The organism is Vibrio methylphosphonaticus (assembly GCF_023634655.1).
Classification (GTDB): Bacteria; Pseudomonadota; Gammaproteobacteria; order Enterobacterales; family Vibrionaceae; genus Vibrio; species Vibrio methylphosphonaticus.
Window position 1 is genome coordinate 288,357 of the sequence record NZ_JAMKMS010000003.1, and the last position, 54,145, is coordinate 342,501.

46 protein-coding genes (1 of these 46 running past the window's edge) are annotated in these 54,145 nt (G+C 44.3%); 20 read left to right on the forward strand and 26 right to left on the reverse strand.

Annotated elements, in window-relative coordinates:
• Positions 1-758 carry the 3' portion of a BamA/TamA family outer membrane protein gene (locus M9196_RS05345; protein WP_250616492.1) on the forward strand. 562 nt of this gene lie to the left of the window's left edge, so 758 of the gene's 1,320 nt are visible here — the last part of the coding sequence; its start codon lies off the left edge, out of view; the stop codon is at positions 756-758.
• A gap of 433 nt (positions 759-1,191) precedes the next feature.
• On the opposite strand, the gene M9196_RS05350 is transcribed toward M9196_RS05345, so the two are convergent.
• On the reverse strand, positions 1,192-1,431 hold the full coding sequence (locus M9196_RS05350; protein ID WP_250616493.1) for a PAS factor family protein: 240 nt from the start codon (positions 1,429-1,431) through the stop codon (positions 1,192-1,194).
• Positions 1,432-2,141: 710 nt separating this feature from the next.
• Between M9196_RS05350 and yiaY the strand changes: the two genes are divergently transcribed.
• Positions 2,142-3,290, forward strand: coding sequence for an L-threonine dehydrogenase (gene yiaY / locus M9196_RS05355; protein WP_250616494.1), 1,149 nt, complete (start codon positions 2,142-2,144; stop codon positions 3,288-3,290).
• A gap of 189 nt (positions 3,291-3,479) precedes the next feature.
• The gene (locus M9196_RS05360) at positions 3,480-4,343 is read left to right on the forward strand and encodes a helix-turn-helix domain-containing protein (protein WP_250616495.1); all 864 of its coding nucleotides are present in this window, start codon (positions 3,480-3,482) and stop codon (positions 4,341-4,343) included.
• Positions 4,344-4,480: 137 nt separating this feature from the next.
• On the opposite strand, the gene M9196_RS05365 is transcribed toward M9196_RS05360, so the two are convergent.
• From M9196_RS05365 to M9196_RS05375, 3 genes are all read right to left on the reverse strand, one after another.
• Positions 4,481-5,197 carry a hypothetical protein gene (locus tag M9196_RS05365; RefSeq protein ID WP_250616496.1) on the reverse strand — a complete coding sequence of 239 codons (717 nt, stop codon included), beginning with the start codon at positions 5,195-5,197 and terminating at the stop codon, positions 4,481-4,483.
• A gap of 529 nt (positions 5,198-5,726) precedes the next feature.
• Positions 5,727-8,858 carry an efflux RND transporter permease subunit gene (locus M9196_RS05370; protein WP_250616497.1) on the reverse strand — a complete coding sequence of 1,044 codons (3,132 nt, stop codon included), beginning with the start codon at positions 8,856-8,858 and terminating at the stop codon, positions 5,727-5,729.
• Positions 8,855-10,006 carry an efflux RND transporter periplasmic adaptor subunit gene (locus M9196_RS05375; RefSeq protein WP_250616498.1) on the reverse strand — a complete coding sequence of 384 codons (1,152 nt, stop codon included), beginning with the start codon at positions 10,004-10,006 and terminating at the stop codon, positions 8,855-8,857. The genes M9196_RS05370 and M9196_RS05375 overlap by 4 nt, the downstream gene beginning before the upstream one ends.
• 239 nt (positions 10,007-10,245) lie before the next feature.
• Here M9196_RS05375 and M9196_RS05380 point away from each other — a divergent pair, with 239 nt between their 5' ends.
• Together M9196_RS05380 and M9196_RS05385 are read left to right on the forward strand one after the other, a co-directional pair.
• Positions 10,246-10,968 carry a glycosyltransferase family 2 protein gene (locus tag M9196_RS05380; RefSeq protein WP_250616499.1) on the forward strand — a complete coding sequence of 241 codons (723 nt, stop codon included), beginning with the start codon at positions 10,246-10,248 and terminating at the stop codon, positions 10,966-10,968.
• Between the two features lie 134 nt (positions 10,969-11,102).
• Positions 11,103-12,392: an LssY C-terminal domain-containing protein gene (locus M9196_RS05385; protein WP_250616500.1), complete on the forward strand. Its 1,290-nt coding sequence runs from the start codon at positions 11,103-11,105 to the stop codon at positions 12,390-12,392.
• Between the two features lie 221 nt (positions 12,393-12,613).
• Here the strand turns inward: M9196_RS05385 and M9196_RS05390 are convergent, their stop codons facing one another.
• The 4 genes from M9196_RS05390 to M9196_RS05405 form a co-directional block, all read right to left on the reverse strand.
• On the reverse strand, positions 12,614-13,375 hold the full coding sequence (locus tag M9196_RS05390; protein ID WP_250616501.1) for an iron ABC transporter ATP-binding protein: 762 nt from the start codon (positions 13,373-13,375) through the stop codon (positions 12,614-12,616).
• A gap of 10 nt (positions 13,376-13,385) precedes the next feature.
• Positions 13,386-14,336, reverse strand: coding sequence for an iron chelate uptake ABC transporter family permease subunit (locus tag M9196_RS05395; protein WP_250616502.1), 951 nt, complete (start codon positions 14,334-14,336; stop codon positions 13,386-13,388).
• A complete protein-coding gene (locus M9196_RS05400) occupies positions 14,329-15,288 on the reverse strand; it encodes an ABC transporter permease (protein ID WP_250616503.1) in 960 nt (319 codons plus the stop codon). The genes M9196_RS05395 and M9196_RS05400 overlap by 8 nt, the downstream gene beginning before the upstream one ends.
• Before the next feature lie 123 nt (positions 15,289-15,411).
• Positions 15,412-16,272, reverse strand: a complete 861-nt coding sequence (locus M9196_RS05405) for a siderophore ABC transporter substrate-binding protein (RefSeq protein WP_319946323.1) — start codon at positions 16,270-16,272, stop codon at positions 15,412-15,414.
• Positions 16,273-16,608: 336 nt separating this feature from the next.
• Between M9196_RS05405 and M9196_RS05410 the strand changes: the two genes are divergently transcribed.
• The 4 genes from M9196_RS05410 (at position 16,609) to M9196_RS05425 (ending at position 23,653) form a co-directional block, all read left to right on the forward strand.
• A complete protein-coding gene (locus M9196_RS05410) occupies positions 16,609-17,523 on the forward strand; it encodes a DUF808 domain-containing protein (RefSeq protein ID WP_250616505.1) in 915 nt (304 codons plus the stop codon).
• Between the two features lie 286 nt (positions 17,524-17,809).
• Entirely contained in the window at positions 17,810-18,895 is a 1,086-nt protein-coding gene (locus M9196_RS05415; RefSeq protein WP_250616506.1) for an efflux RND transporter periplasmic adaptor subunit, read from the forward strand.
• A gap of 12 nt (positions 18,896-18,907) precedes the next feature.
• Complete coding sequence (locus M9196_RS05420; protein ID WP_250616507.1) at positions 18,908-21,997, forward strand: efflux RND transporter permease subunit; 3,090 nt, start codon at positions 18,908-18,910, stop codon at positions 21,995-21,997.
• A 495-nt stretch (positions 21,998-22,492) separates the two neighbouring features.
• Positions 22,493-23,653, forward strand: a complete 1,161-nt coding sequence (locus M9196_RS05425; RefSeq protein WP_250616508.1) for an MFS transporter — start codon at positions 22,493-22,495, stop codon at positions 23,651-23,653.
• A gap of 87 nt (positions 23,654-23,740) precedes the next feature.
• Here M9196_RS05425 and M9196_RS05430 read toward each other — a convergent pair whose 3' ends face one another.
• Positions 23,741-24,889, reverse strand: a complete 1,149-nt coding sequence (locus M9196_RS05430; RefSeq protein ID WP_250616509.1) for a DUF1501 domain-containing protein — start codon at positions 24,887-24,889, stop codon at positions 23,741-23,743.
• Between the two features lie 7 nt (positions 24,890-24,896).
• Entirely contained in the window at positions 24,897-26,258 is a 1,362-nt protein-coding gene (locus M9196_RS05435; protein ID WP_250616510.1) for a DUF1800 domain-containing protein, read from the reverse strand.
• A gap of 297 nt (positions 26,259-26,555) precedes the next feature.
• On the opposite strand from M9196_RS05435, the gene M9196_RS05440 reads away from it, so the two are divergent.
• Positions 26,556-26,714: a hypothetical protein gene (locus M9196_RS05440; protein ID WP_250616511.1), complete on the forward strand. Its 159-nt coding sequence runs from the start codon at positions 26,556-26,558 to the stop codon at positions 26,712-26,714.
• Positions 26,715-26,806: 92 nt separating this feature from the next.
• On the opposite strand, the gene M9196_RS05445 is transcribed toward M9196_RS05440, so the two are convergent.
• From M9196_RS05445 to M9196_RS05460, 4 genes are all read right to left on the reverse strand, one after another.
• Complete coding sequence (locus M9196_RS05445; protein WP_250616512.1) at positions 26,807-27,157, reverse strand: hypothetical protein; 351 nt, start codon at positions 27,155-27,157, stop codon at positions 26,807-26,809.
• 25 nt (positions 27,158-27,182) lie between these two features.
• Positions 27,183-28,505: a peptidoglycan DD-metalloendopeptidase family protein gene (locus M9196_RS05450; RefSeq protein ID WP_284677097.1), complete on the reverse strand. Its 1,323-nt coding sequence runs from the start codon at positions 28,503-28,505 to the stop codon at positions 27,183-27,185.
• Between the two features lie 183 nt (positions 28,506-28,688).
• The gene (locus tag M9196_RS05455) at positions 28,689-28,982 is read right to left on the reverse strand and encodes an isoamylase early set domain-containing protein (protein ID WP_250616514.1); all 294 of its coding nucleotides are present in this window, start codon (positions 28,980-28,982) and stop codon (positions 28,689-28,691) included.
• A 118-nt stretch (positions 28,983-29,100) separates the two neighbouring features.
• Positions 29,101-29,724 carry a hypothetical protein gene (locus M9196_RS05460; protein ID WP_250616515.1) on the reverse strand — a complete coding sequence of 208 codons (624 nt, stop codon included), beginning with the start codon at positions 29,722-29,724 and terminating at the stop codon, positions 29,101-29,103.
• A 333-nt stretch (positions 29,725-30,057) separates the two neighbouring features.
• Here M9196_RS05460 and M9196_RS05465 point away from each other — a divergent pair, with 333 nt between their 5' ends.
• On the forward strand, positions 30,058-31,428 hold the full coding sequence (locus M9196_RS05465) for a YjiH family protein (protein WP_250616516.1): 1,371 nt from the start codon (positions 30,058-30,060) through the stop codon (positions 31,426-31,428).
• Positions 31,429-32,045: 617 nt separating this feature from the next.
• Here M9196_RS05465 and M9196_RS05470 read toward each other — a convergent pair.
• Positions 32,046-33,170 (reverse strand): carbohydrate porin, encoded by a 1,125-nt coding sequence (locus tag M9196_RS05470; RefSeq protein ID WP_250616517.1) that lies wholly within the window; start codon positions 33,168-33,170, stop codon positions 32,046-32,048.
• Between the two features lie 612 nt (positions 33,171-33,782).
• On the opposite strand from M9196_RS05470, the gene M9196_RS05475 reads away from it, so the two are divergent.
• A complete protein-coding gene (locus tag M9196_RS05475; RefSeq protein WP_250616518.1) occupies positions 33,783-33,962 on the forward strand; it encodes a hypothetical protein in 180 nt (59 codons plus the stop codon).
• A gap of 133 nt (positions 33,963-34,095) precedes the next feature.
• Here the strand turns inward: M9196_RS05475 and M9196_RS05480 are convergent, their stop codons facing one another.
• Together M9196_RS05480 and M9196_RS05485 are read right to left on the reverse strand one after the other, a co-directional pair.
• On the reverse strand, positions 34,096-34,626 hold the full coding sequence (locus M9196_RS05480; protein ID WP_250616519.1) for a GNAT family N-acetyltransferase: 531 nt from the start codon (positions 34,624-34,626) through the stop codon (positions 34,096-34,098).
• Positions 34,627-34,838: 212 nt separating this feature from the next.
• A complete protein-coding gene (locus M9196_RS05485) occupies positions 34,839-35,324 on the reverse strand; it encodes a GNAT family N-acetyltransferase (RefSeq protein ID WP_250616520.1) in 486 nt (161 codons plus the stop codon).
• 282 nt (positions 35,325-35,606) lie between these two features.
• Here M9196_RS05485 and M9196_RS05490 point away from each other — a divergent pair, with 282 nt between their 5' ends.
• A complete protein-coding gene (locus tag M9196_RS05490; protein ID WP_250616521.1) occupies positions 35,607-36,500 on the forward strand; it encodes a DMT family transporter in 894 nt (297 codons plus the stop codon).
• A gap of 152 nt (positions 36,501-36,652) precedes the next feature.
• Positions 36,653-37,300, forward strand: a complete 648-nt coding sequence (locus tag M9196_RS05495) for a hypothetical protein (RefSeq protein WP_250616522.1) — start codon at positions 36,653-36,655, stop codon at positions 37,298-37,300.
• On the opposite strand, the gene M9196_RS05500 is transcribed toward M9196_RS05495, so the two are convergent.
• Positions 37,270-39,195 (reverse strand): SgrR family transcriptional regulator, encoded by a 1,926-nt coding sequence (locus M9196_RS05500; protein ID WP_250616523.1) that lies wholly within the window; start codon positions 39,193-39,195, stop codon positions 37,270-37,272. The two genes, M9196_RS05495 and M9196_RS05500, sit on opposite strands and share 31 nt — an antisense overlap.
• A 249-nt stretch (positions 39,196-39,444) precedes the next feature.
• Here M9196_RS05500 and M9196_RS23475 point away from each other — a divergent pair, with 249 nt between their 5' ends.
• Positions 39,445-39,579, forward strand: a complete 135-nt coding sequence (locus M9196_RS23475) for a hypothetical protein (RefSeq protein ID WP_284677098.1) — start codon at positions 39,445-39,447, stop codon at positions 39,577-39,579.
• A gap of 87 nt (positions 39,580-39,666) precedes the next feature.
• On the opposite strand, the gene M9196_RS05505 is transcribed toward M9196_RS23475, so the two are convergent.
• On the reverse strand, positions 39,667-40,086 hold the full coding sequence (locus M9196_RS05505) for a L,D-transpeptidase family protein (protein WP_406707625.1): 420 nt from the start codon (positions 40,084-40,086) through the stop codon (positions 39,667-39,669).
• Between the two features lie 463 nt (positions 40,087-40,549).
• Between M9196_RS05505 and M9196_RS05510 the strand changes: the two genes are divergently transcribed.
• Positions 40,550-41,269, forward strand: a complete 720-nt coding sequence (locus M9196_RS05510; RefSeq protein WP_250616524.1) for an SDR family oxidoreductase — start codon at positions 40,550-40,552, stop codon at positions 41,267-41,269.
• 74 nt (positions 41,270-41,343) lie between these two features.
• Here the strand turns inward: M9196_RS05510 and M9196_RS05515 are convergent, their stop codons facing one another.
• Positions 41,344-42,000 carry a cupin domain-containing protein gene (locus tag M9196_RS05515; protein ID WP_250616525.1) on the reverse strand — a complete coding sequence of 219 codons (657 nt, stop codon included), beginning with the start codon at positions 41,998-42,000 and terminating at the stop codon, positions 41,344-41,346.
• A 480-nt stretch (positions 42,001-42,480) separates the two neighbouring features.
• On the opposite strand from M9196_RS05515, the gene M9196_RS05520 reads away from it, so the two are divergent.
• Positions 42,481-43,209: a sulfite exporter TauE/SafE family protein gene (locus M9196_RS05520; protein ID WP_250616526.1), complete on the forward strand. Its 729-nt coding sequence runs from the start codon at positions 42,481-42,483 to the stop codon at positions 43,207-43,209.
• A gap of 114 nt (positions 43,210-43,323) precedes the next feature.
• On the opposite strand, the gene M9196_RS05525 is transcribed toward M9196_RS05520, so the two are convergent.
• Positions 43,324-43,479, reverse strand: a complete 156-nt coding sequence (locus M9196_RS05525) for a hypothetical protein (RefSeq protein ID WP_250616527.1) — start codon at positions 43,477-43,479, stop codon at positions 43,324-43,326.
• Between the two features lie 252 nt (positions 43,480-43,731).
• Between M9196_RS05525 and M9196_RS05530 the strand changes: the two genes are divergently transcribed.
• Positions 43,732-44,829: a DUF3541 domain-containing protein gene (locus M9196_RS05530; protein WP_250616528.1), complete on the forward strand. Its 1,098-nt coding sequence runs from the start codon at positions 43,732-43,734 to the stop codon at positions 44,827-44,829.
• Positions 44,830-44,964: 135 nt separating this feature from the next.
• Here the strand turns inward: M9196_RS05530 and M9196_RS05535 are convergent, their stop codons facing one another.
• The 4 genes from M9196_RS05535 to M9196_RS05550 form a co-directional block, all read right to left on the reverse strand.
• A complete protein-coding gene (locus tag M9196_RS05535) occupies positions 44,965-46,056 on the reverse strand; it encodes an ABC transporter ATP-binding protein (protein ID WP_250616529.1) in 1,092 nt (363 codons plus the stop codon).
• A 32-nt stretch (positions 46,057-46,088) separates the two neighbouring features.
• Entirely contained in the window at positions 46,089-47,288 is a 1,200-nt protein-coding gene (locus tag M9196_RS05540) for a carbohydrate ABC transporter permease (protein WP_250616530.1), read from the reverse strand.
• Complete coding sequence (locus M9196_RS05545; protein ID WP_250616531.1) at positions 47,289-48,299, reverse strand: carbohydrate ABC transporter permease; 1,011 nt, start codon at positions 48,297-48,299, stop codon at positions 47,289-47,291.
• Between the two features lie 135 nt (positions 48,300-48,434).
• Positions 48,435-49,787 carry an ABC transporter substrate-binding protein gene (locus tag M9196_RS05550; protein ID WP_250616532.1) on the reverse strand — a complete coding sequence of 451 codons (1,353 nt, stop codon included), beginning with the start codon at positions 49,785-49,787 and terminating at the stop codon, positions 48,435-48,437.
• Positions 49,788-50,255: 468 nt separating this feature from the next.
• Here M9196_RS05550 and M9196_RS05555 point away from each other — a divergent pair, with 468 nt between their 5' ends.
• Positions 50,256-51,938, forward strand: coding sequence for a glycoside hydrolase family 13 protein (locus tag M9196_RS05555; RefSeq protein ID WP_406707626.1), 1,683 nt, complete (start codon positions 50,256-50,258; stop codon positions 51,936-51,938).
• A 254-nt stretch (positions 51,939-52,192) separates the two neighbouring features.
• A complete protein-coding gene (locus M9196_RS05560; protein ID WP_250616534.1) occupies positions 52,193-53,383 on the forward strand; it encodes an acetyl-CoA C-acyltransferase family protein in 1,191 nt (396 codons plus the stop codon).
• Positions 53,384-53,732: 349 nt separating this feature from the next.
• Here M9196_RS05560 and M9196_RS05565 read toward each other — a convergent pair whose 3' ends face one another.
• Positions 53,733-53,936 (reverse strand): pyrophosphatase, encoded by a 204-nt coding sequence (locus M9196_RS05565; protein ID WP_171735609.1) that lies wholly within the window; start codon positions 53,934-53,936, stop codon positions 53,733-53,735.
• Between the last annotated feature and the right edge of the window lie 209 nt (positions 53,937-54,145).

Sequence of the window (54,145 nt, forward strand, 5' to 3'; positions counted from 1 at the left end):
AACCTTCAGGTGGCAAAGAATGGAATCCAATGACCAGCGGTTCAACCATTTTTGTCGCGAGACAGTTTAACCGCTATCAATCGTTTGAGTTTTCTCAAGGCACTGCTGATGGCACTATCCATGCGATGGAGTTCGGGCTCCTTTATGATAATACGGACTTTGCACCTAACCCTTCTTTTGGTAGCCGACAGTATGTCGCCACATCCCATGACTGGGGTTGGTTTGAATCGAAACAACAATGGTCATTCCATGAAGTTGACTTAAGTAAATATTTTTCATTGGGTAAATCAGATTGGGCGTCTCAACGAATTATCGCTATGAACTTTTGGACAGGGCTGTCTCCAACGTGGAACGTAGAGACTGATGGCCAAGGACAACAGACCGTCAGCGGAGGGGCACCATATAATGAAGGGGCCACACTGGGTGGATTCACCCGTATGCGTGGCTATGACAACAACCGATTCCACGATAAAGCCGTTATCTATGGCTCGGCAGAATATCGCTATACTTTGGCCTACAACCCGGCGAAAGATGTCTCTTGGTTAAACTTTTTGCGTATTGACTGGATCCAACTCGTAGGATTTGTTGAAGTCGGTCGAGTTGGCGCCGATTATACGGCAAACGAACTCCTAACCGATCTTAAGTACGATGCCGGTGGTTCAGTTCGAGCATTAATGGCAGGCTTGGTGGTTCGGGCAGACATAGCAAAATCACCAGAGAGCACCAACTTCTGGATTATGGTTGATCATCCTTTCTAAATTTCAGTCAATGGATTGATAGTACAGGCTAAAACTGGCTATCAATCCAACTGTTCAATGCTCTCACTTTGAGGCGCTCTCTAAGACCTGATAAACAACACAAAATCATACATCTGAACGGTGTTAATCGCCGGATAAGAACAGGCTAACTCACCACGTTTAGTCTGATTTTCAACACAATCACCCTTCCCCATCGCTAAATCTCAAGCGTTTAGTGCCCTAGTAAGGCCCAGCCTTTGGTGGCTCACACAGTAAAATGGCTCGTGATATCAAATACCAAGCGGGTGTTATTTGACCACTTTGGTGACTAACTCGAATCGAAAGTGAGATAAAAGGAAGAGGTAAGGTTAGACGCATAAATGTAAGGTAACGTTATGATTGATAATAAAATGGCCCGTTCATTCAACGGGCCATTTTAATGACATACTCTCTGTTACTTACTTGGAGTTTGTAATAATTCAATGGCTAACTCTACAGCCTTGTCAATATGATGGCTCCCTTCTAATTTTCCCGAACTTACCGGGCCAAGTACGTTGGCATACAAGGCAAGTTGTTTAGAAAATGGCAGACCTAAATGTTCATACAATGCTTGGCGAATTTCGGCATGCTGTTCAGGAGCATGATCAGCAAGACGGGTTAACGTATCGTAAATCAAAGTAGTTGTGGTATTCATTCGTTTTATTTTCTTTAGCTTTGGGGGACCCTTAGTTTACAATTATTTCACTTTATCTTGCTGTGACATAAATCATACAATAGTATTAATAGCAAAAAATCCAATAACGAGTCCGTTGACAGCATTGAGCATGAATTACCATTTACGATGCCATGCTACCCATAACGGTAACCGGTTATGCCCTCAAACTACGACAATATCGAAGATACTCGATGCTTTTACATACCTAAACGTCGCCAAAGCGGCGGCATCCTCTCGGGAAAAGTCCCTACGTTTACTCGGCTTTAAAGCCTAGCGATGCTGAATCGGTCACCATATCGTCTACGTCTATTTCAATAATACGAACTATCAGCCGAGCCATCAGATGAAAAAGGTGGCTCCCTGCTCCTCACCAACAGAGCAGACTTCAACTCATTTCTCTCTATGCGTAAATCAATTAAACGTATAAAACATGAGAAATAGCGGTGTTATTTATCCTAGTAAAGACGTGCCGCTCCCCCTAAAGCGCAGAATCGCCTAGTCACCGATTCTGCGCTTCTTTTTGGGATTAACTTCACGGTTTATCTCATGCATTTAATCTCGACTACTTTTGTAAAATGCGCGCTAGTTTGTGTAAAACGACTACTGCTACTCTGCAATGAATAAAACAAAGCCACTCTAAAGGTTATTTAGAAGTGTCTGAAGTCTTTAAACATTAAACGAGGTACAGCATGTCTAACGCTTTCTACATTCCATCACTTAATCTCATGGGCGCGGGTTGTCTTACTGAGGCCGTTAATACCATTAAAACACATGGGTTTACAAAGGCATTAGTCGTCACTGATAGCGTGTTAAATAAGATCGGTGCGGTCAACAAACTTACGGCATTGCTAGACACAGCGAATGTTGCTTCGGTGATTTATGATGGCACAAAACCCAACCCAACAATTGAAAATGTTAATGATGGTTTGGCGTTATTAAAACAGCACCAATGTGACTGCGTTATTTCATTTGGTGGTGGCTCACCACATGATTGCGCAAAAGGCATAGCGCTGTTAGCGACTAATGGCGGTGAGATTAAAGATTACGAAGGTGTAGACGTATCAACGAAACCACAACTGCCATTGATTGCGATTAATACCACGGCGGGTACGGCATCCGAGATGACACGTTTTTGTATTATTACCGATGACGCCCGCCACATTAAAATGGCGATTGTTGATAAAAATGTCACACCAATTATCTCGGTAAATGATCCAGAGCTTATGCTGGCTAAACCGGCCTCACTAACCGCTGCAACCGGCATGGATGCACTGACGCACGCCATTGAAGCTTACGTTTCCGTTGCCGCAACACCTGTTACCGATGCGGTAGCAATCAAAGCTATTGAAATGGTACAAGCGAACTTAAGAGAAGCGGTTCGCAACGGCGACAACTTAGAAGCGCGTGACAACATGGCTTATGCGCAGTTTATGGCTGGTATGGCATTTAACAACGCCTCACTCGGCTATGTTCATGCTATTGCCCATCAGCTTGGTGGCTTTTACGACCTGCCTCATGGTGTATGCAACGCCATTTTATTACCGCATGTTCAGGACTACAACGCGAAAGTCGTTCCGTCTCGCTTAGCCGACGTCGCACGTGCCATGGGTGTTAACACAGCAGACATGACCGATGCACAAGCGGCAAGTGCAGGGCTAGATGCTATTCGCCAATTATCAAAAGATGTCGACATTCCTTCTGGTTTAGAAGAGCTAGGGGTTAGCAAAGACGACTTTGATGTATTGGCTCAAAATGCATTAAAAGACGCGTGTGGCTTCACAAACCCGAAACAAGCTAGTCACGATGAAGTCGTCGACATTCTAGCTGCCGCTTTGTAGCAATGTTAATTACTACAAACAAGCTAGCGTAACGACAGACTAGCTGCGGTAGCTCTCAAAAATGCAGGTTAATCGATTACCTGCATTTTTCATTTTGTAAACCCTTCCCCTTTCCTATTGCAGATCAATGTTACACGCGGTTGCTGTGCTTAGTATATACGTAGCTGAGTAATGGAGAGCCGATCGTCTATGCATAAAATTAGTAACTTTTGTCGAATTGACGAGCGAGAGTACGCACTTTCTACGGGCAATATGAATGTCCTCTATTACGATCTCCCGCAACACTTTCACGATGAATATCGTTCCTACGATGCCCCCCGGCTATGTACGATTTTAAAAGGAAGCAAATCTGTTGTCGTTAACCAATCGGGAAACTTCCAATATCAGAGCGATCAATCGATCTTGTTACCGCCAAACTCTACTATTTACATGACCATGCCAGAAGAGACGAAAGCGCTGGTCTATGAATTTCACGAGCCTATCGTTGAACAAGTACGCCAGCGGGTGTCTGACACCCTCGAACTTAATGCGGCGGGCTCACTCAACTCACACCAATTTGCCATCAACCCTGTTGACCATCGAATAGAAGCTCTGCACTCTAGGATGCAAGAAATCCTTCGCTCACAAGACACCAGCATGGACTTTCTTATTGATTTAACCGGCCAAGAGATGGTATTTGAATTGATGCGAAAAACCAGCTGCCAAAACATCATTACCAGCCACAACAAACACCCTATCAGTAAAGCGATACGTATTATGCGCTCATCAGCAGGGTTGCAAATGAGTCTGTCACAAATCGCAGAAGAAGTGGGCATGTCGCTTTCAAGTTTTTCACAAAAATTCAAAGCAGTGACACAGCTTAGCCCTAAGCAGTACCTAACCCAATTAAGGTTACAAGCGGCGTATCGAAATCTAGCTTCGATGTCTGTGACCGATGCTGCATTAGAGTCTGGCTACAATAATATTTCCCATTTTATTCGCTTGTTTAAAGACGAGTACGGTCTAACGCCAAAGCAATTTCAAACTACTCGCCCCGTCGTAGACCCTATGTAATGGCTCTATGTAATGGCTCTATGAAATGGCCCTATGAAATGGCCCTATGTAATGGCCCTATAGCAGGACCATTAACGTACACGCCCGCATGGTTAACGCTTAAGTTAACGCTTCAATAAGGCTAATACCCAGCGAAATTAAAAATAGTAGTTGGCCTGAACCCATCCTGTGGTGTCCTTACGAGAAATGTCGGACTCCGCCGTATGCTCGACTTTAAACCCTACCGAGACGGAATCCGTCACCATGTAGCCACCGCCAACTTCAATTTGCGTCAGCCATTCGCTTGCACGCTGTACATAAGTAGATTTCGGGTTGGCATACAACCAGTGCCTAGCATCAAACGCATACATCCCGTAGAGGCCCGCTTGATAGATATTACTATCTTGTTTATCTGTAACAGCATGCGTATTTTTCTCGTCTACATGAGTACGTCCAATAGATAACATAGGGAAAAGAAGAAAATTGTCCGTAATCTCAAATTTATATATCATACCTGCTAATGCGGTTGTACTGTCACGGTCACCAAGTACATCAACACTAAAGCCAAGCCCATCAGTAACATGAAAATAACGGGCACGGTAGTTATAAGCAATTTTATCATCGACCGTTTTCTTATCCGCCACTCCAACATCCAGTTGAAATATATTTGCCCCAAAGCCAAGCATACCGTTGATTTGAGTCGCATCACCTGAGCGTGATAAACCTAATGTTGAAAATGATGCTGTCGGATCACCATAGTTAATATCTTCCACCGAGTCAGATTGAGCTAATTCTGTGTTCTTTGTCGTTGCTTCTTCAGCGTAAGCACCAAAAGCGAGCGAACTGATAACCACTGTAAGGATCGTTTTTTTCATTTCATTACCCAAGTAAACAACTTCCATTTATCTCAGTCTTCCGTGGAGAAATTAGGACACGGTGGAAACGGCACGTTTCATCACAAAGTGTCATGATTGTCGTATCAAAAACTCATTGTCCGAATAGACCTAAGTAGTAACAACAGCGTACTTAGATCAACTCGTTCGAGGTGGGGCAAACTTTATAGGCAACGAGCAAATAGGTAAAAGCAGGAGTTATTCGAAAATCGAATATAAATCGTAATTTATCGACTTTCGGAAGAAGAAGGTGAGGGAGTAGAAATAGTCCATTGACTTGGACTTAAACGTTGGGGAATTATTGAAAAGCTCAAACAAAATCCACATAAACAACTGATTTATAATTTAAAAATACAAATTCAATCACAACCAACATGTCACCTTTCACCCAGACTTTAGGCTGCAATTAGAGGAAATGGAACTATGCACTCAACCACCTTTTACCCACCACTTTTGAGGATAAGTAGTGAGTAAAAAGTCGAGGCAGAGTTAAAACAAAGACTGACGTTAACTAAGACGAATGTGAATGATCATCGTTGAGCTTATGAGGAAAATACACTCGCTTTAACTTAGTGAACAAGTGCCCAATATCTTCTAGCATGACATACAAACATGGTACCAATATCAGTGTGACAACAGTGGCGTACATCACGGCAAATCCAAGTGCGACAGCCATCGGCTTCACAAATGCTGCCTGTAGACTGGTCTCAAACATGATGGGTAATACCCCAAAGAAAGTGGTAATCGACGTCAAGGTTATCGCTCTAAATCGAGCACAACCCGCCTCCACCACCGCTTGCTTAGCACACTGACAACGCAATTTGATTTGGTTAACATAATCGGTCATGACCAAGGAGTCATTAATGACCACCCCTGCCGCGGCTATCAACCCAAAAGTCGACATCATGCTCATATCTAGACCATAAAAATAGTGTCCCCATATGGCGCCAGTTAAACTGAACGGAATGACCGACATAATAATAAATGGCTGCGCATAGCTCTTTAGTGGGATCGCCAGTAGCATATACACGGTAATCATACCGGCGATGAAAAAGACGATCTGCTCTGCCTTTTGCTTTTGTTGCTCCTCAATCGTTCCTCCTAGCTCCGTCACCACTTGTGGGTACTGAGCCTGTATATTGGGCAACACATTTTCTTCGATATTCTTAACGGCTTGATCAGGTTCTATTTGAGCTTCATCGATAGAACCGTAAACATAAACCGTTCTATAGCCATTCTCTCGGCGTATCTGGTTGATGCCCGGTTTACTATCAATATTAACCACATCACCTAACATGACCTTTTTCCCCGCAGGGGTTGTGATCAGTGCATAGCGTAAAGATGAAAATGCCTCACGAGTCAATTTGGGGTAACGCACCATCACGCGCACTTCTTCGGTATTTCGTAATACTCGCTGAGCCTCCCCCCCGTAAAAACTGCCACCCACTTGAGACGCTATACTCGCCAGATCGAGCCCAAGATCGTACGCGACAGGTTTTAAAGACAATTGAACCTCTCGACTACCTGTATCCATCGATGAGCTAATGTCATAAAGTCCCGTCTGCTGTTGCAGCTCAGAAATCAATGCCCGACCTGCCGCGTTAAGTACCTCCATATCGGGACCATAAAGCAGGTAACCAAATTCATCACCGCCTTCACCACCCGTCACGTTGTCATTAATCACAATTGACTTTAACCCAACGATGGTTGGCATTTTTTCTCGCCATCGCTTTGATAGCTCAAACGCATCCACCGGGCGAATATCTTCATCAACCAAAGGCATGATAATCATGCCTTTGGTCCGACTGGTATTGATGGTCATCATATCTCGCACTGCACGCTGACCATACTCTTGCTCAATCTCTTCATTGACCTCTTGAACAATGCGTTCAAGCGTTAACAGTGCCTCTATCGTTTGTTCGTCTGAGGCATTGCTGTTCATCTCAATGGTGATCATGGGAAAATCAGACGGGACTTTAGGACTTGGAATCATACGAACGTGCCCCGCTGTCAGCATAGCAACGCTTATAACAAGAACCGCGATAAAGCCCATTACCACCGACCATCGCCACTCTACACACCAAGATACCGTTCGTTTGTATGGTCCATCAACAAACGCAAAGAAGCGACGATTGAAACGCGCGCGATAACTGCTTTCTTTTACTGGCGTAAATTTCGTATGCGCTAAGTGAGCAGGTAAGATCAGCTTCGACTCAATTAAACTGAAAATCAGACAGAAAATAACCACAATCGATAACCCGTAGAAAAACGCTTTTTCTGGACCCGTTGAAAACAAAAACGGCACAAACACCGCTATCGTGGTCAGAACGCCGAATGTGGCGGGTGTCGCGACTCTTTGGGCGCCGCGAACGACATTTGTCACACCTCCCCCGCTTTTTTCCACTTCGCTATAAACACTCTCGCCAATAACAATGGCATCATCAACAACGATCCCTAGCACCATAATAAAGGCAAATAATGTGATGATATTGATGCTGACATCAAATAAAGGCATCAGCATAACCGCGCCAAGAAAACACACGGGGAGACCAACCATGACCCACATTGCCAAACGAAAGCGCAAGAATATGGTTAACAGTATCGCCACGAGTACTGCACCTTGCAGTAAGTTTTTCAGCATCATGTCCAAACGCGCATTAAGATAAAACGTCATATCCATTAACGTATGCAGTTGAATACCATGAGGCAGCACTTCATTCTTCGCTTCGATATAGCGTTTTACCGTTTCCGCCACTGGCACCATATTCTGGGTTTTGGTCGCTTTTACCGTGAGATAAATGCCATTTTCTCCCGAGTATTTAAAGTAGTGTTGTCCCTCGGTAAAGGCATCTTTAATATCGGCAATATCCCCCAGCAACACTTTTGAACCATTTGCCCCCAGCTTGACGGGGATCTGTCTAAATTCAAATCCATTGTAATACTGGTTCTCGATTCTGATGGAGACTAAGCCAGTACTCGTGCGCACTTGCCCTGCTGAAAAATTCGCCGAATATTTCTGAATGGCACTAACCACATCGTCCAAGGTCAAATCATAGGTACGAAGTTCATCCGGGTGAATTTCGATGCCAATTTCATCAGGCGGTGCACTTACTTCAACTAACGACACATCACCGAGCTGCAGTAATTCTTTTTCAATTTGCAGCGCCATGGTTTTAAGTTCAGGTAATGAAGTATTCCCCGACAGCACCATACCAATAACATCTTGCTTAAACTCTATTTGGGTGACTTTTATCGGTTCCATTGCTTTGGGGAAACTGGCGACCCCATCAACGCGCTGCTTGACCTTGTCTAGTACCTCCATCAAGTTCGCTTTGGTGTCGATTTCCAATGTCACCATCCCACCTCCACGGTAGGCATCGGTGACCGCTTTCTTTATTTCCGTCACGTCCTTAAGTGATTCCTCAACTTTAATCAGAATACTTTCTTCTATTTCCTGAGCAGAAACCCCCGGATAGGACGCGCTAACTTGAATATAATTAATTTCAAAATTCGGGAACATTTGTCTCTGGATCAGGAAGTAGCTCACCGTTCCCATGATCAGGATAAAGCCCATTAATAGATTGGCTGCGACTGAGTTTCGCGCAAATAATGCAATGATCCCTCGTTGAGCATTCTGACTCATTGAGCACCTCCGTCGCCGTCATCATTCACGACACGCTTAACTTGCATACCGACTTGGGGGAACTCAGGGACGGTCAGCACGAGAACATCGCCGTTCTCAAGTCCAGAATCAATATAGAAGTTGGCCTTTTCTTCACGAAGGACGTGAACCGGCTTTGGTATCAAACGATCATCAGGGTCAACCAACCAAACTCGGTCATCGCTGACCAACTCTTGAGGAATTACATATAAATCGGCAACGGTTTTACCAAAGAAGCGCACTTCGACATAAGAACCAAACGGCAACGGAGCGGCTGCAGATTTAAGCCCATAGGGGTCTTCTACTCGAATCACCATACTCACCATACGAGTCGCGCTATCCACCACCCCCAGATCTCTCACGATCATCCCTTCTCGGGTGGCTTCGGTTCGCCCTTTAGCAATAACATTAGCTTGGGTACCAATGATATTGTGGGGTAAAAATGGCGCGTCAAAACCCGCGATCGGTACCATGATTTCCGCGGTCTCAATATTATTGATTTCCGCCACTTGCGATCCAGCCGTAATATACTGACCCACACCAATGCTTCGCGATACAACTAGCGCATCATAGGGCGCTTCTATTTCACAGTTGTCTAAATCTCGCTTTGCTCGCCTTAGTCCTGCTTGCGCAGATTTAACACGCGCTTCTGCGCTCAATACTTGAGGAATTCGCAGATAAAGGTCAGAAACTTGTGTGTTGGCGATATTCTTCGCTTGTTGCTGCGCGACTTTTGCTTTTGCTCGTTCTTCAATCAAAGAAGCCTGGGATTGTGCCAATTCTGCTTCAGCTTGTAATACCGCAGCTTCATAGTTGTCCTTCTCTATGGTAAACAAGACTTCGCCACGCTTAACGACGCCTCCAGCGACAAAGCTAGGATGCCAGCTGACCACCTCTCCCGACACCTGTGTCGCCAATGCTGTCTGCTCTAGCGGTACCACTTCTCCAAAGCTTGAAATCAAAATCTGATGCGGCGTAGACGTTAACACTTGAGTCTTAACGGTTGCTTTCAACTTCAGCGGTTTTTGCTGTTCAATCTCAGGTTTCGTTTTCTGAACAATCCCATACCCCACAGCAGCAATGCCAACAATAAATATCGGTACGATCCACTTCAAGCTTCGTTTAAGCATAAACATACGTGTCCCTGTCCTTAAATTCCTCTTTGACCATTGTACGTAAAAGTAACGTCGGAAACTGTAATGAATTATCACAATACGAAATCCCGCTGCCAACATCACATATTTTCATCCCGACCCATGTTCATGAATGCAATATGAATTTCCTCCTCAGCATTGATTAACCTAACCAATATTACTATGACGTCATCAACGAGATTACGACCATCAAAGCACGGAATAGGGACTAGGATATGAAACCAATCAGCATCGTCATCATCACGCTAAACGAAGAAAAACGCATTGCGAAACTGCTCAGTGATTTATCAAAGCAAACTTTTCAGCAGTTCGAAGTCATCCTTGTGGATTCAAACAGCGATGACCTCACCACTCAAGTGGCGGAAAAATTTCGACCCGCTTTGCCCTCGCTAACCGTGCACACTATGACCGAGCGAGGCGTCAGTCGAGGACGTAATACAGGGGTATCACTTGCTAAGCATGAAAGACTGCTCTTTCTTGACGCCGACGTCAGACTCGACAAACAGTTTTTACACAAGGCAATAACCAAGCTACACAGAGAAAGGCTCGAAGTTGCTGGCGTGTATATGGGCGCTCAACAGCTCAGCCTGGCGTACAAAGCAGGCTATGGTCTATTTAATGCGGGGCTATTTGCTACTCAATACTTCTTCCCTACCGCTGTTGGAGCATGCATTTTTTCCACTCAAAGGGCCCATAACGAAATCGGTGGATTTGATGAAGCCATCGTCCTTTGTGAAGACTGCCACTACGCGAAAAAGGCAGCAATGACTTGGCGCTTTCGTTTTCTCCCATTGACGTTTCAATTCGACCCTCGTCGTTTAGAACAAGATGGCTTAATGACTATGGGCAGCACTTATTTAAAAGCCAACCTTCGACGCTTCCTATTTGGTGAGATGCGAAACAATGAAATGAAGTACGAATTTGGTCATTACCAATAACCCCCAGCACTACTTACCGTCAGCACGGCTAACCACCGGAAGAACCACATCGATATTAAATGATCACTCTAGTATTAAATGATCACACAGATATTAAAGAACAGCACCGGTATAAAAGGATGTAACAAGCCCATATGTTTGAAACTCTAGGTTTATTTCTAGGATCACTGCTGGATGCGACTATTGGTCCAAACTTAGTTGTCCCCGGCGAACCGTTTATGATTGCGGCAGGATATCAACTGTACAGCGGGGGATACCTTGCTGTATTCGCGGTATTACTTGGTGGGCTATTCGGTGATCAATTAAGCTATTTCATTGGTCATCACTATGGCTTCAACACTCAAAAACGACTGTTAGCATGGCAACCTAAAGTTCGACGACCACTGGCACGTTGTCGACTCATGATGAGCCGACATACCTTTTTACTGTTGGCCTTTTCTCGGCTACTAGGACCGATCGCTTGGGTCATGCCCTTTATGGCAGGCGCAAACCGTATTCAATGGCGCACGTTTTCACTCTACGCCTCAATCGGCTTAATATTGGGTATTGGGCAATTTGTCATTTGGGGTTATCTCCTAGCGGCAGGCCTCAACAACATCCCACTTCTCAGTGACATTAGCGGCTTTCTATCGGAGCACAAATACTCACTTGGTATCGTGATTTTAACCCTTGTTTTAACCTATTGTGGCTTTAAAAAACATTGGCGGTATCTTTGGGTCAAAGCCTGTGGCGTGTTTATTATTGGCATACTCTCGCTCAACTATTCCCATTTCTTTTGGTTCAGCGACGACGCAATTACTCCGCTCTCTACGTCAGATAACAGTAAAACGGTAGACCTGAATGCGCTTAGCTACAAAGTCTTTGCAGGGCGCTCATCCATTTATTCTGCTCAAGCGTTAAATATTATTTATTTGGGGGAGTCTCCTACCCCGTTGATGCAAACACTGGGCTGGATACAAAACAAAACCTTCTCTCGTAATGAGCTGGAATTTTGGGACTACGTCAATTTACTTAGACGTAAAACACCCCCGGTGTCAGATCTTAACTGGAATGGAGAACCTCAGCATTTGGCATTCCAACTACCCGGAACATTAACTAAACGCTCTCATGTCAGGTGGTGGAAAGCAGGGACTGATGCCCTAACTTCTGAGCCTATCTGGGTTGGGGCTTTAAGCTTTGATAATGGTTTGGCCATCACACCTTATAGTGGCATTGTGACGATTCTCCATCGTGTCTCGCCAGATGTCGATCGCGAGCGAGATAAGCTCAAAGATCATGTACTAAAAAGTAATGCTCAGTGGCACGCGGAAAAGCTCCCGTTAACCGCTCCGATCGCGATTGATAACCGTCATGACTATTTCACTGATGGGGACGTTTTAGTTCTTTCACCCAGTAAAACCGTAGACGCAACAAATGCTCTCTAGAGCAAGTAACTGAAGCACGTTCGCTAAAAACATGCCCCCTATTTCGTGCTCCACCTCCGCACCGAGACATGCGCCCCCCCTTTAATAGGGGGTCTCACACAACGCGTTGAAAGCTCAATTGATTGACTTAGTCATTATATTTCGGTTGGCGAGGCGCATTTTTAGATGCTCACTTTAGTAATAAAAACGGATACTTTAGGCGAGAAAAATGCTCTTAGTCACTAGCTATTAAAGTACAGACACACTCGACGACCATCCACTTCTCTAATATCAAATGGAATTTCATATATGGATTCCATGACATCTTGTTCTACAACCTCATGAACAGCGCCTGCTTTGATGACTTTGCCCTTTTTCATCGCCACTATATTATCTGAATAACACGATGCAAAGTTGATGTCATGGATCACAATCACCACCGCCTTATTAAACTCATGGGCAAGACGACGCAAGGTATGCATGATCTCAACCGAATGTTTAATATCGAGGTTGTTCAGTGGCTCATCGAGAAAAACATAATCCGTGTCTTGTGCAACCACCATCGCAATAAACGCCATTTGGCGCTGCCCGCCACTAAGCTGGTCTAGATATCGATGTTGGATGTCTTCAATACCTAAATGTCCCAATGCTTGATCAATAATGTCATCGTCAATCTGAGTCAGTCTTCCTTGCGAGTGTGGAAAGCGACCGAATGAAACCAGCTCTCGGATCGTAAAACGCATGTTGATGTTGTTTGACTGTCGCAATACCGCTAAATGCTTAGCTAACTCTTTGGTTTCCCATTCTGCCAGCAACTTATCGCCGATTAAGACCTCGCCGGCATCACTTTGAGTTAAGCGGCTAGCCATCGATAATAACGTGCTTTTTCCTGCACCATTTGGCCCGATAATGGATGTGACTTCACCTTTGGGAAACAGAGCGTCTGCATCTTCAACCACAAACGTCTTACCGTATTTTTTACTCAGCCCAGTTAACTTAATCACTCTAGTACCTTTAGTTAATTCGATTTCTTAACAACAAAAACAAGAAGTAAGAACCACCAACAAGATTGATGATCACACTGATTGTGGTTTGAAATACCAACACTTTTTCGACAAACCATTGCCCTGTTACCAGCAAAAATATCGCTAACAAACTACTCGCCACTATCAAAAATCGATGCTGGTATTTATTGAACATTTCACGCGTTAGACTGACGGTTATGAGTCCAAAAAATAGTACTGGGCCAACCAATGCGGTTGAGATGGCAATCATCACAGTGATCAGCATCATCATTCGTTGCGTGAGCTGCTTAGTATTCACACCTAAGCTCGTTGCATTATCAACGCCCAACCACAACACATCGAGTTTTGGAGCGTAATACCACAAAAGAGCCAAACACAGACCCAATGGGATTAAACTCCAATAGACTAACGTTGCGTTGATGTTATTAAAGCTAGCAAACATGGAATTTTGAATGGTGGCAAACTCGTTAGGGTCTACAAGCATTGTTAAAAAGCCAGTCACGCTACTAAATAAGCTTCCACAAACAATACCAATCAGTAATAGCGTAAATACATTGTTATTTTGTCGCTTAAAGTAAAAATGAAACAACAATAAACTAAAGAAGACCATAATGATCGTCGACAATAAGAAGTTGCTCATCGCATGGATAACCCAAAAGCTGCTGCTCCCTAATATCACGACCATAAGTACCTGAATCATGAGATAGAGGCTATCAAAACCCAAAATAGATGGCGTTAAGATACGGTTATTAGTAATCGTCTGAAAGACCAATGATGACGCTGAAATCGCCACGGCTGCCAAAACTATTGCCAGTATCTTTGGCGTCCGACGAGATAAAAAGAACTGATAATTATCTGCGGTTAAGCCTTGGCCAATAAACCATGCAATGATGGCGATACACCCCGCCACCAACAAAGTCACTTTATAAGAATCACGCATGGGCTTTATCTCTTAACACCAAATAAATAAACACGGCACCACCAAAAATACTGATGATCATTGAGATAGGCATTTCGTACGGGAATATGATCAGGCGGCCTAAAATGTCAGATGACAATACCAGTACGACGCCCCAATACGCAGTCCACGGTAAGATTTTCTTCATATTGTCACCCATAAACAGCGACACAATGTTGGGTACAATCAACCCTAAGAATGGGATAACGCCGACGATCATCACCACAGTAGAAGCACTCACAGCGACTAGAATCACTCCAAGAAAGACGATTTTTTGATAATCCAGCCCAATGTTCTTAGCAAAACTCTCGCCAATACTTGCGGCACTAAACTGACTGGCGTAGTAGTAGGCCAATAGACATGCGGGAATGGCTAAGTACAAGATTTCGTAGCCGCCTTGCAACACACTGGCAAAGTTGGCGACCGTCCAAGAGGACATCGTTTGAACCAAGTCATGTTGGTAGGCAATAAACGTGGTCAATGCAGACACCACATTGCCGTACATGATGCCAATGAGTGGCACAAGGACGGCGTTCTTAAACTGTAACCTTTGCAAAAACCTTACGAAAAGTAATGTCCCAGCAACAGAAAAAGCAAAGATCACGCTTAGGTGGACCCACTGAGAGGCGCCGCCAAGGAAAATCAAACCCAGAACATACCCTAAGAGCGCACAATCAATCGTGCCTGTGGTTGAAGGCGAGGCGAATCTGTTTTGCACAATCTGCTGCATGATAAGACCAGCAACACTTAGCCCTGCCCCCGCTAACATAATAGCGATTAAACGCGGGATCCGACTCACTACATAGATGGAATAGGCGTGCTCGTCGCCACGAAATACATCCGCGAGCGAAACATTGGCCGCGCCAATTAGCAGTGATGACACCGCAAGAGCACCTAGTAATATTAGGGCGAAGAGATACTTATGAATGGCCATGAAACAACATTAGACTCAGAAAATTAGATGAAACTCAGAAAGCTATATGGCTTAAATGCCATTTCATTGTCGGTAGAGCGAGTCAAAAGACTCGCTGCTCGTGCTATTTGAGAAGGTGAATGATTATAGTGCGCTCGTAATATCCGAGATCATGGTCTGAGTTGCCGTCACACCACCACCAGAAATGTACCAAGCATTAGGATCAAGTAAGACCACCTTGTTCGATTGTGCGGCTGGCGTAGAGTTAACGAGAGGGTTGTTAAACATCTCTTGCGCTTTCCCAGCACTTCGACCAATCGCTTGCTCTCTATCTAGAATAAAAATCACTTCCGGTTTCGCGTCAGAGATGTATTCAAAAGAAATTAAATTGCCATGAGACCCTTCAACTGGCGCAATATTTTGACTGGTTGATTCTGCAAAATTAAAATCGTCAAAAATAATAGAGAATCGGCTACCTTTGTTAAACATGGCGACGTTATTGCCATTATTCATCACCATTAAGGCATTTAACTGCCCTTCCTTGACTTGGTCAGCAGCGGCGGTGAGCTGTGCTTGTGTCTCTTCGATCAGCGTTTCCACTTCCTGTTCTTTATCGAATAATTGACCAAGCATACGCCAGTTGGCCTGAGTATCTTGCCAATATTGACCATTATCCACGTGAAACATCACCGTCGGAGCAATTTGGTTCAACTCATCGTAGACTCTCAACATGCGGTTTTCAGCAATAATCACATCTGGTTTCAAGGTATAAATGGTTTCAAAATCAGGTTCGCTCACCGAGCCAGTATTGGTGGTAGACGTTTTATACTGAGTGAGATAAGGCGGTAATAGCGCGTGCGGAGCCCCGACAGGTTGAACACCAATACGATCTAATACATCCAAGCTACCATTCCCCAACACCACTACTCGCTTTGGTGTTTCTTTGAACTCTGCGCTTCCTTTGTAGTGATCAACAGTAACGGCGAAGGCGCTAGTGACAAACATTGAACACGCGGCAGCTGCAATAGTTGCACGCTTGATAAAGCTAAAAACCTGATTCATCCCGTAACACCCTATATATCTTGTGGTTATATTAAACAAGCTCATTATCACCTCAACATAAATAGGAATCAATATCATTCTTATGATTAATTGCGTTTTTATTGTCATTGATCATATTTACGTTTTTCGGCTCATTGTCAGGTTTTACCAACAAATCCTCACCCAATGATATATATATGCTCAATATTTATTCTAATTTCCAACTATCCCTTCCCAAAACTTGAGAAGACACCAATAGGTGTTACATTCACTTACATAATATAAATGTATAGGTCGCTTATGGCAGGTTTAAGTCTTCTCACTCTTCTTGACGATATCACTGCAGTGCTGGATGACGTCGCATTGTTATCAAAGGTTGCCGCCAAAAAGACCGCTGGTGTTCTGGGTGATGATTTGGCACTCAATGCTCATCAGGTGTCTGGTGTGACAGCAGAGCGAGAAATACCGGTGGTCTGGGCTGTCGCTAAAGGCTCCTTCAAAAACAAATGCATATTGGTCCCTGCTGCACTCATCATTAGCTTTATCGCGCCTTGGTTAATCAATCCATTGCTGCTAATAGGTGGTCTATTTCTCTGCTACGAGGGGGCAGAAAAGATCATCGAAAAACTTTTTCATAGCAAACACGACCATTTAGAAGACGTTCCCTCTCTCAACAATGAATCGATAGAAGAATACGAGCAAAAGAAAATCGCTGGCGCCATCCGTACCGACTTCATCCTATCAGCTGAGATCATTGTCATTGCATTAGGTACGGTTCAAGGGCAGTCAACAACCGTACAAATTTTGGTGGTGTCATTAATCGCAGTGTTAATGACCATCTTCGTTTATGGCTTGGTTGCGGGCATCGTAAAGCTTGATGACTTGGGTTTCTACTTAGATAGAAAAGGACAAGGAAAAGGGGTGCTATCTTGGTTTGGACGAGGCTTAATTGCTTTTGCCCCTAGACTAATGAGAGTCCTAACCATTGTTGGCACCGCCGCCATGTTTTTAGTCGGTGGGGGAATCGTCGTGCATAACGTTCCGGCCGTGCATCACTTAATAGAACCCATTATTATGGACCTACCTAACATCTCACTTGCCAAAGCGGCGGTTCCAGTGCTGCTCAATGGTGCAATCGGAGTGGTCTCAGGAATACTCGTGGTGATCGTTATGGAAGTCGCCTCGAAAATTCGTACTGCGATGTCCTCATCATAATTACCTTTCTGGTAGATATGATGACATCGCTATCGTCAAGCACAAAACCATACTCAGACGCTTAGCCAAGTTCGCAGGTTTAAATCCCTCAAAAACATGACGAACGGTCGCCTTAATCAGGACCTTTCGCGGAGCCATTGCGCCCGCTCCCCCTTGATAAACAACGGAATTACACAAGAAAAAGTTGAATATGCGACATCCAGTCACAAAACCAACCTTTGTTGCCTAGACACAAAACCACCTGTTGCATAATGTTATAAAACATCGTCATTGTTAGGGGTTATGAATGGAATCATCGACGTTACGCCGCCCGTTTTTGGTTTGGGTTATGTTATTCGCCTCTACCATCGTCGGATGTAGCGATTCAGAAACCATTTCAACAACTGAAGTAGAACCAAAATTAGCGGTCGAAGCTCTACAACTGGTGCAAGCGGACCACTATAACGTCAAACGAGAATATGTCGGAATTATCAAAGCCGCCCAAAAAGCGAACTTGGGCTTTGAGCTTGCAGGTAAAATTTCAGCAATTTACGTGGATGTGGGCGATCACGTAGAAAAGGGACAAGCGCTCCTAACACTGGATACAGAATTACTTAAAACAGAAGCCAATCAACTGAAAGCTCGGGATAAAGAGCTTAATGCGCGCCTAAACTTGGTAAAAGCGAACCTCAAACGTCAACAAGCCTTGAAAGCGAGTGGCTTTAGTGCGGAAGCGGAAATGGATGCGTTAGATAGCGAAGTAAGTGTATTAACCTCAAGTTTACTTGGTCTGAAATCCTCGCAAAATGCAAACCAACTACGCCAACAAAAATCGACTATCCGAGCCCCTTTCTCTGGCATCATCAGCCACCGTTTGGTCACCACTGGTGATGTAGTAAATGTAGGTAAACCAACCTTAACCTTGTTATCTAATCAGGCAAAAGAAGCCGCGATTGGTATTCCTGCGAAGCAGCTAAGCAAGGTGTCCGCGCTCACCTCTCCACAAATTAGAGTCGGACAAGCTACGTATTCAGCCACGCTTGTCAATCCGGGTGCCATTGTTGACATCCATTCACGAAGTGTTGGATTGCGTTATCTTCTGCCCAACAATCTTGGGTTATTAGAAGGACAGCTGGCTTACCTAGATTTTGACGAAAAATACCACAAAACTGGGTTTTGGGTGCCTATTTCAGCCCTAACCGATGGCATGCGTGGTGTCTGGAATGTCTATATCATTAACGACAACCAAACGATAGAAAGCCGCACTATACAGGTGCTCTTTGCCGATCAAAATAAGGCCTACGTCCAAGGCGCTATTCACGCTGGCGAGCGAATTATCGCCAGTGGTTTACACCGAATCGTACCTGGGCAACAGGTTAGCATTTCACAATAGTAGGCAGTTATCATGCATTTCGTTAAGGCCATCGCCAACACTCGACTATTAATATTGATTACGGCTTTATTATTGGTGAGTGGTTACGCTGCCTATTCAACCTTGCCTCGCGCAGAAGACCCTATCATCAGTAATCGCTTTGCAACCGTGACCACCGTATTGTCCGGTGCCAGTGCTGAGCGCATTGAAGCATTGGTCACCGAAGTCGTTGAGAACAAGCTGCGAGAGCTCAATCAAATTAAGGTACTCACCTCCACATCTCGGCCCGGGGTATCGATAGTTACCGTTGAGCTCAATGATACTATCACCGAGCCTGAACCCGTTTGGTCACAAACAAGAGACAAGCTAGCAGACCTCCCCTCTTTGCTACCCGAAGGTACCAACACGCCCAAATTTGATAGCGACCATACCTATGCCTTTACCAGTATTATTGCCCTAACTTGGAATGATGTTAGTGACGTCGATCTGCTAATTTTGGGCCGCTATGCAAAAGAGCTCGCTTCGCGCTTACGTAACCTCTCTGGTACAGAGTTTGTTGATGAATATGCGCAACCTAAAGAAGAAATTCTCGTTAGCCTTGATACCGCTTCTGCCGCCGCGTTAGGCCGCTCTAGTAGCAACGTTTTAGAATCTATCTATGGCGCTGACGCTAAAAACCCCGCTGGTGAATTACTTAGCCTCAACCATCGCTTTGGGCTGGAGATCGCCTCTGAACTAGACTCACTCAATCGCGTTAGGCAAATCCCTATCAATGTCGACGATAAAGGGCACATGATTCGCCTTGAGGATATTGCGACCGTGAGCCGAATGCCAAGCTTGCCAGCCACCGAACTAGCCTACATTGACGGAAAAGTAGGGGTCATCGTGGCCGCCCGCATGCAGCAAGATCTGCGCGTTGACCGTTGGTCAGCCAGCATGGAAGCGCTGGTCGCACAATTTCAACGTGATATTCCTAGCAACATTCATGTTGAGGTTATTTTTGACCAGCAAGGGTATACCGATACCAGAATGGGTGATCTCCGAGACAGCTTACTTCTTGGCTTTGCGCTCATTTTAATCGTGCTCCTTCTCACGTTAGGGGTAAGGGCCGCGATTTTGGTTGCCATTGCCTTGCCGTTAACATCAATGCTGACACTAACGTTAATGAAAATAACCGGCCTACCGATTAATCAAATGTCGGTGACTGGACTGATTGTCGCGTTAGGGATCATGGTCGATAACGCTGTGGTGATGGTCGACACTATTCAACATAACCGAATCTTAGGTCACTCCAAGAGCAACGCCACACGCACAGCGCTCAAACATCTATGGCTTCCTCTACTTGGATCTACATTGACGACGGTCCTTGCGTTTATGCCGATTATTTTAATGCCAGGAGCAACCGGTGAATTTGTAAGTGGCATCGGCATAACGGTGTGCTTCTCTCTTATTGGTTCATACCTTATTTCCCATACCCTAATTGCTGGCTTCGCGACTCGCTTTTTACCCGCGCATTATCAAGGTCGTCATTGGTACCATACCGGGCTGTCGATCCCGGTCATGTCAAAATGGTTCGAAGCCAGTGTTCGTTCCGCCATTCGATTTCCAATATTCGCTATCGCTTTGGTATTGGGCGTCGCACTCACCGGCTTTTGGAGTACGACACAATTAACTGAACAGTTTTTTCCTCCTTCCGACCGAGATATGTTCGAAATTCAAATTTTTCTTCCTCCACAAGCGAGCATTATTCAAACACGCAACACAGCAATGCTTGTTGACGACATTATCCGTACCTACCCTAGCGTGGAACACACCAACTGGATGATTGGCGCCAATTTCCCATCGTTTTATTACAATTTGCAGGCCAGCCAACAAAACGCTCCCTACTTCGCGCAGGCCATGATTAAAACTAACGATTTTTCTGACGTGAATCGTATTATTCCCTTGCTGCAAAATGCATTAAATCGTCAAGTTCCTCAGGCACAAATTTTGGTTCGCAAGCTAGAACAAGGACCTCCATTTAAAGCGCCAATCGAGCTCAGAGTGTTTGGAAACAATTTGGATACATTAAAAGCGATTGGCCAAGACATTCGCCTTATCATGTCAAATACCCAGCATGTTACTCACACCAGAGAAACACTGCAGCCTGGCTTGCCGAAAGTGAAGCTCATGGTGAATGAGGAAGCGTCACAACTTAACGGCATTACATTAAATAAGTTCGCTCGTTTACTGCAAACAAGCTTGATTGGTCGCAACAGTGGTACGGTTCTAGAAGGGGGAGAATCCATTCCTATCCGGGTTCGGGTTTCCGACGATGAACGGGAAAACATTGCCCATTTAGGCAACTTACGCTTACCTATTGCCTCTGAGAACTATTCAACGGGTGTGAGCGTCTCTACCCTTGCAGAAATGGAACTGACCACCAGCAGAGGGGCAATTACTCGCCGTGGCGGGCAACGAGTCAACACGATTGAAGGCTATATAGAGTCTGGTGTACTCCCGCAATCGGTACTCATTGAGTTTAAGCAAGCACTTCAAAACTATACACTGCCTCCCGGATACTATCTTGAGTTTGGTGGAGAATCAGCTGGCAGAAATGAATCCATTAATAACTTAATATCAAACGTATTTGTCGTGGTGACCTTAATGGTACTGGTCGTGGTCATGTCGTTTAATTCATTTCGAATCAGCAGCATCATTTTCACGGTTGCAGGTTTGTCTGCAGGCTTAGCCATTTTATCCGTCTACTTATTCAACTACCCATTTGGCTTTACCGTGATCATTGGCTTACTGGGTGTTATCGGTCTTGCGATCAATGCTGCTATTGTCATATTGGCCGAACTAAAAGCCCGCCCCGAAACAAGCCTTGGCGATAACGAAGCCATTGTTAAGGCCGTCATGTCGTGCACTCGCCATATTACCTCAACAACCATCACCACCGTAGGTGGTTTCATTCCATTGATCATTGCTGGAGGTGGTTTCTGGCCGCCATTTGCGATTGCGATTGCTGGCGGTACCGTACTAACAACGATTATCTCATTCTATTTTGTTCCGGCGGCCTACCGATTGCTGTGTGGTAAGTCCCCTAAAAACGTAAGTTCCGCGCAAGATACCGCGAGTTGATTACGCACTTCACATGAGCGAATGACGACTATGCAAAGTGCTCACTTTTTCAGCGCCTTGCATAGTCGCTAAATGAGCGTCATGGCCCTGACTTGCTTTTATCACAAAGCGAGGATGGGTCATTCAATTTGTATCGCGCTATTGATTTAAACCGCAACAAGTCACACATCCTGCGTTTCTTCTTTACCCACTCAGCTACACGCGATATATAAAACGACCTCATCATTTCTTTTCTTATCACCACACGTCAAACTCGCCGATATTCCCACAGTCAACAAACCGCCACATACCCTATAAAATTCAACCACTTAAATAAACTATCGCTTGAATCATTTACGCTCATTTCTCTTATCAATTTTCACAATATTTCGATAACGATTTTTTGTCGTTATGGTCATTTTTATTCGTTTTACTCTTCGATACTCAAGCCTCATAGTCGCGGTGATTTCTTAATCAATCACCCTTTTCTTTTTATCAACCAATGAGGATCCTGCCTTGGAAAACACTCACGATTTCGCAGTTAACGCTGGCTTTAAAGTACCGGTAATTGCGCTATCACTTTATGCCGTAGCATCAGGTTACTTAATGAGCCTGATCCCACTTATGCTTAACGAATACGGTATTGATGCCAGTCAAGCAAGTTGGTTGGCGAGTGTATTTTATGCCGGATTACTTGTAGGGGCGGTGGCTATTGAGCCAGCCGTGAAATACGTAGGACACCGTATTGCTTTCGTTGCGTGTCTAGCGGTTTTCGTACTAACAATTATTGCACTACCCCTAGTGCCTGTTGCCAGCGTTTGGCTAATTGCTCGTTTTATCGCGGGTATTGCGGTAGCTGGAGTGTTTGTTATCGTTGAATCCTGGTTGCTTACCGGCGACGAAACAAGCCGAGCAAAACGTCTTGGTTTGTACATGGGTTCGCTGTATGGCGGTTCAGCTCTAGGGCAGCTTGGTATTGGTCTCATTGGCGTTGAAGGTATTATGCCTTTCATCGTTATTTTGACCATGCTTAGTGCCGCTATTATGGTGTTGCTTTTCATCCCAACACAACAGCCACAAAGTGCACATTCAACCCCATTAACATGGAAGCAAATGAGCAAATTAAGCCACGCTGCCATCATTGGATGCATCGTGTCAGGTTTAACTCTTGGATCAATTTACGGCCTGATGCCTGTGGAGTTATCGCATCGCAATGTGTCTCAAGGACACCTTAGCGCGCTAATGGCATTGGTGATACTAGGTGGTATGGCAGTCCAGCCTATTGTTCCTAAGCTCATTCATAAGGTGGGTCGTACACCACTGATGGGCATGTTTTGCTTAGTGGGTGTCTTTGCGATTGGTTTGGTGATTTTGAGCAGCGATCTGAGCGTATTGGCAGTCAGTTTATTCTTGATCGGTTTTTCATGCTTCGCACTGTACCCGATTGCGATCAACCTAGGTTGTGACAAGCTAGATGAAAACAATATTGTATCGGCAACGCAAGTGATGCTGTTTTGCTACAGTGTTGGCTCGGTCGCGGGACCGGTTATTGCTAACTGGTTTATGAATGGCACCCAAGGTCTAATGGCCTACTTACTGGCCACAATGATGGCAACGGCCATTTACATGATTATTGCTAGCATAACAACGAAGAAGCACATGGTGGCTGGAGAATAATTTCTTCATCTGATCATTTCGCCAGCTATTCGTCTATTCAATTACGAGTCCAGACAAGCCATCGAGTATAACTCGATGGCTTGATTTTCAAGCTTGTTTTGTTGCAATCAAACCTGTCATGGGTGTAATCGCCTCGCTATCTGGGAACACATTCAGTAACGTAGCGCTATCCGCTAAATAATGATCCGCAAGCACACCCTTTATGACAGAGCGAGTATCCGTCGTAGGCGCTAAATCTCTACCTTCGAATAACTGCGCCTCACCTAAGCCCGGCCAATCAGACACCACTTGTCCTTTTTTAATCGCACCACCTGCTAATAACATGACATTGGCCGTGCCATGATCCGTGCCTTTAGTGCCATTTTCTCGTGCGGTGCGGCCAAACTCACTGGCACACATCACCACTGTTGATGCCCATTTATCCCCTAACGCTGATTTCAGTGCCAGCAACCCTTCATCCAATTTTTTAAGCTGGTTGGCGAGTCGTCCTTGTGTCGTTCCCTGCGCGGAATGCGTATCCCAACCACCAAGCTCTAACACCGCAATATTAGGACCTTGCGGCGTATTGATAAACTTGCCCGCCTGCGTCATCAAGTTTGAAAACTGTTTGCTTTGGCTTGCACTTCCTAGCATTTTTTCTAACTTCATCGCTTCTGAAAAATTAGAGCCAAGTTCAGGATCGGATTGAAACAGATCCGCCAAGATCATCGCTTGCTCCTCTTTTGCTTTAAGTTTATGAGGGTACCAACTGCTCACTTTCATCTCACCCTGAGCAATTAACGGCAAACCAGAGTCGATGGCAATCGCTAAATTACGCTTCTCAGTCATCAAAAACCGATTAAGCCACCCTTCCCGTTCCAATGGGTTTACCGTGCCGTTTTCTAGCACCTTCTGACCATCAAAATGCGATCGACTACGATAGCCAGTAGCACAAGCATGGACAAACATCGCCTGATCGTTTTGATACCACTCAAAGACGTTGTTAAGCGCTGGGTTTAACCCATAACCACCTTCTAAACTCAACAATTCATTGGCATCAAAAGCAAGAGTCGGTCTAAGCGTGGAATACGCTGTGTCAAATGTTGGTACCACCACATTCAACCCATCCATCGCTCCTCTAAGTGTCACCCATATGAAAACATTCGGGCTGTCTGTCGTCGCGAATGCGAGATTAGGTAGACAAGTCACCAGTGACGTTGCACCAATGCCTTTCAAAAAATTTCTACGTGATGTCATTGTTCACCTACCTGTATTGAAACTGAGGGCTCATCCACAGCACCACTAGCTTGGAGACCACATCTTGCGCTTTTTCGATCGCTACGAGGGTGTGCTCATCGACATGCTCACCATACAGCCTTTGCAGAATGTTATTGATCGTATCCTGCGGACGTTGTTTATTGCGTTTTAGTTGCCGAACCGTAAGTTGCGCGACCTGATTCGCCACCTGCCATCGCTGGGTCAACCCAGATGCGCTATTGTAATCAGCATCTTGATCAGACCACCCTGCTGGCGATCCCGCCATAAAAGGCTCTTGGCCGAGTTGTCTCAACATATTGTGCATTTGTTTTTGATTCGGCTCAAAGTCTGCGCTACGTAACACCGCAAAATACCACTCTTGAGGCGTTCTAAACCTTAAGTGCTTTGGCTCATCTGCTAGCGGGCTCGCGATTAACTCTTCATAAACGGGCATTAACTGCCCTTTATTTTCCAACCATACCTTAACCAACGTTTCGATTAGATCTTCATGGTTTTCGCCGTAAAAGTGCTGCACTAACTTCCCACATATATGTTGCGCGGTCTCTGGACGTAACGCTAAGTCCGTTAAGCATGCCATGCCCTGCGCTTCGCCCTCTTGAGAATAAACCGTGTCTAATACTCGTATCGCACCGGGTTCATGTAACGCTGGATTAAAACGATAACCCGCCTCTTTTGGCCCCATGGTGACAGACCAGCCCGTGATACCCTGAGCAAGCTCAATAACATCCGTTTGCGTATAGCCACCACTCACTCCTAGTGTGTGTAATTCAAGTATCTCCCGTGCAAGGTTCTCATTTAGTCCTTTATTGCGTTTTTTACCTGCTTTTGAATTCGGTCCAATCGATTGATGATTATCCAGAAAGATCAGCATGGATGGGTGCTGACAGACAGATATCAGCATAGAACTAAAGTCAGATTTCCAAGCCGTACGAATAACCTCATTTTCTACGCCTGACGCAATAGGTCTCACACGTCGAGTGTCAGCAGAAATAGCAAAGTGATTACTCCAGAATTGAATCAGCCGTTCTTGAAATCCATAGGGTGAATACAGTGATTGAAGATTACGAGCATGAACAAGGGTCCGATAACTCTCTTGAAAGAAAGCATTATTGGCCTTAGACAGAGTCTGTTTTTCTTCCGGGGTTTTGGCATCCTTACGTCGACGGTTCAGCTCTCCCATATGAGCCAGCATTTCTGGGGTAGATGGCAACTCGGCAATCAATTCATGCGTGTAGCTATCCATCGGCAACTGCTTTGCCAAAGAAAGAGGTGCATTGGCATCTCCAACCCGTATGCCCAATCCAAATCGTTGTGGAGCGCCCACCGCCCAAACTTGCACATTGTCCATGATACCTCTCACCTTGCTGCACTTTTCCTGATTATATTTTAGACCGAAAGCATCAATAGCAACACTGATCAGCTTGATCTACATACACAGCACATACAAAAACATTATTGAAGCCTTGCGCGTTATTTATATGGTATATATCTGTTTTTATGCTCTTTTCCGTCAGAATACCGTTTCGTTTCTATTTTGTGTTTAAATTTGATAACTCGCCCTCAAAAAACCACCCTCCGTAGAATATACGATGCAAAGATGTTAATTGATTGTTACGGTTTATTATAAAAACGGAGAGGAAAACGCATGGACGATCTGAAATTTTACGTAACGCATGATTACTGCCCAAATTGCAATGCTGTCACGACGCAGAATGTTTTTGAATTAACTGAGCAACATACTCGTGATGCGCCACAAGCAGCGGTTAAAACCGAGCACACCTGTGAAGGTTGCGAATCACGATAAATAACGGATAAAAAAACGGCGCTCATTTTAGAGCGCCGTTTCTTTTTAGCTTCTACTTTGTGCTCGGGTACTTCTGAGCAAAAGCCTGTTACCTATGAACGTTTAGGTTGCATATAGGTCTTGCCAGCCGCTTTGTACGTGTCACTTTGCTTTAAGTCAAACAGTGCGTCGAAGAACCAAGCGACAAACTTAATGACGTCATCGCCTTCGTTCATGATGTGCTCAACATACTCTTCTTCTTCACCTGCATCACTGGTGCGAACAGACACGTGATAGATACGTTGTTCACCATCAACATCCGCCAAAGCAAATTGACCAGTTAGACTTTCTGCTGCTTGTGCAACGTCTTCATCATCACATGCTTTTAGTGCATTTAACGCATCAGGGAGTACTTTAAATAAGCACAGCTCTTTTACCAACTTTTCGAATTCATCTTGTTGCATTAGTGTCACCATATTGTGGTTGCGATTATAAGCTCGCAACTTTCATTTCTTGTTTCTTAAGCATCGCATCCAGTTCATCTCGACGGGCGATAAATTGCTTAAGTTCGCTCTTTGGCACAGAGTCTGCCATAGGAATGTTTGCTCGCATAGCGTTAACCGGCCTACCACGTACGATTAGCTCATAATGCAAATGAGGACCCGTGACACGTCCAGTCGCACCAGATAAGCCAATACGTTGCCCACGCGTGACTTTTTGTCCCTTTTTCACCAGTATCTTACTTAGGTGTAGATAACGGGTTTTATATGGACCACCATGATCAACCACAACATACTTACCTGCATAGGGGTGATTTCTCACCATGGCAACAACGCCATCCCCTGTGGTCAACACCGGCGTACCAGTACGTACCCCAAAGTCGGTGCCGTTATGTGGTGACACTCGTCCAGTGACAGGATGACGGCGGTTAGGATTAAAGCCCGACGTAATTCGGTGATTTGTTACTGGGTAGCGCATAAAGGCACGTTGCAAGCTTTCACCTGCGGCATCGTAGTACTGACCATTAGAGTGCAAATAAGCCGAGTACATGGCACCACGGTTAAAAATCTTAATTGCTTGAATTTCAGAGTTGCCGGTTGCTACACCTTCAACCGTTTGACTACTTTTAACCACTTCAAATTGATCACCCGCGCGTAAATCTCGGGCAAAATTAAGCTTATCTTTTAACAGGGTAACGACTTGATTAATTTCATTTGGACCAAGACCAAGCTTATTGGCGGAAGCCGAAAAGCTACCGTTAATCTCGCCAACTAGTGCCGCGCTGTTCCAAACTCCAGGTATCGATATATCTTCAAATTCGAAACTGCCATCATCTAATCGATGATAAACTGCTTTCTCTGCGACATTACGACCTAGTTCTAACTTAGTCAGAGCTTGAGTTTCTTCATCTTGCCAAAAACGAATTTTATCGCCAGGGCGCAATGTATCCAACACTAGGAAATTCAGATCTGTTTCCATTACAGACATCATATCTCTGTATGGGAAACCAAGCTGATCAAAAATTTGGCTCAAACTGTCGCCAGGTTGAACGGTGTAAGCGTACTTAGGAGGCTGAACAACTATCGCTTTATTTGCCGATAAAGCCTCAACAACTGGGGAATCGTTAAGGTTTAAATCGACCGTTCCTTTTAGCGTAGAGTCAGGAAGGCTGTGTAAAAAAGCAAAGGCTGCCAAAAACGGCACGGTGAAAGCGATGCTTCTTTTTAATTTTGAGTTACGAGCTTGAGTGCTTGCCACACTTGGTTCGCCCGGTATTTGATTCGATTGCACAATGGTTCCAATGCAGCTCATAAGAAGGGCTATAGAGTAAACTTTTCTGCTGTCAATTGCATCAATCGTTAGGGAAAGAAAACGTAAAACATGTGATTGTAATGTAAAAAAGCGAAGCTAATCGCTTCGCTTTTCATCAAATTGAGCTAACGCACTATGCGGTTGTAACCGTTATGCTGCTCTTGCAGTTATGCAGTTATGCAGTTATGCAGTCTTAACAATACCGTTATCTGCACCGAAACCATTAGGCACATAGTGATCGGCTTCGGCATCGTTTACCCACTCCGTCTCATTAACCAGATAACGGAATTGATACTCAGCATCTTTAGGTAATCGAGTGCGATATTTAAACGATTTAGTTTTGGCGACTTTTTTCATTTGGATTGGTTGCCAATCATGAAACTCCGCCATCAATACCACACTATCAACGTTCGCCCCATCAAGTTCGAACGTTACCTCTACTTCATCTTTAGTTTTAAAAAAACGCTTATTGATCATCGCAAGCTCCATTTGTACAAAAAATAACAACATCTAAGTGCATACTATTCAATTAAACTCACATTCACAACACCGAGAGCGTGAGAAATTTATCGAGCAGGCTAATGATGCAAAGAAATTATTGGCACTTTAGTTGATTGGTTTTTGAAATGTCACACGTCAACGAGACCTCATCCTGCGGGTCCTCATTCATCGATTGCGCCGCATTGTGTTGTTTAAAACGTACAATGACAGATTGCTCCCAGTCCACCTGTGACACTTGAACCCTGTCACCAAGCCACGCAGAGTCTACAAGGATGATTCTTTGCCTAGCCTTATCCCAATCAAACAGTCCTAAGTAGTAAAATACCCCTGAACCTTGGTTGCTAACAGCGAAAGGGACCACCACTTGAGACAGCACCCCTTTCTCCGTTTGCTCTTGTTTAAATTGATACAATAAGTAAACGTGCCCTCGCTCCATACCATTATCGTATCGCCCTGATGCCACTTGCTTCATTGGGTCAATATCGGTAAGCAAAGAAAACGCGCTGGTATCTGGTACCTGTAATGTCCATGGATTGGGCGTCGAGAGCCCTAGAATTTCATTCACTACTTCATCACTCTCTACATGATGAGAGGGAAATTTGGCGAGGATCTCTTCATCAGTCAAAGAGAAACGATACACTCCTGCAACCACAACGATGAGTAGCAAAACAATTGGCACCAATAAGATAAGTGGGATAGGCAGTTTTTTTCTTTTCATACGCGTTCAGCTCTGATTCCATATTTTGAAGCAGTTCCATTTCGATACCATGTGTCTGGTACCACCCTTACATGAGATTCTATCGTGTCGCGAGTTAACTCGCACGCTCAAAGTCTTCGTTACCCTCTATACTGTAACCATCGCTAACACTACAGATGAATAAAGCGGGGCAAACTTCGCGGATATTATGAATATTTAGTCTTCATTGATGAATAGTATTGCTTCGACGAGCAAAAAAAAGTAATCTCTGCCCCACTTGAGCAAATATGGATGTTTAGTGAATAATCAAGCGACGGAATCGCTGATATTAACTAGTTGTAACACGAGATAAAAATGCAAAATAGCGCTCAACCTGTCCCTGAAACAGGTAAAAAAGGCAATTTCTGGATGTTTTTCATCCCGTCATTAGTGGGTTTATTCCTGTTTATGGCACCTATTAGCTACGATGGTGGTTTGACTATTCCTGTCGCCGTTTTAGCCAAATCTCTACAAGCGGCAGTTGGCGACATTATCGTCCCTCTTGTGACAGCAATCATTGCTTTGATGGCAGCAGCGTCTATTTTAACTCGCATTTTCAAGCCTGCTTTCATCAACAATAACGACTTCCTAAATGGTTTATTCAACCCAAGTCCAATGTGGTTAGCGGTGAGACTCATCGGTGGTCTTGCGGCCGTCATGACTTACTTTCAATTTGGTCCAGAAGCTATTTGGGAAGAAAACACTGGCGGTCTTGTCTTAGAAGGCTTATTACCGACACTGTTTTCGGTGTTTATCTTCGCTGGATTACTCCTTCCACTGCTGCTCAATTTCGGTTTATTAGAACTGTTTGGTGCGCTATTAAGTAAAATTATGCGCCCGATATTCAACCTACCTGGTCGCGGTGCCATCGACTGTATGGCGTCTTGGCTTGGCGACGGCAGCGTTGGTATTCTGTTGACTAGTAAGCAATACGAAGCAAAATTTTACACCATGCGTGAAGCAGCGGTGATCGGTACTACCTTCTCAGCGGTATCTATCACGTTTAGCCTGGTCGTGATTGCTCAGGTAGAATTAGAACACTTATTCTTACCGTTTTATGGCGCGATTTGCTTAGCCGGTATTGTTGCAGCAATCATTATTCCTCGTCTTCCGCCACTTCGTAATAAAAAAGACGTGTTTATTGATGGCACCAAACCAAGCGCAGATGCCGAAGTCACCCCGACTGGCATGTCTACCTTCTCTTGGGGTTTGGACATGGCACTTAAGCGTGCCGGTACAGTCACCTCTGCAAAGTCCGTATTTGGTGAAGGCATTAAAAATGCCGTTGATATGGTATTTGGTGTATTGCCAGTAGTAATGGGGCTTGGTACGGTTGCGTTGGTCATTGCTGAGTACACCACGGTATTTGAAATACTGGGCATGCCATTTATTCCTTACCTTGAGTTATTGGGCGTGCCAGAAGCAGTTGCCGCATCAAAAACAATTGTGGTTGGTTTTGCCGACATGTTCATCCCGTCAATTCTAGCAGCGTCTATCGACAACGAAATGACGCGTTTTGTGATTGCTGCGATGTCTGTGACGCAGCTTATTTACATGTCTGAAGTGGGCGCTTTGTTATTAGGAAGCCGTATTCCAGTCAATATTATTGAGCTGTTCGCTATCTTCATCTTACGTACACTGATTACATTGCCTGTGATTGCTGGTGTTGCTCACCTGATTTTCTAATCACCAATGATTCAATCAAAGGCTCGCTTTCGGCGAGCCTTTTTTATTGCAACGCACCTTTACCTTCGCAATTTTCTATCTTCTCCCGTCATTGAGTTAACGTAGCGAGTAATTATGCCGCTACGCTACGACAAGCACACCTCAACATCTATTTTCTCGGTAAACACCGCCTTGATCGTTAAACAACGTCAGCTTAAAGCCGCCAGAGAGCCGATTATCGCTCATTGTAGGGTTACGCCACCCCATAGCTTTCAACTCACCCATAGGTCTATTTAGAGCTCTGCGTTGTGAATATCCATCCGTCACTTTTATCTTATTAAGCTAACTCTTATGGTGTGTGATTCGCACCTGATGATATCAGCCCACTCAATCACAACTAGGCAGCAAGTAAGAGACGACTAAGCGGCTACGCATCTACCCTGAGTGCATCAAAGCAGCAGCCTCACTGTAATCCAGCTACACACTGTGCAATAAGGCGCATTCACAAACACTATGCTGGGTACCTAAAGTGAGATCATTGCTTACCTTTATGCCAGACATACAAAAACGGAGCCTATCGGCTCCGTTTATCTACATTTATTAGCAGTGTTTTAATTCTATACGTTTAAGCGATGCGCTTAGAAGAAGTATTTGAAACGAACACGCATGCCTGTATCTTGGTTTTCTTCAAAGATTTTCTGTGCCGTTTTATCGTCTACTTTCGTGTAGTACGCACCTAGGTAGATTGAAAAGTCATCAACAGCTAATACATCAGCAAACTCGTATGAAGCGTATACGGTATCAACTTTTGCCTTACCGTCAGCGTAGCTTCCTAGCTCTTTTGATTCATATTCGTTAGCTGCGTGAATATAGCCAAGACCAAAACCTTTATATAGTGCGTTTACACCAACCGTCATGTTGTCTTCATCTACCGCATCCATATATGCGAAGTTAGCTATCAAATTCCAGTCAGCTGTCGAGTAATTAGTTGTGATGCCGTAACCTTTACGGTCTGAAATATCCACACCTGATGTCTCTGTAATAACCGCATCTTTAACTAAGTTTGCTTCCAAAGAGGCAGCAATACCAAAGTTACCTACTTGATAACCGACTACTGGGCGAAGCAATACAGAATCTTTGTTGTTCTTAACCTTTTCACCGTGATAAGTCGCATCACCGTCAGTCCCTGCTGGGCTACCAAACAACACTGAGCGGTCACCAATCATAGAGCCTAGCTCTAAATATAGGTTGCCAAAGTTTTGGCTATACATGATTTGGCCATCAGAACCACGGCCTCGACCTTCTTTCATTTGGTAAACATATGCCGCGCCATCACGATATAGATCGTTAGCTGTATCGCCAGAGTACTCTAGGAATGTGTCTTGACCTACAGGGAACATATCAAACGCTTCGAAACGACCCATGCGTATGTTCCAACCATCTTGCGCACCAAATGCGAACCATGCGTCATCTAATGCAACATTGCCGCTGCTTTCCATCAGTGGCTGCACGTTAACTTGCAATACGTGACCATTTTGAGTGTAACGCTCACCTGCGAATTCAAGGAGAATACGACCAGACTGGTTAAATGCATTTTCTTTTTCATTTGCGCGCTCTAAACGCTCAAAGTTGAAGTCAAATTCAACGTCACCGCCGATTGAGAAGTTACCTGTTTCGTTATCAACAATGCTAATTCCAGCATTGGCACCCATTGCTGTTGACACTAAGATTGCAGCAAGCGAAAGCTTAAAAGTGTTTTTCATTATGAACCCCGAGAAAATGTAATAAATATTGTTTTTATTGTTCGGCTCTTATATCCGTCTTTGCTAAGTAAGCTTCTATGAGCCCATCATTCGCAAGGTGAATAACTAAGATGCCTAAAAGTTATATACCGAATGAACGAGGTGAATTTTCACTAAAAAAACGAATATGGACAATCCTAATAATTTAAAAATGCCTATCTAAATCACGCTTTTAGAAATACAATAAAAGCCTTACATATCAATAAGTTACATATAAATAAATATACATTTAGCATAAAAGATATTTCTTAAGGTAATTTATGGGAACTTTTTATCGGGGAAAATAAATTCAGTGATTGAGATCACGGCTTAGATCAATGAAACAATACGAAACATTGATACCACTGCGTTAATTAATAGTTATGTAAATGTAAGTTACTGACCGAGTTGAAAGTAATCCAAACCGCAATAATACGACATCGTTAGTCGACTCTCTCAGTAGACCGAAACGTCGCGAATCTAAAGCGTCACGATATGAATGCATAAGCAACCCATCCCTTAATAAATTCTTGCTATTGCCAGAAATTGCACTAGTTTAAAACATAGAAACTCGTTGATTGGAGGCATGGCGTTATGGTAAGAACCCTAGAAAAGGAAATCGTCACAACGGTGCATGACCTTAACAATGCTCAGTTACTGGAAGTTAAACGCTTTATAGACGCTATGACGACAACAAAACGTAATCGTGACCTGCTGAGTGAGGAAGAAATAGACATGATTCGCTCACTCACTTCTGACCATCAACGAAAGTAGCCAATTCTTTGTCATTAGTTGGGAAGACCAAACGCAAAGAGGCCAGCATTATGCTGGCCTCTTTGCGTTTGGTCATACTAGGTTACTGCCATTCAAAATTGTGACAGCGTCACCAATATTGCGTTCTCATTTATTATCTAGATGCCGAGACTAACTCTTGAGGCGTTGACCATGTATAAACAAATTCATCCACTTTTTTTCCACAAGGTGAATCTCCTCGCTGGCTTAGTGATCTTATACCACCAACCGATTCATAAAAGTGCACCGCATCTTTATTACCTGCAAGCACTTCCAAAAACACGCCATTATCAGGATAGTATTTTCCAGCCCATTCCATTGCTTGCAACAGTAAAGTCTGACCGACGCCGCGTCGTTGTGCGGATGAAGACACATGTAAATTGTCGATGATAGTTCCATACTCGGCACTATGGTTGCCAAATAAACAAATGAAGCCCAATAGCTCACCCTGCTCTTCTGCCAAAATAACATGTTGGCTGAATGGTGGATTCAATAATCGCGCTTGCCAAATCAGTAATTTATCATCCAGTGCTTGTTCATCGAGATACGACTGTCGCATCATTCCTTTATAACTCGATTGCCAACTTTCAGCATGCAACTGAGCGATACGTTTATAATCAGAATATTCTGCTATTTTAAAATCCATTTAATAGTACCTACTACTTAACTATTGTCATATCCATTGATTACATACTAATAAAATGTAAACAAATTGCAATCTATGCTACTTAAAAGCTAACGGTTCACGCAATTATCCTTTGAAACTTACTGTTCACAGCGCAAGATCTCATGGACAACCTCAAAGGGCCCCATAGAGATTGACGATCTCGTTGGTTGTGGTTTTGGTTTTGATTTCGGCTAACGCAAAGACTTGGTCATCCAAACATCACATCCATTATGTAGAGTGCCAGGAAAAGGCGCATCCAAATGCTGGAAACCTACGGATTCATAAAGATGAATCGCTGATTTCATTGACGTTAGCGTATCCAAATAACACGATGTAAAACCCTGCTCTTTCGCAAAAGATAAGCATTGCGTCGTCAGCGCCTTGCCAATTCCATGCCCTCTACTCTCAGGAAGTAAGAATAATTTTTTGAGCTCACAAACGTTAGATTCGCTACCAAAAGGGGCGACGCCACAGCCTCCAACGACTTTACCGTTAAGTAACGCAATCAAATATCGACTGTTCGAGTCAATACCATAGTGGACACTCATCGCATTGACTTCGTCATCCGAAGGACCAAATCCTTCGCCGATCGCACCAAACTCTTCGCCTACTCGCTTAATAATATCCCGAACGGCATCATTATGTGGTTCCGTTATCTCTACAATTTCTACCTGCATAGTAATTCCCCATCAATATTAAGTTATGCGCGCAATAAAATTAGACTAACGATAACCCCATAGGATTGAAAGGAATTTATTGGCATAAACCATGCCCTTAGCCATTGATATAGCGAAGGTGTTAAAAGGGGCATGAAGGCATAAGATAGAACATAGATGTGATTTCACTTTTAAACTCAACACGCTACTATCATCACTTAAGTAGGCTATTTACGCTGACACTCGCAATACTAATCGCAACATCAATTGTAATAACAATGCAAAGACACGATGGCTAAAACTATGAATTCAAATTACTTGTTGGCAATCACTACTATGACGGCATTCGCGCTCAATTCGTTATTTGCACGTTTCGCTCTGGGATTTCAGGCCATCGATCCTATGAGTTACACCCTTATTCGCTTGTTAAGCGGCGCACTCGCCCTAATCCTTCTGGCCCTGTTGTCGTTCAGATCAACACGTGATTCAGCATCGCCTTCATTGGGGTTTCTACCCTCTTGTACTTTAGGTGCATCACTCTTGGGATACGCTATCCTATTTTCTCTTGCTTATGACCGTTTAGATACTGGAGTGGGTGCACTGATTTTGTTCGGAACGGTTCAGTTGACGCTGATTGGTTATCACCGTTTAAGCGGTCATGCTATATCGAAAATGGAAATGTTGGGCATTGGACTCTCATTGGTGGGTTTTGTCACTCTTATGCAGCCTTCGCAACAACAGCCCGATTTCAGTGCAGCGTTCCTGATGTCGCTGGCAGGTATAAGTTGGGCTATTTTCACTATTCTAGGCAAACAATCTAAACATGCACTGATCGCGACCAAACAAGGTTTTATTTTTGGTGCTGGGATGATGACGGTGCTCTATCTAGGCTACGCCCTCTACTTAAATGATGCGATCGTGACGACCACCTCACTCTACCTAACACCACAAGGGGTCGGCCTTGCGCTACTTTCTGGTATCGGCGCGTCGGCCATCGGATACTATTTGTGGTATTTACTGCTGCCAAAAATCGACCTACTGCAAGCCTCCTTGTTGCAGCTTACTGTCCCTGTCATTGCATTAGCGCTTGGCATGGTGTTCATCGGCGAGCAAATAACCGTCTATTCTTGTATTGCTACCTTACTGATTCTCGGTGGCATCGCACTCGCCTCTTTTAGCAAAGTGCGCTTACTATAATATCGTAAAGTGTGCTCACTATAATATCGCAAAGTAGAAACAAACCGTGCCACCAATACAACGGTAAATTAGATACAAAAGGATAATTGGTAACTCTGCGCTACTTAGTCTAATTTAAGCGTCGAATACGCTTCCACCCTTTAGGATGAATTATGTTGAATGTCGCTCTCAAATCGCTGATTTTAAGTTTACTATTTCCAGTTATGTGTATGGCTAGTGCCACCCCTGATAATACACAAGACTCAGAACAAGACGCTGGGCAAGCTCTCGTCAACCTGACGATGATGCTTGACCTCAAAGGTATTGAAGAGTCGATTGCTCAATCTAGTCAGTCAATTGATAATCTAGCGGTATCGTTAACGTTACTATCAAAAAACGAGAGCTTGAATGACGAACAACGTCAAGTACTTATAGATACCATAGAGAACATTGATGAGCTAACAGAAATATCAAAAGCCTCATTAATTGCTTTACCGGGAGCGTTAGAGCAATCACAAAATTCAATAGCAAAAAGCACAAAGAGCTTTGTTTATGACGTTCGGTTTAATGTCTTATTACTGTTGGGCGTGGTGGTGGTTGCCATTGTATTGGCGTTGATTGCCGCTTACTGGTTTATCTTACGCCCTATGCAAGGCACTATCTTGCTCGCCACAAGAAATGTATCCCAAATGGCAAGCGCGATTCAAAAAACAGCTACCGCCTTGGAAACCACCACTGAAAACCAGAAAGTGATAACAGAGCGCATAAATAATAACGACACCGCACAAACTCAATCGTCGGACCAAACCTCTCTCAGTTGAGGCCAACCCCATGTGGTGATTTCGACCCCCTTTATGACCCCGTGAAAGCTCAATGTTTGTCTATGATGAAACATTGGGCTGACATACCCTTCATGAATCAACGCCGAACAAATGGGCTCAAGGTGCTCAAGGTAGTCCCGAGCGGCAATGGACCCTCTTATTCTCTTTAACTGACCTCGTAACCAGTCACTCGATTGCGTGCTCAAAACTGAATCAATGACGGGATCACTGGCAAACGCAAGCATTGCTGACACTTGTCGGTTGTCATCTAAATTTAAGTTTGTTAGCACCAGATCATAATTCCACTCTTTTCCCATCGCCTGTTGGAGAAAGTCTCGATGCGAAAGAACCGTTATCGTCGCGGTAACACTCAGCTTGGCAAGGATCGCTTGTATTGCTCGACTACAACGGATCAGTCCTGGATGATCATAAACGACGAGGGATAACGAAGACGGAAGATCGGTATTCACTGCACAGATGCGATTGACCTGATGCCAAAACGGGAAAAAGTTATGCGCGACTTGAGCACCGAACGTGATGCTGTTGTCGACCAATGCTTGCCAAATGGCTTCCCCTTGCAAACACTCACTTAACCATTTTCGTTGTTGTAAGCTTAAGTTTCCCGATCGTTTTCGCTGATTGAACAGCAAAAACAGGCAGCCGTCTTCAATGCGAATTTGCGACTCCGGCTTTGAAACTGAAGAAGTTAAAACACCTTTGTTTGAGTCATGCTTCAACAAATTATTACTATGGACATCAATTAGAGGTTCTGTCGAAATGTTATTAGCACTCGCGTTGGCGCTAGTATTAGTATTCGTATTAGCATTGGTATTGGTATTGGTATTGGTATTGGTATTGGTATTAGCATTGGCAGCATCGTTAATACCACAAAGAGTATTCTTCACCTTACCGCCTAGCAATTCATGCCCACAAAACGACGATGGGTCATCCGTTCGCTTTTTTTCGAGCAGCCATATCGTCACTTCATCCGTTAATGCCCGTAGAGAAAAGTAACGTTCATTCGCTAATAGCGATACTTTCTGTTCGGTGTGTTCTTGTAGTAAAAACACGCCTGATCCAACCACTCTATTAGTGAGATTCCATGTGTCATTGAGTTGTTGTGGGGGTTGAATAGAATATTTTAGGTCACTTAGCAGCGCACAAAACCCTCGATCCGGACGGTTCAACGTTACGACTACCTTCAGACCATGATTAGCCTCAACAGATGCCACATGATCCAGTTCGTATTGATAGAAAGGCAGATTAGATAACATCAACAGCAGCTCACAAACGGCTTGAGCAGTGATCGCTTCACCGTTGTCAAACTGCAACCCTGGTCGTAAGTAAAAGCTCCAGCAACAAAATGAGTCATCACTTTGCCAATAATGTGCTAGTTCAGGCTGTAAATTACCGTCTCTATCCATCGAAACTAAACACGAATACAGCTGGCGAATAAGAAAGCGCTCGCTATTTCTTTGAGGTTTATGGGGAACAAGTCGTTCAAAACAACGATCATACGTGAGCTGTACGTTCACTCGCCCTTCTTTTAATACCGCACCCGATGTTTGTTGAAGCAAAGTGCCAAACAACACTTGGTCGCCATTTAAAAATTCAAGCGCTTTTTCATATTTACCCGCTGTCACCCAAGATTTAGCAACGTGTCTTTTTACCTCTTCAACACCGAATAGTCGTGCGAGTACAGAACGTTGATTACGACCGGCTTTTGGCAACCAATTTACCCAACCTAACTCAGTCATTTGTTTAAGTAACGTGCGTGCATGCCTAGGGCTGGTGATCATCTGCTCTGCAACATCGGCCAGCAGCACCTTACACTCCTGATTAAGCGGGTAATTTAGCAGTCTAGAGTAATAGCGATAAAGGTTTGATAATTCCAAGATACCTACCGACAACAAGCAAAGTTAATTCCTTATTTTAACCTATATGGCCAAAAGTTTAAATTTCTTGCTAAAAATGGCAATAACCGGAACACATTCTAAGAAATCCTATCTGTTTTATTATTCCCTATAAATAAGATAATAGCGGCATAGAAACAAAGACGTGTAGAGACATGGAAGTATTGAAAGATGGAAATATAGGCGTCAGCGTTAACACATTGGCCCCATTAACAACGAGGTAGATTCTCCATGAACAATTCAACGAAACACAATGATAACGGTCATCGTCCTATGGCTAAGTATTACTTAAGCCAATTCACTGCCGATAAAAGTAAGCTTCACCGCTTTGCTTTGACGTTACTCATTGGTCTTTGTCAGCTCTAAGTGCTTATTTTGAATTGCGGTGGCTTCATCATCTCGGTTTATGCTCCAACCCCCAACAAATCATTATGTTGTTGTCACCGCCCCACGCTACCATCGAATATAGATGGGCGTGCCGATTTTGACCAAAGTGATCAGTTCATCCATCTCTGTATTGGTAATGGCAATGCAACCGTTGGTCCAGTCAAAACTTTGGATGAACTTAACCGGTTTAGTGTAACCGTTCTTGAGTCCATGAATTTTTATGTTACCACCAGCACTAACACCCAACTCTTCAGCACGGCGACGATCGCGTAAGTTTGGATAACTGATGTGCATTGAACGATAAAATGCGGAATCATCCATCACAAAGTCCAGATAGTACTTTCCTTCTGGTGTGCGATTATCCCCTTCTTGAACTTTATGCCCTCGAGGGCTGGGTCCAAGTGAAATTCGATATTCTTTTACGACACTTTCACCCGACATTAAAAACATTCTTCGTATCGATTTTTTCACTTCGACACGGTCAATAACCGCGACACGGTCGTTATTCGTTTTTGAATCAGTATCGACAGGTAAGGCTGGGCTCACGCCTTTATTGGTTTGAATACCATTGGGAGCCGCAGCAGGTTGCAGCTTCTGTGGCGACGTATCAATAGACTCTGCGTTTGCTGGGTGCACGATTGCCCCGCTCTCTGTGCGTAGCTCAAATGCCTGTGCTGCCCACGTCACTGTAATGGCGAATACAACGACCACGAATCTCATTAACATCTACTTCCCCAATTTTATTCGCCCGGAGTTTATACCGACTCGAACCATATTCCAAGACACAGTCGCCTACTAAAAGTATAGGTTAGGGTACAACAACCTTATTGTTGCAATATAGCAACACAGATTACTTAAAATGCGCATATATCAACAATGTTTTTTAATCTACACTGTATTGGTCGTTAAAAAGAGGGTGTGACCTCTTAACTATTGAAGGTTCTATAAGATGAAAAAATTGGTCGTTATCACAGGTGCAAGTTCTGGTATTGGTGAAGCTATCGCTCGTCGCTTGAGTGCTGCCGGACACCCTCTGTTGTTACTTGCGCGTCGCGTCGAGAAGTTAGAGCAACTGGGTTTACCTAATACGCTTTGCGAGAAAGTAGACATCACCGATAAGGTGACCTTTGAAAATGCTATCAAAAAAGCTGAGGCGCTATTTGGGCCTGCAGATGCACTAGTCAACAACGCTGGGATGATGTTGCTTGGCCAAATTGATACTCAAGACGCGGGTGAATGGAAATCTATGTTCGATGTCAACGTGATTGGTCTTCTCAATGGTATGCAAGCCGTTCTTGCACCAATGAAAGCACGCAATTCAGGCACAATCATTAACATTAGTTCAATCGCTGGCCGTAAAACATTTGGTAACCATGCTGCGTACTGTGGGACTAAGTTCGCTGTGCATGCGATTTCAGAAAATGTACGTGAAGAAGTCGCTGAATCCGATGTCCGTGTCGTTACCATTGCGCCTGGTGCTGTGGAAACTGAGTTGTTATCTCACACGACATCGCAAGACATCAAAGACGGTTACGACCAATGGAAAGAAGTCATGGGCGGGGTATTAGCGGCGGATGACGTAGCAAGAGCCGTTGAGTTCGCTTACTCACAACCTCAAAACGTCTGTATTCGTGAAATTGTACTAGCTCCTACTCGCCAGCAGCCGTAATCCTTACACTAGAAAGGAACTAGCTCGCAATCCGTTGTATGCTGAAGCATGAGCAATAGGCAACAAGTCGTCGCCTATTGCTGTTCAGGTAAGTGCCCAGACTTAAACCACAGCGTTGTCGCACCGCTTACATACGGTTCATGATGACTTGCATGCGGACTGCGGGTCCAGGTTCCTGCAGGATAGGAGCCTAACTCGTCTTTAAGTTCTCCTTCTAGAACAAAAATCTCTTCGCCCCCATAGTGACCATGCGAATGATAGCTGTCGGCGTCTGTCCAACGAATGAGCGCAACTTGCTCGTTACCATGTTGATGTAACACCATCACCTCAAGTTTTTCCCCACATTTCTCCCAGGTTGACTGCGTAGTATCAATGCGTACAAACTGGGTATCATCTTTAGCAAATTGGTTGAGTTTCACTAAAATAATACAGCCTTGCTCACTAAAAGGCGTATGGTGACTACCTGGTGGGTTCCTTAGATACGTTCCCGCCCCATAATTACCTGTTTCATCAGAAAATACGCCTTCTAAGACTAGAATTTCTTCGCCTAATGGATGAGCATGTTGACTAAAACTAGCGCCGGGCAAATATTCGACAATACTGGTGACATGACCTGACTCCCGGGCTTCTCTCTCCAATGGCTTACGTCGTACACCGCTGGCGGGCGACTCAACCCATGTTTGTGATGCTGTGTCGATCACAACACGCTTACTAAAATCCATATTCAACATTTCGACGACTTTCCATTGTTGATACTAAACATTATTGACACTAAGTATTGTTGATACCAACTATTATTGATACTAAGTGCTGTTGATACTAAATATTATTGATACTAAGTATGCTTGAGACTAACCGTCATCATTAGCATTGGATAAGAGGCGCTAATGATGACAATTACCGCCAAATTATAACAAATAACTCACAAAATTCTTACCCCAACGTTAAGTTAGGCTGTTGAAAGCTTAACCCTTCTTTCTATACATACACCGAATCAACGACAAATAACTCTAAAGCCTCTATCTATATTCCAAAAATAAAAACTCTAAAATTCAATACGTTAAAATCAATAGTGTATTGCCAAAACCGTCCATGCCCGTCTGAGGTTTCAATAATAATTAAGAGGCAGCCGACAATAATCGATACAGTCTACAAGATATCCTATACACTGCATCTTCCTGTTTGTTAATTACCTTCATGTAGGCACCTCTATGTTCAGCGACTGGTTCAGTCAACCTGCACTTATTGCTATGTTACTGATCTTTATTGGATCATTTGTGCAGACTTCTATCGGATTTGGTTTAGCTATTGTTGCCGCCCCTTTGCTGTTTCAAGTCTCGCCCGATTATGTACCCGCACCAATTTGCTTGGTCGCATTATTTATCTCCATTCTAAACGCTGCTAAGCATCGCAGTAGTATTGCGCTTGGCGGACTAAAAATGGCATTGATCGGCCGAGTACCTGGGTCACTAGCAGGCGCACTCTTACTAATCTACGTTTCAACGCAAGTCTTATCTTTATGGCTGGGAGTGCTTGTCGTTATCGCTGTTGTGATAAGCCTATTACCATTTCGAATTGAGCCAACACCGACCAAAATGGGGATCGCAGGTTTCTTCTCTGGCTTTTTTGGTACCAGCTCTGGTATTGGTGGCCCACCGATGGCTCTGCTGCTTCAACATCAGGAAGCCAACCAATTACGTGGTAATTTGTCCGCGTTTTTCGTCTTTAGCTCCGTCATTTCACTACTGGTACAAGCGCCAATTGGTTTTTTAACCCCCCATCACTTGCTTATCACCATCCCACTGATTCCCGCATCATGGTTTGGCTATAAGCTCGCTCTATTAACGACACACTCTTTGCCAAAAGAAAAAATTAGAATTGGTGCATTATTATTGTGTTCAGCCAGTGGGATAAGCGCTATTTATCAAGGACTATCCTGATAGAGGATAGTTAATATAACAAGTAACTATACAACACCTAAATTAAATAGAGCCAGCGTATAGCTGGCTCTATTTGTTATCGACTTATATAAATTTCAAATAATTAAATAAAATCTATAGTTTTTTCATATCTTTGGGGCATGATTGAAGATGTGTTGTCACAACATGACCATCGCCAGTAAGACAAATAGTACCAGGCGCCCCTCCCTCTTCTGCCATGCTACTAAATGACAACACTAAAAACCCGAACAAAACCATTATGTGTTTCATAAGCCATTTCCTTCCTTTGATTTATAATAAATAGGTAGCTGAATTATAACTACATAAAAAGTGTAGGATATTAATTATCCATTTCAAAAATTGTTAGTTATTCTCAGTAAATTACGGAGCTAATATCACACTTCATATATATCACTCTAATTAAAATATTACTAAAGCGAATAATAACTGACGTAGAAATAACATTTGCAAATGAATATCCCTATATGCTATTCATTCACTTAACGAATAGGGGGCGTTAATATGCGTATAAAACTGGGGCTTATAGGTATCGTAGCAAGTGTTTGTATGGTCACTGGTGCGACAGCCGTTCACTTTGACTCACTCACGTCTCCCAAATCGTTTGATACTTATGCTCAGATCATCAAACAAACCTATGAAGCCGAACTTTTCACCCTTTCTGTGTATAAGCAAGGTCATTATGGGTTGAGAATGTATCGTCAAACTCAAGACTCCAAATACTCTGTTGTGGTTTGGAATGATATGGCAAACGTCGTCAGCCGGCTTAATACACTATCGAAGTATGTAAAAACTCGCCAAGAGATTCGAGACTATTCAAACGACCGCCTAAACGATTACAAAAAAGGCAAAGACGAGCGTAGCCAACGTCGTTACGCCGCCACTAAGTCAGACCCTGAGTACTTCTACATGGGGTTAGATTTATTGCGTTATATGGCCAGATTAAATGAGTATGGGCTACAGCATAAAGACGATAAAACGCTTCGCGCCCGCCTTAAGCGCTATGATTTCCAATCGACTCTCACCAATCCCACCATGATAAAAGCGTGGGCGGCACAACTCGCTAACCAAGCCTATTGGCTTAAGCAAATTGGTGAGCAAGACTATACGCAATCCTTCATACAAGCCTTCCAAGAGACGTATCCAGAAGGTGAGGACTATCGCCTCAACGAGCAGCAATTTGCCAACAAGCTGTATGGTATGACTCATATTATTTTGGCAGACTCAGAGTATTACCAACGTACTGTCAACGAAAGCGATCATCAGTGGATATTCGATTACTTTAGAAAAAATATCGACGATATCATCGCACATACCAAAGAAGATGTGATTGCAGAGGTAGGGATCACCTTCTTGCTCGCAGGACTTGACGATGATCCGGTGGTAGATAAAACTCGACAAGCTATTATCAAAGCAATAAATAAAGAAAAAGGTATGATTCCTTCAGCGTCTGGGGACTTTGACTTTGCTTACGGTGAGCACCGTAATGTGCTTGCCATCATGTTGCTCAGTTGGCAAGCACCTAAATCAGGCCCTAATCTACATCTAACGCCAAAAATATTTTCCAAACTACCCTATGGTGCGGTCAAGAAACCACTATAACGACAATGCCCCTTAAGATAAGGGGCATTGTCGTTTCACTTCAAACCATTATTCTACATCGACCGCGATCAAACGTACTCACTGCCGATATTGTCCACGACCGTTATTGCCGGCCACCGATACTGTCTACGACCGTTACAGGTACTTGAGAGAGTCTCCATCTTCGGTAAAGACATGCACTTTTTCTGATGGCGCAGTCAGGTGAATGCGTTCTCCTTTATGGAAATCCAAAATACCCGGCAGTTTAGCCACGGTGCTTTCCTCATGACCCTCGACCCGAATATGCAGCAGCGTGACCTCTCCTAATGATTCGACAAATAGTACCTCACCGGAAATCAATGCCTCGCTCTCACTCGATACCAAGAAGTCCTCCGGTCTGATCCCTATCTGCAATGGCAACCCATTTAAGGTATCAGAGGCCAAAATAGGTAAATCGACTTCCATGCCATTCTCGGCGCGTATACGAGAAACGTCTCCTGCTTTTATCATCGATGCAGGACTGATATTCATCGAAGGCGAACCAATAAACTGCGCCACAAACACATTACAAGGGTTGGTATACAGCTCTAGTGGTGTGCCCACTTGTTCAATACGCCCGGCAGACAGCACCACAATGCGATCAGCCAGCGTCATGGCTTCCACTTGATCATGCGTAACATAAATCATGGTCGTTTCTGTCATTGCCTCTTTCAGGTTGGCAATTTCAATACGAGTCTGCACTCGTAGCGCAGCATCAAGATTGGATAACGGCTCATCAAATAAGAACACCTTAGGTTGACGGACGATAGCACGTCCAATGGCTACTCGTTGACGCTGTCCGCCCGATAAGGCTTTCGGTAAGCGGTCTAAATACGGTTCGAGCTGCAACATACGCGCGGCTTCCATGACTCGCTCGTGAATCGCCTCTTTCGGCTCTTTTGCAATACGCATTGCAAAAGCCATGTTGTCGTACACCGTCATATGTGGGTAAAGTGCGTAGGTTTGAAAAACCATCGCAATACCGCGCATTGCGGCAGGTAATTCATTTACCCGAGCCCCTTCAATGCACAACTCGCCCGCGGTAATCTCTTCAAGCCCCGCAATCATTCTCAATAACGTGGATTTACCACAACCAGAGGGACCAACAAATACAATGAACTCACCTTGATTGATATCGAGATCAATCCCATGAAGTACCTGTGTTTCACCGTATGATTTTTGTATGTTTTTTAAAGATAATCCTGTCATCTCATTATTCTCATCGTTGAATCAAGTACTGTTTATTTAACAGAACCAGAAAGAAGCCCGCGCACCAAATAGCGCTGCAAAGTAAAAAAGACGCCCAGTGGTACCGCAATCGATACAAACGCGGAGGCGGTTAAAATTTCCCAATTCCCGCCGCGAGAACCAAGTAATTCACGCAGTCGAGCCGTCAGAACCATGTGCTCTTCACCCGTCCCTAAAAACACCGTTGCCACAAGTAAATCATTCCAAACCCACAAGAATTGGAAGATAGCGAACGACGCTAAGGCTGGAAATGACAGTGGCAGCACGATTCTCATAAATATTTCAAAGTCTGTCGCACCATCAACTCGAGCTGACTCTATAATTTCTCTTGGGAGGCTGGAAATATAATTACGCAATAAGTAAATCGCCAGCGGCAAACCAAATCCCGTGTGCGCCAGCCATATGCCCAAATAGGTTTTCGCTCCTACTCCGAAAAATGCACCAACATCATTATAAAGACGTAAAAGCGGGATCAAGGACATCTGCAATGGCACCACTAGCAAGCCTACCACTACCGCAATTAGCAAATTGCGCCCCGGCATTTTCATCCACGACAATGCATAAGCCGCATACGCCGCGATGAGTATTGGAATAATGGTCGCCGGAATAGTCACCGTTAAAGAGTTAATAAATGAGCGCCCAATCCCTTCCGCGGTTAACACCTCTTTATAGTTGTCCAGTCCAAACTTTGGAGGCACAACAGCGGTATAAAAAACCCGCTTACCACGTTTACCTTTAAACGGCTTTAAGGACGTCATCTTATAATGACCGTCTACCGTCATGCTCAACGTGCCACCATTTTTCATTTCAGCGATTTCACCCGGTTGATAAGCCGTTGGCGCGCGAGATGAAAAACCAAAAGCGTGCACTTGTGTCGGTTTGCCGTCTACCAATACTTGTCCCGCTAAAACATAGACATCACCTTCCTGAACTTGCGAATCTGGTGCGCCTGTTCTATCAACTAAATTTTGTTCTGAATTGGTGAGTGAGGTCCACCAGCCGGTCAGGGCAAGTTGGTCTTTATCTCGAAACGACGAGATAAATAGCCCTGCCGTAGGAAGCGTCCATAAAATGACAATAATAAGGACAGACAAATGCACCAACATCGTTAAAGGAGAACGACGCAGTTTGCTCAAGCTAAATGCCGCTTTACTCACATGGCCAACAGCGGAAGTCGCGGTTTTATCGTTCATTTAACGTCCCTCCATTTGAGCATGGGCTTGGCGCATATTCCAAACCATCACCGGAATGACCGCCACCATAATGATCACCGCAATGGCAGCACCACGACCAAAGTCGCCGCCCCCTCGGAACATCCAATCAAACATCATATTCGCAAGAACCTGTGTGCTCCATTGACCATTCGTCATGGCCAGCACAATATCAAAAACCTTCAAGACCAAAATAGTGATCGTGGTCCATACCACCGCAATAGTGCCCCAAATCTGCGGAATCAATATTTTGAAAAAGATTTGAACACCACTCGCACCATCAAGCACCGCCGCTTCAACGGTTTCTTCAGGAATGCCACGCAACGCCGCCGACAAAATAACCATCGCGAATCCAGTCTGTATCCAAATCAAAATCACCATGAGAAAGAAGTTATTCCAGAAAGGCATCGTGACCCACGCTTCTGCTGTACCACCAAAGAATTCAACAACAGCATTCAGGATCCCAATTTGGTCTGAGCCTGGCGCACGATAGTCGTAGACGAACTTCCAAATAATGGACGCACCAATGAAAGAAATGGCCATTGGCATAAAAATTAGACTTTTTGCAATATTGCCCCAGCTAACTTTGTCGGTCAGCGCGGCAATGACTAAACCAAAAAAAGTCGACGCGGCTGGCACCACTAAAAGCCAAAGAATATTGTTAAACAGTGACTCTCTAAATTCACCATCATTAAACAGCCACACATAATTGCTCATCCCAACAAACTTATCGCCATTGCGATCGTGTAGAGATAAGAACACCGACTCAAAAACCGGATAAACAAGATATAAACCAAGAAACGCTAACGCAGGTCCAAGAAATAACCAAGGCCTTACCGAGGCGGCACGACGCAAATTCTGAGCCATTTTTTGATTAGATACGCCGCGAGCAGGGAAAATAATGCCTAATAGCCAGTTACTGCCTACGAAATAGAAAACGCAAACCGCAACGCCCAGTGCCATGATGAATAAAGAGGAATAAAGTTGTTCCATTACTGCCTCACTTGCAGCCCTAGACTACACAAAAAATACAATCAAAAACCGGCAATCGCTTCACGGTGAACCGATCGCCGGTGATACTACTTTACTGTTGGGTGTAAACACTAAAACCCAATATTGAACTATTCGCTATTTAAGCGCATCCCACGTTTTCTGAATATCGTCAGCCACTTCTTGTGCTGGTTTACCACCACTGTAGTCCACCATACCGGTCCAGAACGCACCCGCGCCAATTTTACCCGGCATTAAGTCTGAGCCATCAAAGCGGAATGTCGTGGCATCAAGCAAGATTTTCCCTTGTTTCTTCAAGGTATCATTGCCATAAGTCTCAACATTCGCGCCTTTGTGAGGCGTTAAGAAACCAGATTGCGCCATCCACACTTCGTGAGCCAGTGCCGACTGTAGGTATTCCATGAACGCACGAGACGCTTTTGAATCCTTAGTAATACTCCACAACGTCCCCGCCCCTAATACTGGCTTACCTAAGTCTTTAGACTCGTAGGATGGGAAGTAGAAGAAGTCTGCATCTTCGCCTAACTCTGTCCCTTCAGGGAAAAAGCTTGGGATAAACGAAGCTTGACGATGCATGTAACACTTCGCTGGCGAAGTAAACAACCCTTTTGGTGAATCACGGAAATCCGTCGCTGCTACCGCTCGCGCACCACCATCAACGAATTGATCATTACGTGTGAACCAACCATATTCTTCGATCGCCTCAACGACTTTCTTATCATTGAATTTAAGCTCGTTCGTGGTCCACTTATCATAGTCAGCTGGAGACTGCGTACGTAACATCATGTCTTCTACCCAGTCTGTCGCGGGCCAGCCCGTCGCGCCACCAGAGCCGACGCCAACACACCATGGCGTTTCGCCATCTTCAACGATTTGTTTGGTCAGTGCTTTCAGCTCTTCCATTGTCTCTGGAACATCATAGCCAGCGTCTTCAAAGTTTTCTGGTACGTACCAAACCAACGATTTCAAATCCACTTTATAGAAGAAGCCAAACAGTTGCTCATTACCCTTTTCATCCGGGAAGGTGCCAAGGTCTACCCAAGAAGAACCAGCCGCGTAGTTTTCTTCAATCCAGTCACTGGTTTTAGGGTCGAGTGGGGACAAAAACCCTTTCGATGCAAGATCGGCGGCAAGACCTGGTTGAGGGAAAATAACAATGTTAGGTGCGCTGCCCGCCTGAACATCAATGGCGATTTGTTGCTCGAATGAATCGGAGCCGGAATACTTAACATCAGCACCCGTGGCGGCTTCAAAGTACGCAATTACGCTTTCAACCAACTCTTTATCTTCGGTCAACCACGGGCCAAAAATAGTGACGGTTTCACCCTTAAGATCCAGTTTCTTCAGCTCTTCGTAGTTTTGCCACGTAAAGCGGTCGTCATCACCCGGGGTAAATTTAAGATCAGCAGCGAATGCGGAAGAAGCAGAAATCGCAACAGCTACTGCAGTAGCAAGTAGGGAGGTTTTCATCGGTCAGACTCCATGTATTAGATACTCTGGTTTATTAAGTCAGTGCTTTGACTCTTTTTATAATAGATTGCTCGGTTTACAACGGATTACTCTGGCGTTTTACTGTGTGCCAAAGAAGCTCAGACATCACCGTTTATACCCACGGTTAATTAGCTAAACTTATAAATTACACATTAAAACCTAATTGATACTTCAACCAGTTCTTATCTGAGTGTTGTGCCTGAGATCATGTTTTACAAACTGCCATCCATCATAGGGTGACCGAGCTCATAATAATCGCTGGCGCCATGAAATTTCACCCACTTTATGTGGCTGAAACACCTTAGACTGTTTGATAAAACTTAGATAACCTAGCCATTATTCCAGTGATTAAAAGAATAAAATAAACCTCTTCTTAACCACAGTTTATCGTTATATGTATAGGTGTCATTCGATGCCACTCTCTTTTGAAGGAGCATAACCATGAGTATGGAACCAAGATGGTGGCACGATGCTGTCGTTTATCAAATCTATCCACGTAGCTTTAATGATTCAAACGGTGATGGCATTGGTGATATTCCAGGCATTATTGAAAAGCTCGATTATATTCAGTCCCTTGGTAGCAACGTTATTTGGTTAAGTCCTGTCTATCAGTCCCCAATGGAAGACAATGGCTATGATATTTCAAGCTATCGGGAAATCGCCGAAGAATTTGGCACCATGGCAGATATGGAAAAGCTGCTGTTTGAAGCCAATAAGCGACACATTAAAATTGTGATGGATCTAGTGGTCAACCATACCTCTGATCAACATCCATGGTTTCAAGAATCCAAAAGCAGTAAAGACAACCCTAAACGCGACTGGTATATCTGGAAGGATCCCAAATCAGACGGCACGCCACCCAATAATTGGGAGTCATTTTTCGAACCACAAGCATGGACACTAGATGAGGCGACGGGTCAGTACTACTTACACCTATTTAGCCATCAACAACCAGACCTAAACTGGGCTAACCCAGACGTTCGACACGCCATTTATGACATGATGCATTTTTGGCTGAAAAAGGGCTTAGGTGGTTTTAGGATGGACGTCATTAATATGATAGGAAAGCCGTCAGACTTTCCAGATGCCACTATCTTTGATGCAGGTGTTGCTGGGTGGGAGCATTGGTCAAACAATCTGCTTGCTCACCAATACCTGCGCGAAATGCACGACCAAGTGTTGCAGCACTATGATGTACTCACCGTTGGTGAAACGCCCTTTACCACCACTTTAGATGGGCGTTACTACTCACATCCTGATCGTAACGAAATCAGTATGATCTTCCAGTTTGAGCACGTCAGTATTGATCGCGAAGAACACAACGCCGTTAAAAAACCCTTCGATCTCGTGCAGTACAAAGAAATCATGTCACGTTGGCAACAAGACCTATATCAGAAAGGTTGGAATAGCGTGTACTGGAGTAATCATGATCAGCCTAGGGCTGTCTCTCGTTATGGTTCTGACTGCCCTCAATATCGTATTATCAGCGCCAAAATGCTCGCGACCGTGCTGCACTGTATGAGCGGTACACCTTACATTTACCAAGGTGAAGAGCTTGGCATGACAAATAAACACTTTGAGTCTATTGAAGAGTTTAATGATCTCATGGCGAAGTTTCATTATGAAAAAATGATGAAAAAGGGTCTGTCGCCAGAAGAAGGGTTAGCGTTTCTTAATGATTTTTCTCGTGATCATGCCCGTGTCCCAATGCACTGGGACAGTAGCAACAATGCTGGATTTACCAACGGACAACCCTGGCTGCCGTTAAATGATAATTATACCGAGATCAATGCTCAACAAGCCGTCAACGACACAGCGTCGATCTATCATCACTACCGCCAACTCATTGAGTTACGTAAAACGCCTCCTTATCGAGATGTGATCGTTTATGGGCGTTATGATCTCATTGAGCCGGAAGACGAACACGTTTATGCCTACTTACGCAGTAACGATCAGCGCGCATTGCTAGTCATTAGTAACTTTACCGACCAAGTTCAAACTCGCCATTACTCATTCGACATTCAAAAATTGGTGCTGAACAATTATCCAGCTGATGAACCCAATTGGACATCCCTCAACGCGGTCACACTAAAACCGTATCAATCGGTTATTCTTGACGTCACATGTTAACGATTAATTGATCATTCTATAAACAACAAGCACTTGGAAGGTCGTGTGCGGCACGGCTTTCTAATTCCCACCGCTCACCCTATCGTAAAGCGATTCCATTAAACATACCGATACTTCCCGCAGCAAAGGACCACAACTTCCAATACTTCCCTGTAACACAACATGAGCAGTTGTGGACGAAATGTTATTATTGGTAACAATTCACAAACCAATAATAACTTTTGTCACCCTATAACAAACAAGATGGAGTTTACATGTCTCAAAGAGAAGTCGTTGTACTAAGCGGTGTGCGTACCGCAATCGCAGATTTTGGTGGAGCATTGAAAGATGTGGCTCCGACTGAACTTGCTGGTCAAGTGATCGCGGAAGCCGTAAAAAGAGCCAATATCGCCCCCGAAGATGTGGGTCATTGTGTTATCGGCAGCGTCACGCATAGTGACCGACGTGATATGTACATGAGCCGTGTCGCCGCACTAAAAGGGGGCTTGCCAATCGAAACACCAGCGCTAACCGTTAACCGACTCTGCGGTTCTGGGCTTCAGTCTATTGTTTCTGCGGCACAAATGATTCTGCTGGGCGACTGTGATGCCGCGGTTGCTGGCGGAGCCGAGTCAATGACACGCGTCCCTTACTGGTCCCCTAGCGCACGATTTGGGTCAAAAATGGGGGATACTCAACTTATCGATCCTATGGTCGGTGCCCTCACCTGCCCAATTAACGATACCCACATGGGGATCACCGCTGAGAACTTGGCCGAGCAGTACAATATTAGCCGAGAAGAACAAGATGCTTGCGCTTTAGAAAGCCATCGACGTGCACAACGTGCCATTGAAGAACAGCGCTTTGGCGACCAAATCCTACCTATTGCACTAAAAACTCGTCGCGGTACCACGCTATTTGATACCGACGAACACGTCCGCTTTGATGCAGAGGTAGAGAATTTTTCTAAATTGCGCCCTGCCTTTAAAAAGGAAGGGACCGTCACCGCCGGCAACGCATCAGGAATCAACGATGGCGCAGCGGCACTAGTGCTTATGGAAAAAGCCGCCGCCAAAGCGAAAGGGCTCAAGCCAATGGCAACCATGTTAGGCTATGCTATCGCCGCCGTTGATCCTGCAATTATGGGCATTGGCCCTGTACCAGCAGTTCGACAGTTGCTCGATAAGACGGGGGTTAGCGTCGATGACATTGACATTTGGGAAGCCAACGAAGCATTCGCTGCGCAAGCCCTTGCTGTGACCAAAGGGTTAAACCTCGACCCTGAAAAAGTGAACCCAAATGGCTCAGGGATCAGTTTAGGTCACCCTATTGGTGCTACGGGATCGCTTATTTCCGTTAAAGCCCTTTACGAGCTTCAACGCACAAACGCTCGCTATGCGGTTGTCACTATGTGTATTGGCGGCGGTCAAGGTATTGCTGCGCTTTTTGAACGATATCAAGACTAGCACCAAGATTATCATTCTACAGATAGACGCTATTCAGCGTCTATCTCATTCCAGTTCACATGTTTACACACCGCCTCTACCTCGCTGTCCTTTCTGTCGCTGTCGGAAGACAATAAGATAGATCGTTTTGGCTATATTGAGTCAGATGGGTGATCACAGACGGGAGATTAGGTAAGCTAAAACAGTGTTGCCCAGAAACGTTTTTAAAAATTGATCAGACTCTATTGTCCTCCGACAACAATGTCTAGATATAGAGCGAGCATAGGGTCAGATAGAGTTTTAAAGTAGGTAGTGGTTAGGGGGATTTGTCGATCTTAATTACACATCCCTGTGTAATGTATTCTGAATGTCAGCTGGCTTTAAAGCGCTTCATAAATTGACTAAAGCGTGGAATCAGGCTTTGCACAGTCGGCGCATCGGGAATCTCATTTACAAAAATCATAAAGCGCTGTGCTTTACTTTTATCACCTTGAGCAGTCCCTGCTAGTATTGCTTGAGCTAAAATTACATGCTCAGCGGTAACGTCCTTATTCGAAAATTCGTGAATCAACATAGAAAATCCTAATAAGTATAAATACGGATCTAATAATACAATATATTGATGTTTATATCGATAGCTTATGGCATTCATCAATGTCAGATTTGTGTGAAAGCAAAACAGTGATGTGCATCATCAATACTGGACAGTGAGCTTAGTGACTTTCCATACTTACCGCTTATGCTAATTCGTGATTTGCTAATACTTGGCTCTCCGAAACTCAT

Coding starts and splice junctions, on each gene's coding strand:
- M9196_RS05435 (WP_250616510.1), bottom strand. CDS start 26,258: ATGGACAATGTGCAAGTTTGGGCGGTGGGCGCTCCACAACGATTTGGA.
- M9196_RS05440 (WP_250616511.1), top strand. CDS start 26,556: ATGGACGATCTGAAATTTTACGTAACGCATGATTACTGCCCAAATTGC.
- M9196_RS05375 (WP_250616498.1), bottom strand. CDS start 10,006: ATGCTTAAACGAAGCTTGAAGTGGATCGTACCGATATTTATTGTTGGC.
- M9196_RS05490 (WP_250616521.1), top strand. CDS start 35,607: ATGAATTCAAATTACTTGTTGGCAATCACTACTATGACGGCATTCGCG.
- M9196_RS05495 (WP_250616522.1), top strand. CDS start 36,653: ATGTTGAATGTCGCTCTCAAATCGCTGATTTTAAGTTTACTATTTCCA.
- M9196_RS05530 (WP_250616528.1), top strand. CDS start 43,732: ATGCGTATAAAACTGGGGCTTATAGGTATCGTAGCAAGTGTTTGTATG.
- M9196_RS23475 (WP_284677098.1), top strand. CDS start 39,445: ATGAACAATTCAACGAAACACAATGATAACGGTCATCGTCCTATGGCT.
- M9196_RS05555 (WP_406707626.1), top strand. CDS start 50,256: ATGGAACCAAGATGGTGGCACGATGCTGTCGTTTATCAAATCTATCCA.
- M9196_RS05515 (WP_250616525.1), bottom strand. CDS start 42,000: ATGTTGAATATGGATTTTAGTAAGCGTGTTGTGATCGACACAGCATCA.
- M9196_RS05385 (WP_250616500.1), top strand. CDS start 11,103: ATGTTTGAAACTCTAGGTTTATTTCTAGGATCACTGCTGGATGCGACT.
- M9196_RS05395 (WP_250616502.1), bottom strand. CDS start 14,336: ATGCGTGATTCTTATAAAGTGACTTTGTTGGTGGCGGGGTGTATCGCC.
- M9196_RS05430 (WP_250616509.1), bottom strand. CDS start 24,889: ATGACATCACGTAGAAATTTTTTGAAAGGCATTGGTGCAACGTCACTG.
- M9196_RS05475 (WP_250616518.1), top strand. CDS start 33,783: ATGGTAAGAACCCTAGAAAAGGAAATCGTCACAACGGTGCATGACCTT.
- M9196_RS05545 (WP_250616531.1), bottom strand. CDS start 48,299: ATGGAACAACTTTATTCCTCTTTATTCATCATGGCACTGGGCGTTGCG.
- M9196_RS05565 (WP_171735609.1), bottom strand. CDS start 53,936: ATGTTGATTCACGAATTTTCGAATAAGGACGTTACCGCTGAGCATGTA.
- M9196_RS05520 (WP_250616526.1), top strand. CDS start 42,481: ATGTTCAGCGACTGGTTCAGTCAACCTGCACTTATTGCTATGTTACTG.
- M9196_RS05560 (WP_250616534.1), top strand. CDS start 52,193: ATGTCTCAAAGAGAAGTCGTTGTACTAAGCGGTGTGCGTACCGCAATC.
- M9196_RS05480 (WP_250616519.1), bottom strand. CDS start 34,626: ATGGATTTTAAAATAGCAGAATATTCTGATTATAAACGTATCGCTCAG.
- M9196_RS05450 (WP_284677097.1), bottom strand. CDS start 28,505: ATGAGCTGCATTGGAACCATTGTGCAATCGAATCAAATACCGGGCGAA.
- M9196_RS05455 (WP_250616514.1), bottom strand. CDS start 28,982: ATGATCAATAAGCGTTTTTTTAAAACTAAAGATGAAGTAGAGGTAACG.
- M9196_RS05350 (WP_250616493.1), bottom strand. CDS start 1,431: ATGAATACCACAACTACTTTGATTTACGATACGTTAACCCGTCTTGCT.
- M9196_RS05445 (WP_250616512.1), bottom strand. CDS start 27,157: ATGCAACAAGATGAATTCGAAAAGTTGGTAAAAGAGCTGTGCTTATTT.
- M9196_RS05550 (WP_250616532.1), bottom strand. CDS start 49,787: ATGAAAACCTCCCTACTTGCTACTGCAGTAGCTGTTGCGATTTCTGCT.
- yiaY (WP_250616494.1), top strand. CDS start 2,142: ATGTCTAACGCTTTCTACATTCCATCACTTAATCTCATGGGCGCGGGT.
- M9196_RS05365 (WP_250616496.1), bottom strand. CDS start 5,197: ATGAAAAAAACGATCCTTACAGTGGTTATCAGTTCGCTCGCTTTTGGT.
- M9196_RS05460 (WP_250616515.1), bottom strand. CDS start 29,724: ATGAAAAGAAAAAAACTGCCTATCCCACTTATCTTATTGGTGCCAATT.
- M9196_RS05400 (WP_250616503.1), bottom strand. CDS start 15,288: ATGGCCATTCATAAGTATCTCTTCGCCCTAATATTACTAGGTGCTCTT.
- M9196_RS05465 (WP_250616516.1), top strand. CDS start 30,058: ATGCAAAATAGCGCTCAACCTGTCCCTGAAACAGGTAAAAAAGGCAAT.
- M9196_RS05525 (WP_250616527.1), bottom strand. CDS start 43,479: ATGAAACACATAATGGTTTTGTTCGGGTTTTTAGTGTTGTCATTTAGT.
- M9196_RS05540 (WP_250616530.1), bottom strand. CDS start 47,288: ATGAACGATAAAACCGCGACTTCCGCTGTTGGCCATGTGAGTAAAGCG.
- M9196_RS05535 (WP_250616529.1), bottom strand. CDS start 46,056: ATGACAGGATTATCTTTAAAAAACATACAAAAATCATACGGTGAAACA.
- M9196_RS05370 (WP_250616497.1), bottom strand. CDS start 8,858: ATGAGTCAGAATGCTCAACGAGGGATCATTGCATTATTTGCGCGAAAC.
- M9196_RS05380 (WP_250616499.1), top strand. CDS start 10,246: ATGAAACCAATCAGCATCGTCATCATCACGCTAAACGAAGAAAAACGC.
- M9196_RS05405 (WP_319946323.1), bottom strand. CDS start 16,272: ATGTTTGTCACTAGCGCCTTCGCCGTTACTGTTGATCACTACAAAGGA.
- M9196_RS05360 (WP_250616495.1), top strand. CDS start 3,480: ATGCATAAAATTAGTAACTTTTGTCGAATTGACGAGCGAGAGTACGCA.
- M9196_RS05485 (WP_250616520.1), bottom strand. CDS start 35,324: ATGCAGGTAGAAATTGTAGAGATAACGGAACCACATAATGATGCCGTT.
- M9196_RS05415 (WP_250616506.1), top strand. CDS start 17,810: ATGGAATCATCGACGTTACGCCGCCCGTTTTTGGTTTGGGTTATGTTA.
- M9196_RS05510 (WP_250616524.1), top strand. CDS start 40,550: ATGAAAAAATTGGTCGTTATCACAGGTGCAAGTTCTGGTATTGGTGAA.
- M9196_RS05420 (WP_250616507.1), top strand. CDS start 18,908: ATGCATTTCGTTAAGGCCATCGCCAACACTCGACTATTAATATTGATT.
- M9196_RS05470 (WP_250616517.1), bottom strand. CDS start 33,170: ATGAAAAACACTTTTAAGCTTTCGCTTGCTGCAATCTTAGTGTCAACA.
- M9196_RS05410 (WP_250616505.1), top strand. CDS start 16,609: ATGGCAGGTTTAAGTCTTCTCACTCTTCTTGACGATATCACTGCAGTG.